Annotated in this window: 51 protein-coding genes (1 of these 51 only partly in view); 21 read left to right on the top strand and 30 right to left on the bottom strand. The window is 60.4% G+C overall.

Annotated elements, in window-relative coordinates:
- Together FHW77_RS03350 and FHW77_RS03345 are read right to left on the bottom strand one after the other, a co-directional pair.
- A protein-coding gene (locus FHW77_RS03350) for a tellurite resistance TerB family protein (protein ID WP_004445183.1) crosses the window boundary here: on the bottom strand, positions 1–327 show its 5' end (the start). Its footprint begins 369 nt before the window's first position; the window shows 327 of its 696 coding nt (coding positions 1–327); the start codon lies at positions 325–327; its stop codon lies off the left edge, out of view.
- Positions 328–435: 108 nt separating this feature from the next.
- The gene (locus tag FHW77_RS03345) at positions 436–1,074 is read right to left on the bottom strand and encodes a 2-dehydro-3-deoxy-phosphogluconate aldolase (protein ID WP_004445186.1); all 639 of its coding nucleotides are present in this window, start codon (positions 1,072–1,074) and stop codon (positions 436–438) included.
- Positions 1,075–1,245: 171 nt separating this feature from the next.
- Between FHW77_RS03345 and FHW77_RS03340 the strand changes: the two genes are divergently transcribed.
- Positions 1,246–1,734, top strand: coding sequence for a CYTH domain-containing protein (locus FHW77_RS03340; RefSeq protein WP_004445188.1), 489 nt, complete (start codon positions 1,246–1,248; stop codon positions 1,732–1,734).
- The gene (locus FHW77_RS03335) at positions 1,718–2,626 is read left to right on the top strand and encodes a CHAD domain-containing protein (protein ID WP_004445191.1); all 909 of its coding nucleotides are present in this window, start codon (positions 1,718–1,720) and stop codon (positions 2,624–2,626) included. Before FHW77_RS03340 ends, FHW77_RS03335 begins: the two co-directional genes overlap by 17 nt.
- 34 nt (positions 2,627–2,660) lie before the next feature.
- Here FHW77_RS03335 and FHW77_RS03330 read toward each other — a convergent pair whose 3' ends face one another.
- Complete coding sequence (locus tag FHW77_RS03330) at positions 2,661–2,912, bottom strand: hypothetical protein (protein WP_157814260.1); 252 nt, start codon at positions 2,910–2,912, stop codon at positions 2,661–2,663.
- Between the two features lie 5 nt (positions 2,913–2,917).
- Between FHW77_RS03330 and trhO the strand changes: the two genes are divergently transcribed.
- Entirely contained in the window at positions 2,918–3,862 is a 945-nt protein-coding gene (trhO, locus tag FHW77_RS03325) for an oxygen-dependent tRNA uridine(34) hydroxylase TrhO (protein ID WP_004445192.1), read from the top strand.
- A 102-nt stretch (positions 3,863–3,964) separates the two neighbouring features.
- Here the strand turns inward: trhO and FHW77_RS03320 are convergent, their stop codons facing one another.
- The 11 genes from FHW77_RS03320 to FHW77_RS03270 all read right to left on the bottom strand — a co-directional run bounded on the left by FHW77_RS03320 (position 3,965) and on the right by FHW77_RS03270 (position 19,626).
- The gene (locus tag FHW77_RS03320) at positions 3,965–6,208 is read right to left on the bottom strand and encodes a bifunctional diguanylate cyclase/phosphodiesterase (protein WP_034496788.1); all 2,244 of its coding nucleotides are present in this window, start codon (positions 6,206–6,208) and stop codon (positions 3,965–3,967) included.
- Between the two features lie 195 nt (positions 6,209–6,403).
- Positions 6,404–7,183 carry a MetQ/NlpA family ABC transporter substrate-binding protein gene (locus FHW77_RS03315; RefSeq protein WP_006699526.1) on the bottom strand — a complete coding sequence of 260 codons (780 nt, stop codon included), beginning with the start codon at positions 7,181–7,183 and terminating at the stop codon, positions 6,404–6,406.
- Between the two features lie 33 nt (positions 7,184–7,216).
- Positions 7,217–7,885, bottom strand: coding sequence for a methionine ABC transporter permease (locus tag FHW77_RS03310; protein ID WP_004445202.1), 669 nt, complete (start codon positions 7,883–7,885; stop codon positions 7,217–7,219).
- On the bottom strand, positions 7,875–8,915 hold the full coding sequence (locus FHW77_RS03305) for a methionine ABC transporter ATP-binding protein (RefSeq protein WP_060942288.1): 1,041 nt from the start codon (positions 8,913–8,915) through the stop codon (positions 7,875–7,877). Before FHW77_RS03305 ends, FHW77_RS03310 begins: the two co-directional genes overlap by 11 nt.
- A 367-nt stretch (positions 8,916–9,282) precedes the next feature.
- Positions 9,283–9,912, bottom strand: coding sequence for an NAD(P)H-dependent oxidoreductase (locus FHW77_RS03300; RefSeq protein WP_004445205.1), 630 nt, complete (start codon positions 9,910–9,912; stop codon positions 9,283–9,285).
- A gap of 325 nt (positions 9,913–10,237) precedes the next feature.
- Entirely contained in the window at positions 10,238–11,617 is a 1,380-nt protein-coding gene (locus FHW77_RS03295; RefSeq protein ID WP_004445207.1) for a GH1 family beta-glucosidase, read from the bottom strand.
- A 707-nt stretch (positions 11,618–12,324) separates the two neighbouring features.
- The gene (xylA, locus tag FHW77_RS03290) at positions 12,325–13,635 is read right to left on the bottom strand and encodes a xylose isomerase (RefSeq protein ID WP_004445208.1); all 1,311 of its coding nucleotides are present in this window, start codon (positions 13,633–13,635) and stop codon (positions 12,325–12,327) included.
- A gap of 241 nt (positions 13,636–13,876) precedes the next feature.
- The gene (xylB, locus tag FHW77_RS03285) at positions 13,877–15,331 is read right to left on the bottom strand and encodes a xylulokinase (RefSeq protein ID WP_004445209.1); all 1,455 of its coding nucleotides are present in this window, start codon (positions 15,329–15,331) and stop codon (positions 13,877–13,879) included.
- A 103-nt stretch (positions 15,332–15,434) separates the two neighbouring features.
- Complete coding sequence (locus FHW77_RS03280) at positions 15,435–16,457, bottom strand: LacI family DNA-binding transcriptional regulator (protein ID WP_004445210.1); 1,023 nt, start codon at positions 16,455–16,457, stop codon at positions 15,435–15,437.
- Between the two features lie 339 nt (positions 16,458–16,796).
- Positions 16,797–18,380, bottom strand: a complete 1,584-nt coding sequence (locus FHW77_RS03275) for a DHA2 family efflux MFS transporter permease subunit (protein WP_004445211.1) — start codon at positions 18,378–18,380, stop codon at positions 16,797–16,799.
- 34 nt (positions 18,381–18,414) lie between these two features.
- A complete protein-coding gene (locus FHW77_RS03270) occupies positions 18,415–19,626 on the bottom strand; it encodes an HlyD family secretion protein (RefSeq protein ID WP_004445212.1) in 1,212 nt (403 codons plus the stop codon).
- Positions 19,627–19,789: 163 nt separating this feature from the next.
- Here FHW77_RS03270 and FHW77_RS03265 point away from each other — a divergent pair, with 163 nt between their 5' ends.
- The 6 genes from FHW77_RS03265 (at position 19,790) to lysS (ending at position 27,238) form a co-directional block, all read left to right on the top strand.
- Complete coding sequence (locus FHW77_RS03265) at positions 19,790–20,476, top strand: TetR/AcrR family transcriptional regulator (RefSeq protein ID WP_004445213.1); 687 nt, start codon at positions 19,790–19,792, stop codon at positions 20,474–20,476.
- 193 nt (positions 20,477–20,669) lie between these two features.
- Complete coding sequence (locus FHW77_RS03260; RefSeq protein ID WP_004445214.1) at positions 20,670–21,416, top strand: TerC family protein; 747 nt, start codon at positions 20,670–20,672, stop codon at positions 21,414–21,416.
- Positions 21,417–21,513: 97 nt separating this feature from the next.
- Entirely contained in the window at positions 21,514–21,930 is a 417-nt protein-coding gene (locus FHW77_RS03255; protein ID WP_004445215.1) for a hypothetical protein, read from the top strand.
- 114 nt (positions 21,931–22,044) lie between these two features.
- A complete protein-coding gene (locus FHW77_RS03250) occupies positions 22,045–23,817 on the top strand; it encodes an SLC13 family permease (protein ID WP_004445217.1) in 1,773 nt (590 codons plus the stop codon).
- A 213-nt stretch (positions 23,818–24,030) separates the two neighbouring features.
- A complete protein-coding gene (gene gltX, locus FHW77_RS03245; protein ID WP_004445218.1) occupies positions 24,031–25,488 on the top strand; it encodes a glutamate--tRNA ligase in 1,458 nt (485 codons plus the stop codon).
- Positions 25,489–25,738: 250 nt separating this feature from the next.
- Positions 25,739–27,238, top strand: coding sequence for a lysine--tRNA ligase (lysS, locus tag FHW77_RS03240; protein ID WP_004445220.1), 1,500 nt, complete (start codon positions 25,739–25,741; stop codon positions 27,236–27,238).
- 254 nt (positions 27,239–27,492) lie between these two features.
- On the opposite strand, the gene FHW77_RS03235 is transcribed toward lysS, so the two are convergent.
- Positions 27,493–28,428 (bottom strand): hypothetical protein, encoded by a 936-nt coding sequence (locus tag FHW77_RS03235; protein ID WP_153775763.1) that lies wholly within the window; start codon positions 28,426–28,428, stop codon positions 27,493–27,495.
- 284 nt (positions 28,429–28,712) lie between these two features.
- Here FHW77_RS03235 and FHW77_RS03230 point away from each other — a divergent pair, with 284 nt between their 5' ends.
- From FHW77_RS03230 to FHW77_RS03210, 5 genes are all read left to right on the top strand, one after another.
- A complete protein-coding gene (locus tag FHW77_RS03230) occupies positions 28,713–29,603 on the top strand; it encodes a metal ABC transporter substrate-binding protein (RefSeq protein WP_004445223.1) in 891 nt (296 codons plus the stop codon).
- A complete protein-coding gene (locus FHW77_RS03225) occupies positions 29,600–30,496 on the top strand; it encodes a manganese/iron ABC transporter ATP-binding protein (protein ID WP_004445226.1) in 897 nt (298 codons plus the stop codon). The genes FHW77_RS03230 and FHW77_RS03225 overlap by 4 nt, the downstream gene beginning before the upstream one ends.
- Positions 30,489–31,349: a metal ABC transporter permease gene (locus FHW77_RS03220; RefSeq protein WP_004445228.1), complete on the top strand. Its 861-nt coding sequence runs from the start codon at positions 30,489–30,491 to the stop codon at positions 31,347–31,349. The genes FHW77_RS03225 and FHW77_RS03220 overlap by 8 nt, the downstream gene beginning before the upstream one ends.
- Positions 31,346–32,200, top strand: a complete 855-nt coding sequence (locus FHW77_RS03215; RefSeq protein WP_004445229.1) for a metal ABC transporter permease — start codon at positions 31,346–31,348, stop codon at positions 32,198–32,200. The genes FHW77_RS03220 and FHW77_RS03215 overlap by 4 nt, the downstream gene beginning before the upstream one ends.
- Before the next feature lie 108 nt (positions 32,201–32,308).
- Positions 32,309–32,482, top strand: coding sequence for a DUF1328 domain-containing protein (locus tag FHW77_RS03210; RefSeq protein ID WP_003499086.1), 174 nt, complete (start codon positions 32,309–32,311; stop codon positions 32,480–32,482).
- 56 nt (positions 32,483–32,538) lie between these two features.
- On the opposite strand, the gene FHW77_RS03205 is transcribed toward FHW77_RS03210, so the two are convergent.
- Complete coding sequence (locus FHW77_RS03205; protein ID WP_004445231.1) at positions 32,539–33,270, bottom strand: SDR family oxidoreductase; 732 nt, start codon at positions 33,268–33,270, stop codon at positions 32,539–32,541.
- Positions 33,271–33,475: 205 nt separating this feature from the next.
- Between FHW77_RS03205 and FHW77_RS03200 the strand changes: the two genes are divergently transcribed.
- Positions 33,476–34,243, top strand: coding sequence for an IclR family transcriptional regulator (locus FHW77_RS03200; protein ID WP_004445233.1), 768 nt, complete (start codon positions 33,476–33,478; stop codon positions 34,241–34,243).
- Positions 34,244–34,341: 98 nt separating this feature from the next.
- Here FHW77_RS03200 and tal read toward each other — a convergent pair whose 3' ends face one another.
- Positions 34,342–35,307: a transaldolase gene (gene tal, locus FHW77_RS03195; RefSeq protein ID WP_004445235.1), complete on the bottom strand. Its 966-nt coding sequence runs from the start codon at positions 35,305–35,307 to the stop codon at positions 34,342–34,344.
- 205 nt (positions 35,308–35,512) lie between these two features.
- Here tal and FHW77_RS03190 point away from each other — a divergent pair, with 205 nt between their 5' ends.
- Positions 35,513–36,487: a sugar-binding transcriptional regulator gene (locus FHW77_RS03190; protein ID WP_044459383.1), complete on the top strand. Its 975-nt coding sequence runs from the start codon at positions 35,513–35,515 to the stop codon at positions 36,485–36,487.
- 69 nt (positions 36,488–36,556) lie between these two features.
- Here the strand turns inward: FHW77_RS03190 and FHW77_RS03185 are convergent, their stop codons facing one another.
- Positions 36,557–37,429, bottom strand: coding sequence for a methylated-DNA--[protein]-cysteine S-methyltransferase (locus FHW77_RS03185; protein ID WP_004445238.1), 873 nt, complete (start codon positions 37,427–37,429; stop codon positions 36,557–36,559).
- 217 nt (positions 37,430–37,646) lie between these two features.
- On the bottom strand, positions 37,647–38,126 hold the full coding sequence (locus FHW77_RS03180; protein WP_004445240.1) for a DUF2244 domain-containing protein: 480 nt from the start codon (positions 38,124–38,126) through the stop codon (positions 37,647–37,649).
- A gap of 37 nt (positions 38,127–38,163) precedes the next feature.
- On the opposite strand from FHW77_RS03180, the gene nth reads away from it, so the two are divergent.
- Positions 38,164–38,946 (top strand): endonuclease III, encoded by a 783-nt coding sequence (nth, locus tag FHW77_RS03175; protein ID WP_004445242.1) that lies wholly within the window; start codon positions 38,164–38,166, stop codon positions 38,944–38,946.
- Here the strand turns inward: nth and FHW77_RS03170 are convergent.
- Positions 38,908–39,645 (bottom strand): sulfate transporter family protein, encoded by a 738-nt coding sequence (locus tag FHW77_RS03170; RefSeq protein WP_004445244.1) that lies wholly within the window; start codon positions 39,643–39,645, stop codon positions 38,908–38,910. The two genes, nth and FHW77_RS03170, sit on opposite strands and share 39 nt — an antisense overlap.
- Before the next feature lie 295 nt (positions 39,646–39,940).
- Here FHW77_RS03170 and FHW77_RS03165 point away from each other — a divergent pair, with 295 nt between their 5' ends.
- Positions 39,941–40,774, top strand: coding sequence for a MurR/RpiR family transcriptional regulator (locus tag FHW77_RS03165; protein ID WP_044459382.1), 834 nt, complete (start codon positions 39,941–39,943; stop codon positions 40,772–40,774).
- A gap of 103 nt (positions 40,775–40,877) precedes the next feature.
- Here the strand turns inward: FHW77_RS03165 and FHW77_RS03160 are convergent, their stop codons facing one another.
- The 10 genes from FHW77_RS03160 to FHW77_RS03115 all read right to left on the bottom strand — a co-directional run bounded on the left by FHW77_RS03160 (position 40,878) and on the right by FHW77_RS03115 (position 53,516).
- Complete coding sequence (locus tag FHW77_RS03160; RefSeq protein ID WP_044459244.1) at positions 40,878–42,455, bottom strand: FGGY-family carbohydrate kinase; 1,578 nt, start codon at positions 42,453–42,455, stop codon at positions 40,878–40,880.
- 60 nt (positions 42,456–42,515) lie between these two features.
- On the bottom strand, positions 42,516–43,235 hold the full coding sequence (locus FHW77_RS03155; protein ID WP_037092314.1) for an HAD family hydrolase: 720 nt from the start codon (positions 43,233–43,235) through the stop codon (positions 42,516–42,518).
- 7 nt (positions 43,236–43,242) lie between these two features.
- Positions 43,243–44,727, bottom strand: coding sequence for a mannitol dehydrogenase family protein (locus FHW77_RS03150; protein WP_064263429.1), 1,485 nt, complete (start codon positions 44,725–44,727; stop codon positions 43,243–43,245).
- A gap of 119 nt (positions 44,728–44,846) precedes the next feature.
- Positions 44,847–45,845, bottom strand: coding sequence for an ABC transporter ATP-binding protein (locus FHW77_RS03145; RefSeq protein WP_004445254.1), 999 nt, complete (start codon positions 45,843–45,845; stop codon positions 44,847–44,849).
- A gap of 12 nt (positions 45,846–45,857) precedes the next feature.
- Complete coding sequence (locus tag FHW77_RS03140; protein WP_004445255.1) at positions 45,858–46,682, bottom strand: carbohydrate ABC transporter permease; 825 nt, start codon at positions 46,680–46,682, stop codon at positions 45,858–45,860.
- A gap of 12 nt (positions 46,683–46,694) precedes the next feature.
- On the bottom strand, positions 46,695–47,567 hold the full coding sequence (locus tag FHW77_RS03135) for a carbohydrate ABC transporter permease (RefSeq protein WP_004445256.1): 873 nt from the start codon (positions 47,565–47,567) through the stop codon (positions 46,695–46,697).
- Positions 47,568–47,733: 166 nt separating this feature from the next.
- The gene (locus tag FHW77_RS03130) at positions 47,734–49,047 is read right to left on the bottom strand and encodes an ABC transporter substrate-binding protein (RefSeq protein ID WP_004445257.1); all 1,314 of its coding nucleotides are present in this window, start codon (positions 49,045–49,047) and stop codon (positions 47,734–47,736) included.
- A gap of 144 nt (positions 49,048–49,191) precedes the next feature.
- Positions 49,192–50,145 carry a sugar-binding transcriptional regulator gene (locus tag FHW77_RS03125; protein WP_004445260.1) on the bottom strand — a complete coding sequence of 318 codons (954 nt, stop codon included), beginning with the start codon at positions 50,143–50,145 and terminating at the stop codon, positions 49,192–49,194.
- 307 nt (positions 50,146–50,452) lie between these two features.
- Positions 50,453–52,303: an ABC transporter ATP-binding protein gene (locus tag FHW77_RS03120; RefSeq protein WP_044459381.1), complete on the bottom strand. Its 1,851-nt coding sequence runs from the start codon at positions 52,301–52,303 to the stop codon at positions 50,453–50,455.
- A gap of 49 nt (positions 52,304–52,352) precedes the next feature.
- Positions 52,353–53,516 (bottom strand): M20 aminoacylase family protein, encoded by a 1,164-nt coding sequence (locus tag FHW77_RS03115; RefSeq protein ID WP_004445263.1) that lies wholly within the window; start codon positions 53,514–53,516, stop codon positions 52,353–52,355.
- Between the two features lie 305 nt (positions 53,517–53,821).
- Here FHW77_RS03115 and FHW77_RS03110 point away from each other — a divergent pair, with 305 nt between their 5' ends.
- The 3 genes from FHW77_RS03110 to FHW77_RS03100 all read left to right on the top strand — a co-directional run bounded on the left by FHW77_RS03110 (position 53,822) and on the right by FHW77_RS03100 (position 57,597).
- Complete coding sequence (locus tag FHW77_RS03110; protein ID WP_004445265.1) at positions 53,822–55,531, top strand: peptide ABC transporter substrate-binding protein; 1,710 nt, start codon at positions 53,822–53,824, stop codon at positions 55,529–55,531.
- Between the two features lie 142 nt (positions 55,532–55,673).
- Entirely contained in the window at positions 55,674–56,684 is a 1,011-nt protein-coding gene (locus tag FHW77_RS03105) for an ABC transporter permease (RefSeq protein WP_004445267.1), read from the top strand.
- Positions 56,677–57,597 carry an ABC transporter permease gene (locus tag FHW77_RS03100; RefSeq protein ID WP_004445269.1) on the top strand — a complete coding sequence of 307 codons (921 nt, stop codon included), beginning with the start codon at positions 56,677–56,679 and terminating at the stop codon, positions 57,595–57,597. Before FHW77_RS03105 ends, FHW77_RS03100 begins: the two co-directional genes overlap by 8 nt.
- Positions 57,598–57,671: the final 74 nt, after the last annotated feature.

Genomic DNA, 57,671 nt, shown 5'->3' with positions numbered 1-57,671 from the left:
CTGCGGATGGAAAGCGGAATCGGCGGGCGGAGCGAGAAGTTCCGGCTCGGGTTTCGGCGCGGCTTCCGGCGCCTGTCCTGACTTGTAATTCTTGTAGGCGAGATAACCGAGGCCAGCGATGGCGGCGACACCGCCGATGGTGGCGACGTTGCCCGCGAGCTTGCGACCGGTTTTGGTGCCCAGGATTGCGGCGGCGAGAGCACCGGCCTTGAGGGGATTGTTCTTGGCGATATCGGCGGCCTGCCCGGCTCTGTCACGGACGCTTCCCGAAAGGCCCGGCACCTGCGAGCCGAGGAATTGTTCAAGAAGCTTCTTGGCGTCGAACATCAAAATCTCCTGTAGAGGTCAAATCTACAGGGGAGATAGGAAGCCGTGGGCCGAATATAAATGTCAAACCCGCTCACGCCTTCGTGAACGGGTTTGACAGGAGATAAATCAGCCGTGCAGCGCAGCAGCTTCGGCGGCAAGCTTGGTGATGCCCGCCCAGTCACCCGTCGCCACCAGTTCGCGTGGGGCAACCCAGGAGCCGCCGACGCAGACGACGTTCGGCAGGGAGAGATAGTCGTTGGCGTTCTTGAGCGATACGCTGCCGGTCGGGCAGAAGACGGTGCCGGCGAGCGGCGAAGACAGCGCCTTGAGATAAGGTGCGCCGCCAGCCTGTTCGGCCGGGAAGAACTTCAACACCTTGTACCCCTCGTCGCGCAGCGCCATGACTTCGCTGGCAGTGGCGGCGCCCGGAAGCAGCGGCACCCTGGAGCTGCGCGCGGCTTCCAGCACGCTCTTGTTGATGCCTGGGCTGACGATGAAGGTGGAACCGGCTTCGGCAGCCGCCTCGAAATCCTTCGCATTGAGAATGGTGCCGGCGCCGACATTGGCGCCTTCCACTTCCGCCGCAACAGCACGGATGGCGTCCAGCGCGGCCGGCGTGCGCATGGTGATCTCGATTGCCTTCAGACCGCCAGCGACCAAAGCACGCGCAAGCGGCACGGCGGAGGCGGCGTCATCCACGATCAGCACCGGCACGACCGGCTGAAGTTTCAGGATGGAGAGAAGTTTTTCGGAGTCCTGGGCCAAGATGAGCCTCCTTGCGCGATTGAAACGATTGAAATCCCGTTTATCGATTAGCCTGCCCCGGCTTTGATGTCGAGGCATGGCAAGGCCATTTTTTGCCCTGATACTTCAATCAATTCGCTTCTTCATCAAGCTGTCTTGCGATAGTCTGGCGCACCAGTTTGCGGAGACAGCATGGCCAAGGAAATCGAACGGAAGTTTCTTGTTGCAGGCGGTGAATGGCGCGATGAGGTAACGCATAGCATGGCTTTCCGGCAGGCCTATGTCGCCTCCATGGAAAATCGTTCGGTCAGGGTGAGGATCGTCGACGGGCGTGACGCGACACTCACCATCAAGATCGGCGCAAGCGCGCTCGTCCGTGACGAATATGAATATCCCATCCCGCTGGAAGATGCCGAGGAACTGATGGCCAGCGCGCCCGGCGTGGTGATCGAGAAGACGCGGCACACGGTTGATCACGGCGGCTTCACCTGGGAGATCGATGTTTTCGAAGGCCGATATAAGGGGCTTATCGTGGCGGAAGTGGAGATGGATGACGAAAATGCCGATCCGGATCTTCCTCCCTGGCTCGGCAGGGAGGTAACGGGCGACAGGCGCTTTTCCAACCAGTCCCTCGCCACGGACGACCAGAGCGGAGACCTGTCGGATGCCTTTCAGAATTGATCCGAAAAAGCCCTTTGACGATGAAATCCGCCGCGCCGGCCTGGAATTGATCGAAGACACAGTCACCATCCTGCATAACCGTCCGTCCGGCCCGCACGAGGCCGTGCACGATGCGCGCAAGCGCTTCAAGCGGCTGCGGGCCCTCTACCGCCTCATCCGAAAGGCGGCGCCGGATTTCAGCCGAGAGGAAAATGCCCGCTTCCGGGATATTGCCCGTTCGCTCGCCTTCGCCCGTGATGCGACGGCATTGGTGGAAACGGCGGAATATCTGGAGGCTTTCGCGCTCTCCGATACACAGGGTGAGGCGCTGCGGTCCATCACGGCGATGCTGCGCGCTCGTCGGGATCATGCGGTGGAATACGAGGCCGCTCTGGACGAGGCGATTTCTGCGGCCATCACCGGCTGCGAGGCGGGACGTGAACGGCTGAAGACGCTATCGCTGCCGGATGAGCTCAAGGACAGCGCCCGGCTACTGAGGACAAGCTGGGCGCGGCAGAGGAAACGGGCGCGACGGGCGCTGGCCGATTGCCACGAGCGGGCCGATGTCGAGCATTTCCATGAGTTGCGCAAGGCCGGCCAGACCTACTGGATGCATCTTGGTCTGATGAGGCGTATCTGGCCATCCGCCATGCGCGCCAAGCGCGCCGATACCAAGCGACTGGTCGACATTCTCGGCCACGAACACGATCTCTCGGTTCTGGCCGCCGTGGCCGACCGCGAGCCCGACCGCTTTGGCAACGGCGAACGGCTGGCGCTGCTGCTCGACGCCATCATCGAAAGGCAGCAGGCGCTGCGTGCCGAAGGCCTTGAACTGGCAGATGAGGTCTTTTCCGAATCTGCCCGCACGGAAAGCCGCATCGTCGGCCTGCTGTGGCGGCAGGCGGCGAAGTAGGCCAAACGCCACTTTCGGCGCTCGCTCACCTCCGTCATTCCGGCCTTGAGCCGGAATCCAGCCAGCCCAAGTCCTTGGGCTGAAAAGACTTGTCCCGCCGCGCAGACGCGCGTTGGCTGGATTCCGGCTCAAGGCCGGAATGACGGAGGCGGCATTGCGACATCCCGTTGCCTGCACACGGCAGCAGGAATGACAGGAAGCCCACAAATCCTCCCGATTGACGATTTTCAAAATACCCGAACCCACCGATAAATATTGCTTTGCGGCCGCCGTCGCTGTATTTCACCGGCCATGACCGACACGACCATTCTCCCCCGCCCGGAAGTCTCTGGCGATTTCCTTGTGGCCGCGCTTTATCATTTCGCCCGCCTGCCGCGGTTCGAGAGCCTGCGTGAGCCATTGTTCGAGCTCTGCCAGAAGAACGGCGTCAAGGGCACGCTGCTGCTGGCCGCCGAGGGCATCAACGGCACGATCGCCGGCCCGGATGCGGGCGTTCACGCCGTGCTTTCCTTCCTGCGCGCCCAGCCGGAATTTTCGGCATTGGAGCACAAGGAAAGCCGCGCCTCGCACATGCCTTTCGTGCGGCTGAAGGTGAAGCTCAAGAAAGAGATCGTCACGATGGGCGTGCCTGATATCGATCCGAACCGGATCGTCGGCACCTATGTCGACCCGCGCGATTGGAACGAATTGATCTCCGACCCGGACACGATCGTCATCGATACCCGCAACGATTACGAAACCGCCATCGGCGTCTTCAAGGGTGCAGTCGATCCGAAGACGAAAACCTTCCGCGAGTTTCCGGACTGGGTGAAGAACAATCCCGGCCTGCACAACAAGCCGAAGATCGCCATGTATTGCACCGGCGGCATCCGCTGCGAAAAGGCCACGGCCTTCATGAAGGAGCAGGGCTTCGACGAGGTCTATCACCTCAAGGGCGGCATCCTGAAATATCTGGAAGAAGTGCCGGAAGAAGAAAGCCTGTGGGAGGGCGCCTGCTTCGTTTTCGACGAGCGTGTGTCGGTGGTGCATGGCCTGGCCGAAGGCGACCACCAGCTGTGCCACGCCTGCCGCAACCCGATCACCCCGGAAGTGCGCCTGTCACCCAAGTTCGAGGAAGGCGTCTCCTGCCCGAGCTGCTACGATGAGCGCAGCGAAGAAGACCGCCAGCGCTTCCGCGACCGGCAACAGCAGATCGACCTGGCAAAGAAGCGCGGCGAGCGGCATCTGGGGCGGTAAGCCCAGGTAGCTATAGGACTGTATCTAAATTTGGATAGAGCGGCGCCGCGTGTTTCTTCTCCCCGCCGGGGAGAAGAAACGAGAAGCGACACGTCGAGAACCTCACGCCCCCGCCCGCAGCGCAAAGAGCGGCGCATCCTGTCCGTCCAGCATGGCGGTGATCTCTTCCGCCGCGACCGGTTTTGAGAACAGGTAACCCTGCAATTCGTCGCAGCCGCACAGATGCAGTATGGCCGCCTGCTCTTCCGTTTCCACGCCTTCGGCCGTGACCGGAATGTCGAGTGATTTCGCCAGCGCCACGGTCGCCTGCAGCATTTCCAGCGAGCGGCCTCCCTTGTCGAGCGCCATGATGAGCGAACGGTCGATCTTCATCCTGTCGAAGCCGAAGCGACGCAGATAGCCGACGCTGGCAAAGCCGGCGCCGAAATCGTCGAGCGCAATATGCAGGCCGAGCTGTTTCAGCTTGTCTATCGCCGCACTTGCCCGCTCCGGGTGCTGGATGAAATAACCTTCCGTCATTTCCAGCCGCAGCCTTTCCGGCGGCGTCTTCGTCGCATCCAGAATATCCGCGACATGGCCGGAAAAGGCCGGATTGCGGAACTGCACGGGTGAAATATTGACCGACAGTTTGATGGACGGCCATTGCTGTGCTGTCTCGCAGGCCTTGCGCAGCACCAGCAGGCCGAGCCGGTCGATGAGACCGCTCGTCTCGGCAGCGGCGATGAATATGTCGGGCGGGACGAAGCCATATCCCGGCCTCTGCCAGCGGGCCAGCGCCTCCACCCCGGTAATGCAGCGCGTGGCGGCGCTGACGACCGGCTGATAAACCACCTGTATCTCGTCGTTCAAAATGGCGGAGCGAAGATCGGCCTCGAGCTGCAGTTTTTCCTCGCGCAGCGCATCCATTTTCAATTCGTAGGACACGTAACGACCGCGGCCGTTTTCCTTGGCCTGATACATGGCCATATCCGCGCGGCGCAGCAATTCCTCACCATTGATGTCCCCCGCCCGCGAGATCGACGTGCCGATGCTGCAGCCTATACTTGCCACACGCTCGCCTATGCTGAAGGGTTCGGTGAACAGTTCCAGCAGTGACATGCAGAGCTTGCGGCCTTCCACCCACACGTCGTCGCCCTGAATGGCGATGGCGAATTCGTCGCCGCCGAGCCGCGCCAGAACCGCGCCTTCCGGCACCAGCACCCTGAGCGCCGCCGCCACGCCCTTGATGAGCCGGTCACCCGCCGCGTGGCCGTAGGAATCGTTGATTTCCTTGAAGCCGTCGAGATCGAGATAAAGCAGCTTGATATCCGTCTTGTCGTGGCTTGCCCTGGCGACCATGCGGTCCAGCCTCGCGAAGAGACCGGCGCGATTATTGAGGCCGCTCAGCCGATCGCGCAGAGCCTCTTCCCGCGCCGCCGCCTCATCCGCCTTCAGACGATCGAGCGTGGCCGAACCGATGATGAGCAGCACCAGAAAGAACGTGCCGGCGATACCGAGCGCGGTAAAGACGACCGGCCGCGCCTCATGAAAACTGACATCTCCGGGCAGGTGCGAGCGCCAGACGAGCCGTGCCAGCACCTGCCCCAGCGGATTGACGATATCCACATGGTTGGCGGCCGTTCCCTCGCCATATTGCAGCTCCAGGCCCTCGATCACGTAGTTGCGGGCGAGTTTGTGCACCGTCGCCTGGGTGAGATGACGGGCAAAAACCAGATAGCGCCGCTCCGCACCGACCGGCGGCAGCGCTCCCGATTTGAGCCGCACCAGCGCAACACCGGCAGCGGCGATACCATCCCCGGTTTTGACGAAACCCGTGACCTGCGAGGTGACGCCGGGACGCATGGACCGTACCCGTTCGATCATTTCCGGAAGGCCGGCGGCGAAATAGGTGCCGGGCACCCATTTCGCCGGCTTGCCATTCTGATAAGCCATACGGACCTTGTCATCCTCGTCGATGATAACGGCAGTATCGAAAAGATCGTTATTGGCCGTCATGTCGCCGTAATTGCTGGCCACCCAGTCGAAGCGATCAGGAGCATAGACATATTCGGCGGCATCGTCCCAGGCGGCGTAATCGTTGAGCGTCGCACCAAGCTGTTCGCGAAAAGTGACGAGAGCTCCCGCCGTCGTCTCGCGTGAACGGGCACTGTCGAGCAGATTGGCCTTTTCCCGGACCTGACTGAGAGCGGAGAGGACGAGCGCCGTAACGATGAGAAGCACCAGCGCGAAGGTGGACAGCACAACGCCGACGGCGGTTCTGCGCCCGACCGGCAAATAGTCCCCAATGTTGCGCGGCGCAATCCGCATAAAATCCCCTTCGAAAGCATCATCTTGCGAAGGAAACATTCAAAAGCCGTTAAGCCGCGCCGTAACACCGACCCAAAAAACAACGGGTACAAAACGACAGTCCGACCGGAAATCTGAAAAATCCTTTCTGAAAGAACGGAGGTTTTTCAGGAAAAGTGGATTTGCGCCCGTCCGTAAAACAAAAAACCTCCCCCGCGAACGGGAGAGGTCATCATATTCATCGTGATGGAGCGATTACCAGGACGGGATAACCGTGCCGTTATACTTCTCCAGAATGAAGGCCTTCACTTCCGGGCTGTGGTAGGATTCCACCAGCGTCTTCACCCAGGGCTTGTCCTTGTCCTGCGTGCGAACGGCGATGACGTTCGCGTAAGGGGACTTTTCGCTTTCGATGGCGATGGAGTCCTTCTTCGGGTTCAGGCCGGCTGCCGTGGCATAGTTGGTGTTGATGACCGAAGCGTCGGTATCGTCAAGCGAGCGCGGCAGCTGTGCGGCGTCGAGTTCGACGATCTGGATGTTCTTCGGGTTTTCGGTGATGTCGGCAGGCGTCACCTTAAGGCCAGCTTCTTCCTTGACCTTGATCAGGCCCTTGGAGGCAAGAACCAGAAGGGCGCGGCCGCCATTGGTGGGATCGTTCGGAATACCGACCGTCGCGCCATCCTTCAGCTCGTCAAGGCTCTTCACCTTCTTCGAATAAACGCCCATCGGGGTGGTGATGGTGGTGCCGACGCTGACGAGATCGAACTTGCGGTCAGCGATCTGGTTGTCGAGGTACGGCTGGTGCTGGAAGGAGTTGGCCTGCAGCTCGCCGTCGTTCAGCGCCTGGTTCGGCACGACATAATCGGAGAACTCGACGATATCGATATCGAGGCCCTTGGCGGCCGCGATCTTCTTCACCTGTTCCATGATCTGCGCGTGTTCGGCGGGGGTGACGCCGATCTTGATCGTCTCGGCCAGCGCCTGACCGGCGGTGAAGAGAGCGGCGAGCGATGCCGCGAGGATGAGTTTCTTCATGGGTGTCTCCTTGGGTTGTTGTTATGAACGCAGTTAATTCTTCCGTGTACGCTTGTCGAAGCTGCGCGCCAGCCTGTCGCCGGCGCTCTGCACCAGCTGCACCAGCACGATCAGCACCAGAACCACGGCCAGCATCACGTCTGGCATGAAGCGCTGGTAACCGTAGCGGATGCCGAGATCGCCCAGCCCGCCGCCGCCAACCGCGCCCACCATGGCCGAATAACCGATGAGGCTGACCAGCGTGAGCGTGAGCGCCAGCGTGATGCCGGGCTTGGCCTCAGCCAGCAGAACCTTGGTGACGATCTGCAGCGGGGTCGCGCCCATGGCGCGGGCGGCCTCGATCAGACCCTTGTCCACTTCACGGATCGCCGCTTCCACCAGCCTGGCGATGAAAGGCACGGTCGCGACCGTCAGCGGCACGATGGCGGCGCTGGTGCCGATCGACGTGCCGGCCACGAGACGGGTGAAGGGAATGATCGCCACGACAAGAATGATGAAGGGCGTGGAGCGCGCCGCATTCACGATGAGGCCGAGGATGCGGTTGGTCATGGGCGCGGGAAACAGTTCGCCCTTGCCGCTGGTGGCGAGGAAAACGCCCATCGGCACGCCGATGATGGACCCAACGATGCCGGAAACAGCAACCATGTGAAGGGTTTGCAACAGCCCTTTCAGCAGAAGGCTGAAGATCATATCAGGCGACATAACCGAGCACCTCCGTGTGAAGACCGGTTTCAGCATAAAAGCGATCGGCGCGCGCCGTAACCTCAGCCGAGGCCGGATAGGAGACGACAAGCGAACCGAAGGGCTCCCCGGAAATTTCCTCGATGGTGCCGGCGAGGATGTTCACATCGGGGCCGATTTCGGCGACGAGACGGGCCGTCAGCGGCTGGAAGGCCGTTTCGCCGAAGAACACCAGACGCACCAGAACACGATCGCCTTCCGCTGCCTGCGGCTTGAGACCAGAGGTAACCCAGTGCGGCAGCTTCACGCCGACAGAGGAGGACAGCAGGCTGCGGGTGGTCTCGTGTTTCGGCGCCGTGAAGATATCGAAGGTGGTGCCTTGCTCAACGATCAGTCCCCTGTCGATGACGGCCACCTGCGACGCGATGGTCTTTACCACTTCCATCTCATGGGTGATGAGCAGCACGGTCAGACCGAGTTCGGCATTGATGCGCTTCAGCAGTTCGAGAATGGATTGTGTCGTTTCCGGGTCGAGCGCAGACGTTGCTTCGTCGGAAAGGAGCAGCTTCGGCTGGGTGGCGAGCGCCCGGGCAATGCCGACACGCTGCTTCTGGCCACCGGAAAGTTCCGCCGGATACCGTTTTGCCTTATCGGACAGGCCAACAAGATCGAGCAGCGGCGCAACCCGGGTCTCGATATCCTTCTTGCCCATGCCTGATATTTCGAGCGGCAGCGCCACATTATCGAAGGCGGTGCGCGAGGACAGGAGATTGAAGTGCTGGAAGATCATGCCGACGGAACGACGCAGCGTGCGCAGGCTCTTTTCATCGAGCGCCGCAACATCGACGCCATCGACGATCACACGACCGGTCGAAGGCTTTTCAAGGCCGTTGGCGAGGCGGATGAGCGTGGACTTGCCAGCACCGGAGCGACCGATGATGCCGGTGATGGAGCCTTTCGGCACGGCGTAATCGATACCGGCTAGGGCTGCGAAGCCGGGCTTGCCGCCCGTGCCGCCAAAGGTCTTGGTCACGCCTTCGAACGTGACCATCGGCTCCTTTGCCGCCCCTTCAGGGACCGCCTGTTCTTGGCGCGCGGGCGAGGCCGCACTGGATGGAAAACTCATTGTGAACTCTGGGAATGCGTGACGGATCGGGTCTCAAAAAATCCTGTTGCGGTGCTGAACCGCTCTCTTCATGCAGCCTTCGGGCACATTCGATGACAGCTGATTTTCCGGGTCATTTCGTCAGGCTTTCACTCAGAAATGCCGGGGATCGGCAATTCGATGGCGCATACTTGCCCGCACACGCCACCTTTTAACAGGGATGTTTTTTCAATTATCTGAAAAGAGAGGAAAAATCTACCGCAAAGCCGCGTGTGCAGCCCTGCGGCAGTCAAGATTTTGCGAGTACCTTGAATCAGACGCGGCTGACGAATTCTTCAGCGGGGCGGCGCACCTTCTTCAGGTTCACCAGCCAGTCGCCTTCCGGCTGGCGATAACCGAGCGGCAGGATGGTGACGGAGCGCAGGCCCTTCTCACGCAGGCCAAGGATTTCATCGAGCTTGGCAGGATCGAAACCTTCCATCGGAGTGGAATCCACACCCTCAAAGGCGGCCTGCGCCACAGCCATGCCGAAACCGATATAGGCCTGACGGGCGGCGTGCTCGAAATTCACCTGCTGATCGCGCTGCGGATAGGTGTTAAGCAGCATCTGGCGATAGGCTTCCCAGCCTTCATTCTTGATGCCGCGCTCTTCATTGACCAGATCGAACATATGGTTGATCCGCTCTTCGGTGTAATTATCCCACGCCGCAAAGACCAGCAGATGCGAGCCTTCGGTCACCTGCGCCTGGTTCCAGGCGATCTCGCGGATCTTGGCGCGCACTTCCGGATCGGTGACGACGATGACTTCAAAGGGCTGGAGACCGCTGGAGGTGGGCGCCAGCCGCGCTGCCTCGACAATGCGCTCAACCTTGTCTTCGGACACCGTCTTGGAAGGGTCCATTTTCTTGGTGGCATAACGCCAGTTAAGTTTTTCGATAAGCATGTTCGTTTTCCCTGGGAGGACCAGCCCGCCCTGCCCCTTGACGGCAGGGTGGGCGCTACGCTTCGTAGCCCGTCTCACATAGGAGCCGGGACGGCAGGCGCAAGCAGGCACCGTGGGGTAACCGACAAAAAAGTTTGGAAAACTGATAATAAGGGGAGAGAACTTTCTGGCCTGCCCTCGTAGGGGCGGCGTCGGGTGGGAAGGAAAGTCAGGCCAATTGTACCGACGTCATCCTCGGGCTTGTCCCGAGGATCTGCCAACGTATTGATTTTATTCGACGTTGTTAGATCCTCGGCACAAGGCCGAGGATGACGTTGGAGAGGCCTCACCCCTTGGCAACCCCATGGTTCCCCTTCGGGAAACCCGAAGCCAGCGCGCTGTACCACTTGCCGCTATTCTTCACCGTCCGCACCTGGGTCTCATAATCCACATGCACGAGCCCGAAACGCATGCGGTAACCCTCGGCCCATTCGAAATTATCCATCAGGCTCCAGGCGAAATAACCGCGCATCGGGTAACCGTCGCGGATGAGATCGGCGACGATGCCGAGGTGTTCGGCGTAATAATCGAGACGCGGCTGGTCATTCACCTCGCCGTTTTCGACGCCCATATTATAGCAGGCGCCGTTTTCGGTGATGTAGCACTCCGGCAGATCGTAACGCCTGTAGAGCGTCTCAACCAACGACTTCAGCGCCGGAGCGTAAACCTCCCAGCCGATATCGGTCTTCACATCGCTGACCGCCGGTGCGGGCATAGTCGCGGGGAATTCCGCGCCCGGTGTCGCGTCGTCGGCAACGCGCATCGGCGTGTAATAATTCAGGCCCCACCAGTCGAGCTTCTGGCTGATGATGCCGAGGTCTTCCGCCTCCACGACGGGCATACGATCACCCAGCGCCTCCATCATCTCGGCGGGATATTCGCCTTTGAAGACCGGGTCAAAGAACGCGCCATTGTGGAACTGGAAGGCCCGCTCGGCCGCCTTCAGATCAGCCTCGCCATCGGAAGCGGGAATGACGGAATGGGCGTTCAATACCAGCCCCACCGGCACTTTCGGCGCGACGTGGCGGGAAGCTTCCACGCCGAAACCGTGGGCGAGGTTGATATGGTGCATGGCGGCAAGCGCGGCCTCCATGTTGCGCTCGCCCGGCGCGTGGACGCCGTAGAGATGGCTGAGCCACACCGCGCACCATGGTTCGTTGAAGGTCGCCACCGCATCCAGCCGGTCGCCGAGGCGGGCCATGACGGTCTTGGCGTAACGCTGGAAGGCATGTGCCGTGGAGCGGGAAGACCAGCCGCCATCCCCCATCAGGGTCAGCGGCAGATCCCAATGGTACAGCGTCGCATAGGTCTTGATCCCGCGTGCCTTGCAGCCATCAACGAGACGGTCGTAGAAATCCAGACCCTTCTCGTTGATCGGCCCGAAACCATCGGGAATGATGCGCGGCCAGGCGATCGAGAAACGATAGGCCTCCACCCCCATCTCCTTGATGAGATCGAGGTCTTCCTCCCAGCGATTGTAATGATCGCAGGCGATATCGCCATTGTGACGCCCGAAGACATGGCCCGGCATATTGCAGAAGGCATCCCAGATGGAGGGCTTGCGGCCATCCGCCTTGGTGGAACCTTCGATCTGGAACGAGGCAGTTGCGACGCCAAACAGGAAATCGCCGGGGAAACGGGCTGCGAGCGTTTTGGGATCGGTCATCGGAGAGTCCATCGGATGTGAAAAGATCAGCAGCGGTTTAGACCATGTCGCCTGCGAGGTACAGTCGGGCTCGGCGGAATCTACAACGTTTCAGGATGCGCGGTGAACAGACCCAAAGCGCTTTGCATGCGCAAACGTCGCCGCGGCGCTCGGCCGGCGGCGTGGAAGGCAGGCCCGGTGAATGCGGGTGGAACAGGTATTGGTGGAAATATTTGCATGCACCGGGCCGCATTATAGAGACCATGATCATGGCCTCTCGCTTACAGCCTTTTCACGACATCTATCCGATCAGCCCTTCCCGCCTCTGGCCGTGCGGGACGCCTCTCCGAAACACGGTCTACCAGAACCATGCTTGTCGATGCCGGCAACCGGTTCGCAAAAGGCGCCGCGCGTATCGCCCTTCCGTTCCGGTTGCGGGAGGAATGATGCAGCCAACGGAGGCAATGGGGATGGGAGAGGAAGAATTTTTTCGGAAGTGACTGAAAAGGATGGAGGGGTGGCGCAGAGTTGTCCGCTTCTTCTGGAGCAGAACTGAGAGCGGGGCCCCTTATCCAGCCCTTTGGGCTCCTCCGGCGGAGAGAAGAAATGTGCCGAGCCCGCCGCGTTTGGCAAGGAGCGTGAAGCTTGTTCTTCTCCCCGCCGGGGCGAAGTGCCGGAGCGCAGCGAGGCGATGAGGGGGCAACGTTGCCGTCACCCCCTCCATCACGTCAAACGTAACGATTGACCACGTTTTCGAGATATTCCTGGCGGCCAGACTTCGGCTCGGGGTTGATATCCTCGCGCTCGACCAATGCCGCGATCTCGTCGAGCTTCAGCTCGCCGCGCAGCATCTTCTGGGCTTCCGGCGAATCCCACTTGGCGTAGCGCTCCTTGAGCGGCTTCGAAAGCGCACCGTCCTCGATCATCTTCGCCGCCGCCTTGAGGCCACGGGCGCAGCAATCCATGCCACCGATATGGCCGATCAGCAGGTCCTGCGGATCGAGCGACTGGCGACGCAGCTTGGAATCGAAGTTGGTACCGCCATTCTTGAAGCCGCCGCCGGCGAGAACATGGTAATAGGCGAGCGCCATTTCCGGCACGTTGTTGGGGAACTGGTCCGTATCCCAGCCGGACTGGTAATCGTTGCGGTTCATGTCGATGGAGCCGAAAATGCCGAAGGCGTTGGCCATGGCAAGCTCGTGCTCGAAAGAGTGGCCGGCGAGGATGGCGTGGCCCTGCTCGATATTGACCTTCACTTCCTTGTCGAGACCGTTCTTCTGCAGGAAGGCATAAACGGTGGCGACGTCATAGTCGTACTGATGCTTGGTCGGCTCCTGCGGCTTCGGCTCGATAAGGATCGTGCCTTCAAAGCCGATCTTGTATTTGTATTCCACCACCAGATTGAGGAAGCGGCCGAGCTGGTCGAGCTCGCGCGACAGATCGGTGTTGAGCAGGGTTTCGTAGCCTTCGCGGCCGCCCCACAGAACGTAGTTCGCGCCGCCGAGCTTCTTGGTGGCGTCCATGCAGGTCTTCACCGTTGCGGCGGAGAAAGCGAAGACGTCAGGATCGGGATTGGTCGCGGCACCGGACATGAAGCGGCGGTTGGAGAAGAGGTTGGCCGTGCCCCACAGCAGCTTCACGCCTGTATCGGCCTGCTTCTGCGCGAAATAATCGACGATCTCGTTGAGGTTTTTCGTGTTTTCGGCGAAGTTCTTGCCTTCCGGGCGCACGTCGGCATCGTGGAAGCAGTAGAACGGCGAACCGAGCAGCGAGAAGAATTCGAACGCCACGTCGGCCTTCAGTTTCGCGGCCTGCATGCTGTCTTCAAACCATGGACGCTCGAACGTCTGGCCGCCAAAGGGGTCACCGCCCGGCCAGGTAAAGGTGTGCCAGTAGGCCACCGCAAAACGCAGATGGTCTTCCATGCGCTTGCCCGCGACGATTTCATCAGGGTTGTAGTGGCGGAAGGCCAGCGGATTGGTGCTGTCGGGGCCTTCATATTTGATCTTGGCGATATCGCCGAAGAAGCCTGTGCTCATTGGGTGGTTCCTCCTTGGTGGGTCTAGATGGTGTTCTGAAATTTCAGGGATGGCGTTTGCCGCTCACCCCCCTCTGTCCTGCCGGACATCTCCCCCTCAAGGGGGGAGATCGACTCGTGGTTAGGTGTCCACCTCTTGCGAGGCTGAAGATGAAGCGAAGTGTCCGCCGCTTGCCGATCTCCCCCCTTGAGGGGGAGATGCCCGGCAGGGCAGAGGGGGGTGAAGCCGCACCCTCAACACCTCAATGCGATAGCGCCCGAATGGCGGGATAAACCGCGTGATACCGCCGGTAAGCCTCCTCATAGGCACCGGCCAGATCAGCCACCGGCTCAATCGTCCGCGCCGTCTCCGGCTGGGAGCACACCGCCACCGGATCAGCCCCGGTTGCGGCAATCAGGCCGAGACGCGCGGCACCGAAGGCCGCACCGAAATCGCCCTCGGCGGGAATATCGACGGGCACACCAAGCGACGTAGCAATCGACGCCAGCCAATAGGCCGAACGCGAGCCGCCGCCGATGGCGGTGACACGAGAGATCGAGGTGCCGGCGGATTTCAGGGCTTCGAGATTGTCCCTGATCGCGAAGGTCACGCCCTCAAGCACGGCCTGCGTCAGCGCCTTGCGGTCGCTCTCATGCGAAAGGCCGATGAAGGAGCCGCGGATGGCAGCATCATTGTGCGGTGTACGCTCGCCGGAAAGGTAGGGCGCGAAAGTCACGCCAGTCGGCGCAAGCAGCGTGTCGCCGAGTTCGCCGGTCAGATCGGCGGCGGATTGGCCTGTCAGCCGCGAATACCAGTTCAGCGCATCCGTGGCGGAGAGAATGACGCCCATCTGGTGCCAGGTATTGGGCAACGCGTGGCAGAAAGCATGAACTGCGCTTTCCGGCTTCGGCAGATAAGAGGCATTGGCGGCGAAGAGCACACCAGAGGTTCCGAGCGACACGAAGGCATGACCTTCCTTCACAGTGCCCATGCCACAGGCCGAGGCGGCATTGTCGCCCGCTCCGCCGGCAACCACGGCCCGGCCGGAAATGCCCCATTCGGAGGCAAGCTCGGCGCGCAGAACGCCCGCCTCATCCGTGCCTTCCACCAGAGACGGCATGTGTTTTTCATCGAGCCCGGTGGCGGCGAGAAGTTCGGATGACCATCTGCGCGCGCCGGTATCGAGCCAGGAGGTGCCGGCGGAGTCGGACATTTCCGAGATATACTCACCGGTCAGCCACAGCCGCAGATAATCCTTCGGCAGCAATACCTTGGCGACTTTTGCGAAGACTTCAGGTTCGTTCTTTGCCACCCAGGCGAGCTTCGGCGCGGTGAAGCCGGGGAAGACGATATTGCCGGTTATCTTGCGGAAGCGCGGATCAACGTCGAGTGCGGCTGCTTCGGCATGGGAGCGGGTGTCATTCCAGAGAATGCAGGGGCGCAGCACCTTGCCATCGGCATCGACAAGTGTGGCGCCGTGCATCTGGCCGGAAAGGCCGATGCCCTTCACCGCGGCAAGCTCTTTCGGAAATTTCTGCTTCAGGCCGGCAACTGCGGTTTTCGTCGCGGCGATCCAGTCCGCCGGGTCCTGTTCCGACCAGCCATGATGCGGGCGCGAGACATCCAGCGAGCCGTTGGCCGAGCCGATGATTTTCTGATCGCCGTCCATCAGCAGGGCTTTGACGCCTGAAGTGCCAAGATCGAGACCGAGATACATGTATTTCTCCATTCCGGCGCGCCATGCGCCAAAGTTCATGCGGTTTTTTAAAGCCGCCGCCAGAGGGAAAACCGGCGGCCACTTTTCCTTCGGAAAAGTTTCTTCAGGGAAGATTGTCCCTGAGGAAGATATCGATACGAATACGCTCCTGCGCGGCGATGACGGGCAGGCCATCGGCGCGCGCCTTCAGGACGCGGATGGCGCTGCGCACCTCGTGACCCGCGTCCTGGTTGAGCACGGCATCCAGCAGCCCTTGCCGTAGCGCATTGGCGGTGGTTTCGGTGAGCTCATGGGCGATGACCGAAAGCGGTCTTTCGTCATCTACCGCTCCAAGCGCGCGGATGAGACCTCGATTACCGGCACCGAGACTGTAAATGCCGGCGAGGGTTGCATTGCCGAGCGCCCCGCGCACCAGCGCCTCGACGGTCAGCGGATCGTCCCTGCCCTCCAGCACCGGCAGCAGCCGCGCCTGGGGAAACTCTGCCTCGATGACGGCGCGAAACCCTTCCAGACGCTCGCGATGGTCGCGCACCAGCATGGAGCCGGCCACAACGGCGACATCGCCGCTACGTCCGGAAAGAAAACGTCCCATCAGGCTCGCCGCCGTGCGGCCGGCGGCGACGTTGTCCACACCTGCATAATGATCACGCCTCGAACCCGAGAGGTCCGACACCAGCGTCACCGTGGCGATGCCGTCTTCCGCCAGCCGGTCGGCGGCCTCCGCCACATCCTCGGAATCGGTGGCGACGAAGGCCACCCCGGATGGTTTTTCCCGGCGCGCAACTTCCAGAGCCTCGGTCAGAGCCGCAGCATTAAACGGCGGCACCTCGATGACGCGGATCGCCGTCCGCTCCAGATGCGAGCGGCTGGCCGCAGCCCGTACCTCGGCGCGCAGCGTCGCCATGAAGGAATTGTCGTTGCCGGGCAGGATGAAGATCATCGAGTAATTGCGCCCCTTGGCCAGATTGGCGGCGGCGATGTCACGCACGTAACCCAGTTCGGCAATGGCCGCTTCCACCCGCGCCCGCGTTGCGGCATGCACGCCGGGACGCATGTTTAGCACCCGGTCTATGGTGGCGAGGCTGACGCCCGCCCGCTCGGCGATATCGTGAACTGTCGGCTTCATGGCTCCTCCCGCCTCCTGCATATCCAGCTTTGCGGCCGCCGTAAATCGAAAAATGATGTACGTACCTCATATTTCGATGAAAGACGGCGATCCGTCGGTGTTCTTTCGCCCGCGTTGCCGCGTGTTTCTTCTCCCCGAGGGGGAGAAGGTGGTCCGAAGGGTCGGATGAGGGGAAACGTCAGCGGTAGACCGAGTGCTTGCCCCCTCATCCCGCTGCCGCGGACTTCTCCCCGGCGGGGAGAAGAAAATTGCCGCCCACGCTCGCTCCATATCCAAAACAAAAAAGGGGCCGTCATTTCCGACGGCCCCAGCTCTGCGGTGGATGGGAGGGGATTGTTATCAGTGCGCCGCGTCTGGTGGCGGCGCTGCCTTGGGTTTCTGGATCAGGATCGTCATGAAGATCAGGCTGGAAAACAGCAGCGTCAGCGCGAAGAACACATCGGCGAAGGCTAGAATCCATGCCTGCTGCGAGACCATGCCAACCATTTTCTTGACCGCGACGGATGCGCCGTCCAGCCCGTAGGAATCATAGTTGGCGCCGACACTGTTCAGCCATTCCAGCGCCTTGGGGTTGGAATAGCTGATATGTTCGGCCAGACGCACATAATGGTCGTCCGTGCGCTGCGACAGCATTGTGTTGATGACGGCAAGACCAACGGCGCCGCCGAGGTTACGCGTGAGGTTGAACAGGCCGGAGGCGTTGCGGATGCGGGCGGGCGGCAGGGTGCCGAGCGCGATGTTGTTGATCGGCACCATGCACATCATCAGGCCGAAACCGCGCAGGATCTGCGGGATCAGCAGCTCGTAGAAATCCCAGTCGGTCGTCACATGCGTCATGATCCAGGTGCCGCAGCCGAAGCTGATGAAGCCGATGGCCATCATCGCCCGCGGATCGAGCTTGGTGGAGACCTTGCCGGCAATCGGCGCGGTGAAGAACATCGCAAGGCCGGACACGAACATGGTCTCGCCAATCATCAGCGCGTCATATCCCCTCACCCGGCCGAGATAGAGCGGGTAGAGATAGGTCAACCCGTAAAGCCCGATGCCCATGACGAAGGAGAACAGCGAGCCGATGGAGAAGTTGCGGTCCGCAAAGGCGCGGATATCAACCACGGGGAACTCCACCTTGAAGGCGCGCCAGAAAAAGACGACCGCGCCGATAACCATGGCGACCGTTCCCATGACGATGTGCTCGTCGTTGAACCAGTCCTTGTTGTTACCCTCTTCCAGCACATATTCCAGCGAGCCGAGGAAGACGGCCATGGAGATCAGCCCCCACCAGTCGAACTTCTTCCACAGTGACTTTTCCGGCTTGTCGAAATCGATCAGGCTCCATGTCAGGATGGTGACGATGATGCCGGGGATGATGTTGACGAGAAACAGCCAGTGCCAGGAAAAGGCGTTGGAAAGATAACCGCCGACCGTCGGGCCGATGGTGGGCGCGAGCGTGGCGACGAGACCGATGATCGGTGAGACGACCGAGCGTTTGGACGGCGGGAAGATGGTGAAGGCGGCCGCAAAGACCGACGGGATCATGCCGCCGCCGATAAAGCCCTGGATCGCGCGGTAAACGATCATCTGGTCGATATTGGTGGCAGTGGCGCAGAGCGCGCTCGAGATGGTGAAGCCCGCAGCACAGGTGGCGAAGAGCACGCGCGTGGAGAGGATGCGCGCCAGCGTGCCCGACAGCGGGATCATAATGACTTCCGCGATCAGATAGGACGTCTGCACCCAGGCGATCTCATCCGAGCCGGCGCCGAGGCCGGCCTGGATTTCCGCAAGCGAGGCGGACACGATCTGAATGTCGAGAATGGACATGAACATGCCGAAGACCATCGCGAAGAATGCGATGAGCCTGCGCCTGTCCATCGGAGGATCGGCGGGGATGGACGCCCCGCCCGTACCGACAACCGTAGCCGCCATGATCTTGCCCTCAACGGCGCGTCAAAGACGCGCCTTACTTGGCCTGCGGATTAGCTTGCGCCGTTCTGGTGGTTTCCGGCGCCGTGCGGGTATCGACATCGACAACAACGCTGAGGCCCGCGCGCAGATTATGCTTTTCGAGGTCTTCCTTGGAGAAGACGATCCGAACCGGCACGCGCTGGATGACCTTGGTGAAATTGCCCGTCGCATTTTCCGGCGGCAGCATCGAGAAGACCGAGCCGGAACCCGGCGAGATCGACTGGACCGTGCCTTCGATCGTCGCGTCGTCAAAGGCGTCGACATGCACGCGCACCTTCGAACCGGGTACGACGCGGGCGAGCTGCGTTTCCTTGAAATTGGCGTCGATATAAAGCTCGTTCATCGGCACAAGCGAAGCCAGACGCTTGCCGACAGACACCAGATCGCCATTCTGTACCGCGAGATTGCCGATAACGCCGTCATAAGGCGCCTTCAGAACCGTGAAGGACAGATCGCGGGCCGCCTTGTCGCGGGACAGCTGCAGCGAACGGATGGTGCTTTCCGCCTCCTGACGCTGGGCGCGCAGGAGCTCCACATTGGCCTTGGCCGAGGCGATGGCGGCATCGCCGGCGACGACATTCGCCTTGGCCTGATCGAGCGCGACCTGCGCATTATCGGACGCGGCAACCGTGCCGACATCCTTTGCCTGCAGCTGGCTTGCGCGCTTCTGGGTGATTTCCGCACCACGAAGGGCTGCATCCAGCGCGCCCTTCTGGGCAACGGCCTGCTCGAGCGCCGCTTCGCCGCCGATGATCTGCGCATCGATACGCTTCAGAGACAGTTCTTCGGTGCGGATCTGCGCTTCGGCCTGGTCAAGCGCGATACGATAATCGCCGTCGTCAAGCGTCACCAGCGGGTCGCCCGCCTTGACTTCCTGGTTCTCGACCACGTTCACCCTGGCGACGTAACCGGAAACCTTCGGCGCAATGACCGCGATGTCACCTTCGATATAGGCGTCGTCCGTCGACACCAGGAAGCGACCATCGATCCACCAGTTGTAACCGTACCAGCCAGCACCGGCCAGCAGTGCAATGGCAATGACAGGCAGAAGCTTCGAGCGCTTCTTCTGCTTTGGTGCCGGCGCTGCCTGCGGCTGCTGGGAAGGCGCCTCCGCCGGCTTTGCGGGAGAGGTCTCGGCCTTGGCGGAGATATCCGCCTCTTCCGCATCGTTGACGGCGCGAACCGCATTATTCTTCTGGGCCGACATGAGAGAGCTTACCGTGATAGATTGAAGAAAGTTTTTCGAACTGAACCGTTCGGTTCGATTGACATAATCTCTTTCCTGACACATATCAAGTGTTATCGAACCGATTGGTTCGACGTTCGGTTAATTTTTTTTACGCCGTTGTGATGCTATGAGGGCGGTAGCGATGGCAGGTGAAGACAGGGATATGGAGACGGAAACGGAAACGGGCTGTCCGGGCAATGCCGCCGGGCGTTTTGCGGCGGGCGAAGACCCGGCCAAACGCGAGCAGATTCTGGCAGGTGCCTGGCGTGTGTTCAAGCGCAAGGGCTTCGATGCGGCCAGCATGAACGACATCACGCGTGAAGCGGGCGTTTCCAAGGGCACGATCTACGTCTATTTCTCCAACAAGGAGGATCTGTTCGTTGCGCTCGTCGACCACCATCGCAACGAATTCGCCACCTCCATGCGCCATATCCTTGAGGGCACCGAGGAGGTGCGCGAGGGGCTGGAGCAGTTCGGCAAGGCCTTTGCCAACAAGATGATCTGTTCGGACATGATCCCCGCCATGCGTTCGGTGCTCGGCGTCATCGATCGCATGCCAAAACTGGCGCAGCGCTTTTTCCTGTCGGCTCCGAACAACGTGCGCACCGTGCTCCTGGATTTCATCCAACATCAGGTCGAAATCGGCCACCTGAAAGTGGACGATCCTGAACTGGCCGCCCGGCAATATATCGAGCTTTCCACCGGCACCTTCTTCAAGCTGCGGCTGTTCGGCGAACTGGAAGGCCCGGTTCCCGACGAGGAACTGGACCGGGTTATCAGCAGCGCCATCAACGTATTCATGGCGGCTTACGGAACAGACAAAGCCTGAGACCATTCAGCAAGGGACGGCCTGACCGGCATCAGGCCGGCAAGGCGATGGCGTCGGATACGCGGTTTGCGCGAAATTTCGATGAAATCTTGCCAAACACAGGAGCTATCTCCTTGTTTCTCGCGTATTGCGCTATAAATTCCACCCACCGAATATATCGGCTGGCCTTGTTGCTGAAAGGAAAACATACCTGATGGAGTCCATTCTCCCTCTTCTGTCGGACCCCGCCGCCTGGGTGGCGCTCGTCACACTGATCGTCATGGAGGTCGTGCTTGGCATCGACAACCTGATCTTCATCTCCATTCTCACCAACAAGCTGCCGCCTGAACAGCGCGAAAAAGCCCGCAAGATCGGTATAGGCCTCGCGCTCGTCATGCGCCTTGGCCTGCTTGGTACCGTCGCCTGGATTGTGCAGCTCACCACACCGGTCTTCGAAGCCTTCGGCCACCCATTCTCGTGGAAGGACATGATCCTCATCGCCGGCGGTCTCTTCCTCGTCTGGAAGGCGACCAAGGAAATTCACCACAATGTCGACCCGGAAGACCACAAGGAAGACCTGGTGGGCGGCCCTGTGGGCATGAATTTCGGCGCCGCCATCGGCCAGATCCTGCTGCTCGACCTCGTCTTCTCGGTGGACAGCATCATCACCGCCGTCGGCATGACCCCTCACCTGCCGATCATGATCGTCGCCGTCATCGTCGCCGTGACAGTCATGCTGCTGGCCGCAACGCCGCTCGCCAATTTCATCGAGCGTAACCCCACCATCGTCATGCTGGCGCTCGCGTTCCTGATGATGATCGGCACGACACTGATCGCCGAAGGCATGGGCTTCCATGTTCCCAAGGGCTACGTCTATGCCGCCATGGCGTTCTCGGCACTGGTGGAACTGCTCAACATGCTGGCGCGCAATGCAAGGCGAAAGAACAAACAGCTGCATTGAGTGATAGCTGCAACGACTGGTAGGGCCCGCAGCATGCGGGCCTTGCATAACCGGACCAAGGGGGCCGACACATGGCATCGCCCGAAGGGACGAGAACATGGCTTTCGTCATTAAAGCGGAAATCTCAGACCCCGACGCGGAAACTTTCGCATTCACCGCGCAGAAAACCATGTATGGCGGCAAGACCATCATGGCGGGCGATACTGTTTTCCTGTTTGCCAGCGAAAATGAGGGCGGGCACGGCCTCATTGCGAGCGGCGTCGTGACAGCCACCCGGGCAATTGCCCGCAGACCGGGCATCGCGCGCCAAACGCCCCGGGTCGATCTCACCATAAAGAGAACGGCAACGGCCTGGCGTCCTCTCGGCCGGGCACAGTTGCGGGATTTCCGGGACTGGGAGGACGGGCAGCCTGAGACCGAACTCAATTTCAAACTTTACCGCCAGGCGACAGACAAGATCGTCGGCATATCTGACGAGGCAACACGTTTTATCGAGGCATTTTTCGAGCAATGAAATGATGTGCGCAGGCACGAGGAACTCCCGCCCCGCACTTGCGTTGATGAGCAGGTCCCTGACAAAAAAAGCAAATACGATTCCATCCCCCGCATGCGAAAGTAACCCGCACAAATGACGACAGACCAGATTCTCGCCTTCGTCGTCATCGCCGGCATGATGGTGGCCTTCATCTGGGACAGGTTTCGTTATGACGTCGTCGCCTGCAGCGCGCTGCTGGTGGCTGTAGCACTCGGCGTCGTGCCTTTCGACAAGGCATTTTCCGGCTTTTCGGATGATATCGTCATCATCGTCGGCAGCGCGCTGGTTGTCAGTTCGGCGGTGGCGCGTTCAGGCATCGTCGACATGACGATCAAGAAATATTTCCCCGAGATGCATTCAAAAGGCCTGCAGCTCGCCTTCCTGATGATCGTCGTCGCCGTCATGTCGGCCTTCATCAAGAACATTGGCGCACTCGCCATCATGATGCCTGTCGCGTTCCAGTTCGCCCGCAAATCCGGAAGCCCGGTTTCCTATTACCTGATGCCCATGGCGTTTGCCGCCTTGCTGGGCGGGCTGATGACGCAGATCGGCACATCGCCGAACATCGTCGTCTCGCGCCTGCGTGAGGAGATGACCGGTGAGAGCTTCTCGATGTTCGATTTCACGCCCGTTGGGGCTGGCCTCACCGTCATCGGCATCATCTTCCTGACCTTCGGTTATCGGTTGCTTCCGGTGCGCAACCGGGAAAAGGCCTCTGTCGAGGATATTCTCGACCAGTCCGCCTATACCGCCGAAGCGACGCTGCCTGCAGACAATACCTTTGCGGACAAGCCGCTGCGCGAACTTCTCAAGCAGGCCGATGGCGATGTCATCGCCAGCACCATCCTGCGCGGACCGCGGCGCATTTCCCCCTTTCCCGACGTGACGCTGAAGGCCGGAGACACGGTTCTGCTCGAAGGCAGCCCGGAAGGCCTCGACCGCATCGTCTCCCAGGCAAAGTTGCTGCTTTCCGGCAAGCCCCTGATGGAGAACGGCCAGAAAACCGCCGATCTCATTTCCATGGAGGCCGTCATCAGCAACGAATCCGTTCTGAACGGCATTTCGGCGCGGGAACTCGCGCTGTCCTATACGCGTGGCGTCAACCTGATCGCGGTGAGCCGGCGCGGCCAGCGCGTCAGCCAGCGCCTCTCGGAACTGACATTGCAGGCGGGTGACGTCATCCTTTTACAGGGCAGCCGCAAGAACCTGCCGCAGGTGCTGCAGGAATTTTCGCTGCTGCCTCTGGCGCAGCGGGAGATTCTGCTCGGCGTACAGCGCCGCGCGCTTTTGCCGGTCATCGTACTCGCCGCCGCCATGATCGCGGCCGGCAGCGGTCTGGTCCCGGTCTCGGTCGCCTTTTTCGCAGCCGCCTTCATGATGATCGTCGTCGGCGCCATTCCGCTGACCGAAGTCTACAAATCCGTCGATGGCCCGATCCTCGTCATGCTCGCCGCCCTCATTCCCGTCAGCGACTCGCTGCGCACCAGCGGCGCCAGCGAGTTGATCGCCGCCTGGCTCGGCAACGCGGCTCAGGGCCTGCCGCCCTTTGCCGCGCTCGGCATGATCCTGCTCACCGCCATGGCGGTTACGCCCTTTCTCAACAATGCCGCAACGGTGCTGGTCATGGCGCCGATTGCAGCGGGTTTTGCCACCACGCTGGGTTTCCGGCCGGAGGCCTTCCTGATGGCGGTGGCGATCGGCGCGGGCTGCGATTTCCTCACCCCCATCGGGCACCAGTGCAATACGCTGGTCATGGGTCCCGGCGGTTATCGTTTCAGCGACTATCCGCGGCTTGGCCTGCCGCTGTCGATCATGATCGTCGTCGCCAGCATTCCCATGCTGCTTTACGTCTGGCCGGTCAACTGAAGCCAGCCGGCAGGACCAGCCGACCTCTGGAGACTCCATATTTCCTTGACGCCTGCGGCAGAATATGGCCTAAGCCCAAGCCGAACGGGAATATGAAAAAGGCACTTTCCTTTCGCCTTTTGACATGATGTCCTGCCGCATCCAAACGAAAACTCCGTGGTATCAGGGTGGAACCGCCCCGATGTCACCGCCACGTCACGACGAGTGAAATTCATGACCACTTCCGGCGTTCGCGTCCGCATCGCACCTTCCCCCACCGGCGAGCCGCATGTCGGCACCGCTTATATCGCGCTGTTCAACTATCTCTTCGCCAAGAAACACGGCGGCGAGTTCATCCTGCGCATCGAGGATACCGACGCCACCCGCTCGACCCTCGAATATGAGCAGAAGGTGCTGGAAGCCCTGCGCTGGACCGGCCTTACCTGGTCGGAAGGCCCCGATGTCGGCGGCCCTTACGGTCCGTATCGCCAGTCAGAGCGCAAGGCCATGTACTGGCCCTATGCCGAAGAACTTCTGGAAAAGGGCCATGCCTTCCGCTGTTTCTGCACGCCCGAGCGGCTGGAGCAGATGCGCGAGGCCCAGCGTGCCGCCGGCAAGCCGCCGAAATACGATGGCCACTGCCTCAACCTGAAGGCCGAGGAAGTGACCGCGCGCGTTGCCGCCGGTGAAGCGAACGTCGTGCGCATGAAAATCCCGACCGAAGGCTCGTGCGATTTCCATGACGGCGTTTATGGCGATGTCTCGATCCCGTGGGATTCCGTCGACATGCAGGTGCTGATCAAGGCCGACGGCATGCCGACCTATCACATGGCCAACGTCATCGACGACCATCTGATGAAGATCACCCATGTGGCGCGCGGTGAAGAATGGCTGGCTTCGGTGCCCAAGCACATTCTGCTGTACCGTTATTTCGGCTGGCAGGAGCCGGTGTTCATGCATCTCTCGCTGATGCGCAACGCCGACAAGTCCAAGCTTTCAAAGCGCAAGAACCCGACCTCGATCTCCTATTATTCCGCGCTCGGTTACCTGCCGGAAGCGCTGATGAACTTCCTCGGCCTGTTCTTCATCCAGATCGCAGAGGGCGAAGAACTTCTGACCATGGACGAGCTCGCCGCGAAGTTCGACCCGGAAGCGCTGTCCAAGGCCGGCGCCATTTTCGACATTCAGAAGCTCGATTGGCTGAACGGCCGCTGGCTGCGCGAAAAGCTTTCGCCGGAAGAGTTCATTGCCCGCACACTGGAATGGGCGATGGAGAATTCCCGCCTGACCGAGGGCCTGAAGCTTGCGCAGAGCCGCGTTTCCAAACTCGGCGAGCTGCCTAACCTTGCCGGCTTCCTGCTCGCAAGCGATGCCGGCCTCACGCCCGCCTCCTTTGCCGGGCTGAAGAGCAAGCCGGAAGAAATCCACGAAATCCTCACCACGGTTGCCGCAGACCTCGAAAAGATGCCCGACTGGAACGTGGAAGCCATCGAGGCGGAGTTGCGCGATGTGGCCGAACGCACTGGCAAGAAGCTGCGTGTCGTCACGCCGCCGCTTTTCGTCGCCATGTCCGGATCGTCGCGCTCGCTGCCGTTGTTTGACTCGATGGCGCTGCTTGGCCGCTCCGTCGTGCGCCAGCGCCTGAAGGCTGCGATCGCCGTTGTGGCCACGATGGTTGGCAGCGGAAGCTGATGATGACGTGCTGGCGGTGACGGCAGCATTTTAGAATACGCCCTTTGCCTGGGGCTCACCCCCCTCTGCCCTGCCGGGCATCTCCCCCTCAAGGGGGGAGATCGACAAGCGGCTGACACCTTGCCCATGGAACGGGCGGGCGCGGCATCTGATCTCCCCCCTTGAGGGGGAGATGTCCGGCAGGGCAGAGGGGGGTAACCCAGAGCGCCAAGGGTAACCGCAACGAACAAGCCCGCTAAAGGCGAACACGATGACCGACACCAAGACCGAAACCACCGCCCTCTCCTCCGACGCGACAGAAGTGCGCCGCCAGAAACTTGCGCTGCTGCGCGAGCAGATCGGCGACGTTTATCCGGCGCATTTCCACCGCACGATGAGCAATGCCGAGCTGGCGGAAAAATATGCCGATATCGAAGCCGACGTCGAGACCGGTGATACGGTGACGGTGGCGGGGCGCGTTTATTCCTCGCGCAATTCCGGCATGTTCATGGATATTCATGACGCCTCGGGCAAGGTGCAGATCTTCTCGCACAAGGATACGACGCCGGAAGCGGCGCGCAACCTGCTGCCGATGATCGATATCGGCGACATCATCGGCGTGACTGGCAAGGTGCGCCGCACCAAGCGCGGTGAGCTGACGATCAACGCCGAAGAAATCACCATGCTGACGAAGTCGCTGCTGCCAATGCCCGAGAAATGGCACGGCGTCTCCGACATCGAGCTGCGTTACCGCAAGCGCCACCTCGACATTCTCTCCAACGAGGAATCCAAGCTGCGCTTCCTGCAGCGCTCGAAGATTCTCTCCGGCATCCGCCGCTTCATGGAGGCCGAAGGCTTCCTCGAAGTCGAAACGCCGATGCTGCAGACCGTCTATGGCGGCGCGACCGCCGATCCGTTCAAGACCTTCCACAACACGCTGAAGATGGACATGTATCTGCGCATCGCGCCGGAACTGTTCCTGAAGCGCACGCTGGTTTCGGGCCTGTCCGACAAGGTTTTTGAAATCAACCGCAACTTCCGCAACGAAGGCGTCTCCACACGGCACAATCCTGAATTCACCATGATGGAGTGCTACTGGGCCTATGCCGATTACGAGGACATCATGGGTCTCGTTGAACGGCTGTTCGAGACGCTGGCGATCTCGCTCCACGGCACCACAGAGGTGGAATTCCAGGGCCAGACGATCTCGTTCAAGGGTCCGTTCAAGCGCGTGCCGATGCCTGATGCGGTGAAGGAAGCAACCGGTATCGACTTCCTCGCCATCAAGACCGACGAAGAAGCCCGAGCTGCCGCCAAGGCCGCCGGTTTTGCTGTCGAGAAGGACTGGACCTGGGGCGAATGCCTTGCCTTCATCTTCGAAGAGAAGGTGGAAGGCACGCTGATCCAGCCGAGCCACGTCACGCACTTTCCGAAGGACATCTCGCCCTTCGCCAAGGAAGTGCCGGGTGAACCGCGCCTCGTCGAGCGTTTCGAAAGCTATTGCAACGCTTGGGAAGTGGGTAACGCCTTCTCGGAACTCAACGATCCGGAAGAACAGCGCCGCCGCATGGTGGAGCAGCTGGAACAGGCGCATGCGCGTGGCGAAAAGGACAAGCAGCTGGACGACGAGTTCCTCGACGCCATCGACCAGGGCATGCCACCCGCCGGCGGCCTCGGCATCGGCGTCGACCGCCTGATCATGCTTTTGACCAACGCCCCGTCGATCCGCGACGTCATTCTCTTCCCGGCCCGCCGCAACAAGGCGGATTGAGGCACCAAGAGCGCTGCCCGGTTCGAATTTCCGGGCAAGCTGCAATCCCCTTGAAGTTGGCGCTGAAGGGTGAATATTCACTCAACCTCATCCTCGGGCTTGTCCCGAGGATTTGCTAACGTAGCGATTTTGTTGACGTGCTTAGAGGCGTGGGACAAGCCCAAGGATGACGTTGCGCAAGCATGACAAGGCAGCGTCGGCGGAACCTGCCGCCGGCATAAAACAGGAACGCATCGGCAACAGCCGAATCCCTCTCAATGCCCCGCCTTGGCCTTTTCGCCAGCAGCTTCCTCTGCCACCGCCGCCTCTCCGTCCATCGGTTTTTCCTCCGCCGCCTGCGCGGTGGTCGAACCTTTTCCGAAGATCAGTGACTTCAGATAGGACAGGCTGAAGATGCTGCTGCCCTCGGCTTCCGGTGTCGAGGTCAGAAGCTCGTCGGTGACGGTCTCACCATGCGCTTCGGGAGACGGAGTTTCATCATGTGCTTCCGGAGCAGTTTCGCCATGGCCGGGCTCCGTTGGCGCAGCGTCATGTTCGCCGCTGGCCCCGCCCTTGCTTTCGCCGTGACCTTTGGCGGACTTGCCCTCGTGGCCGCCCGCTTCCGGCTCCGCAACCGGCGTCGCACAATCGGCGAAGTCGCTGAGGCTGGCAGCCATGGCTTCGGTATCTTCAAGCGGCAGATCGATGCGCAGACCGTAAAACTGGCCGCTGCCATTTGCTGCGCCGTCATAATAGAAGGCTGAATAACGGCGGGCCTCGGCGCCCTCGGGAATTTTCGCCGGATCCGGAATGAAGACCACCTGTGCGGCAATGGCCCGGCCGCGCATTTCCGAACGCAGCTGCGGACCGTTCCTGTCAAGCACGGAGACCTGAACCAGATCGGGCTTCTGTTTGTCGTAAACCGCTTTGGCGACGCGCAGGGCGGTTTTCAACCGCTCCGTGCCGTCTCCGCCTTCGGTGCGAATGAACTTGCGTACCCATAGCGAGCCGTTCTTGCGGATATTCACTGTCTGGACTGCGTCGCAGGAAAGCCCGTTGGTGGAGGCATAGGATGGGCCAAGCAGCCGCTCGCTGCCGATGAACACGGCAGCGGAACCGGTCGCGCCTGCCAAAAGCAGGATCCCGCCTCCAATCATAACGAGCTTGCGCGAAAACCGCATTCGTCCGAATACAGCTTTCACCCGCAACATCCTGACATCAAGTACCCCGCCTCTCGCCCTCACCCCGGAAACGTGGCTCGAAGGATGAGGAACACACGCGGGATAAGCTTCGGACCACGCTGTCCGAGCCTTCCGATAGTGCCGCTTTCTCATTGAAAAAAGTTTAATCCCGCAGGCAAGATACCCGCAAAAGCGCATCATTTTCGGACATTTCAGAAATCTCAAGATTTGCGAATGATTTGCAATAGCGTTGACAAAGGTGATTTTATAACAGATGGTATTGCGAATTAGTCGCAACAAAATCTGGTGAGCACGTGAACGTCCAAAAATTCCGCCACGCCATTTTCGCTTTCTCGCTTTTTCTTCCGGGCGTCGGCTTTGCCCAGGAAAAACCTGTTGTCGTGACCACCTTTACCATCATCGCCGATATGGCGCGCAACGTAGCGGGTGACGCGGCCGAGGTGGAAAGCATCACCAAGCCCGGCGCGGAAATCCACAATTACCAGCCGACGCCCCGCGACATTCTGAAGGCCCGCAAGGCCGATCTGGTGCTGCGCAACGGACTCAATCTGGAATTGTGGTTCGAGAAATTCCTGACTAACCTCTCCGGCGTGCCTGATGTGACGGTGAGCGATGGTGTGAAGCCGATGGCGATCAGCGGCGGCGCCTATCAGGGCAAGCCCAATCCGCACGCCTGGATGTCTCCCGATAACGCCTTGATCTACGTCGAAAATATTCGCAAGGGCCTGAGCGAGATCGACCCCGCCCACGCCGATGTCTACGCCGCCAATGCCAAGGCCTATTCGGACAGGATCAGGGCCACGGTGCAGCCGATCCGCAATGAACTTTCGGCCCTTCCGGAAAACAAGCGCTGGTTGGTGACGAGTGAAGGCGCCTTTTCTTATCTCGCCCGCGATTTCGGCCTGAAGGAATTGTTCCTCTGGCCGGTCAACGCCGACAGTCAGGGCACGCCCCAGCAGGTTCGGGGTGTGATCGACGCCATGCGCGAGCATAATATCCACGTCATCTTCAGCGAAAGCACCGTTTCCGCCGATCCCGCCCAGCAGGTGGCCAAGGAAACCGGTGCGGCCTATGGCGGCATTCTCTATGTGGATTCGCTGAGCGAGGCTGATGGTCCCGTCCCGACTTACCTGGACCTGCTGCGTGTGACGAGCGAAACCATCGCCAAGGGACTGTCTTCATGAGAATGGGGAGTAAAAAATCAGGCGGCGGCCTGACGGTTCAAAATGCGACAGTGACCTATCGCAACGGCCACACCGCATTAAGAGATGCCAGCTTCTCCATTCCCCGCGGAACTATCACGGCACTTGTCGGCGTCAACGGCGCCGGCAAGTCCACGATTTTCAAGGCGATCATGGGTTTCGTTCCTTTGGCCGCCGGTTCCGTCTCGATCTTCGACCTGCCGGTAAAGGAGGCGCTGAAGAAAAACCTCGTCGCTTACGTGCCGCAGGCGGAAGAGGTGGACTGGAGCTTTCCGGTGCTGGTGGAAGACGTGGTGATGATGGGCCGTTATGGCCACATGAATTTCCTGCGCATCCCCTCGAAGCGCGATCACCAGATGGTGGAAGAGGCGCTGAGACGCGTCAACATGCTCGATTATCGCAAGCGTCAGATCGGCGAACTCTCCGGCGGGCAGAAGAAGCGAGTGTTTCTGGCTCGCGCGCTGGCGCAGGAAGGGCAGGTGATCCTGCTGGACGAACCTTTTACCGGTGTCGACGTGACGACGGAGGAGCAGATCGTCGCGCTTTTGAAGGCGCTGCGCGACGAGGGCCGCGTCATGCTGGTCTCCACCCACAATCTTGGCAGCGTTCCGGAATTCTGCGACCGCGCCGTCTTCGTCAAGGGTACGGTTCTGGCGTCGGGCAAAACAAGCGACACCTTTACAGAGGAAAACCTGCAAAGGGCTTTCGGCGGCAGCCTGCGCCACTTCGTTCTCGGCGGGGCAGAGTTGCATAGCGACGCCGATCCGCGCCGCCTGAAGGTCATAACCGATGACGAGCGGCCCTTCGTGATCTACGGCAAAAATGGCCAGGACAGGCGCGATTCTGAGGCTCCGAAAGAGAAAGCCGATGATTGACACCCTTCTTGAGCCTTTCACCTATGGTTACATGTTGAACGCCATCTGGGTCAGCGCACTGGTGGGCGGTGTCTGCGGCTTTCTCTCGGCCTATCTGATGCTGAAGGGCTGGTCATTGATCGGCGATGCGCTTTCCCATGCCATCGTTCCCGGCGTTGCCGGAGCCTATATGCTGGGCCTGCCCTTTTCGCTCGGCGCTTTTCTCTCCGGCGGGTTGGCGGCCGGGTCCATGCTGTTTCTGAATCAGAAGACACGGCTCAAGGAAGATGCGATTATCGGCCTGATCTTCACCTCGTTTTTCGGGCTTGGCCTGTTCATGGTGTCGCTCTCGCCGACCTCGGTGAATATCCAGACCATCGTGCTCGGCAATATCCTCGCTATCACCGCTGAAGACACCATCCAGCTGGCTTTGATCGGCGGTATCAGCCTCCTTGTGCTTTCGCTGAAATGGCGCGACTTCATGGTGGTGTTCTTCGATGAGAACCACGCCCGCACCGTGGGGCTGAAACCGGAAGCGCTGAAGGTGATCTTCTTCACCCTGCTGGCCGCTTCCACGGTTGCCGCCCTACAGACCGTCGGCGCTTTCCTCGTCGTCGCCATGGTGGTGACGCCGGGCGCTACTGCCTATCTCCTGACCGACCGTTTCGAGCGGCTGATCCTGATGAGCCTCATCATCGGCGCGGCCACCAGCTTCATCGGCGCCTATCTCAGCTATTTTCTCGATGGCGCGACCGGCGGCGTCATCGTGGTGCTACAGGCGGCGATCTTCCTTGCCGCCTTCGTCTTTGCACCCAAACACGGCCTGCTCGCCTCTCGCGCCAAGGCGCGCAGGGCGCTGGAGGAAACGCCATGAGTGAATATCTCGAACTGGCCATACTGCCGTTTCAGCTGCCTTTCATGCAATATGCCTTCCTGATCACGCTGATGATCGCGGTGCCCATGGCAATGCTCTCCTGTTTTCTGGTGCTGAAGGGCTGGTCGCTGATGGGGGACGCCGTTTCCCATGCCGTGCTGCCTGGCGTGGTGATGGCCTATATCGTTGGCATCCCGCTTTCCATCGGAGCCTTCATCGCGGGCATGATATGTGCCCTCGGCACCGGTTTCATCAAGGAAAACAGCCGCATCAAGGAGGATACGGTGCTCGGCATCGTCTTTTCCGGCATGTTCGGGCTGGGACTGGTGCTTTACGTGAAGGTGCAGAGCGACGTACATCTCGACCATATCCTCTTCGGCGACATGCTCGGCATCGCGCCCTTGGACATGCTGGAGACGGGCGTGATCGCGCTTTTCGCCACTCTGTTTCTCGGCATCCTGCGGAAGGATCTGCTGGTCAACGCCTTCGATGCGCAACATGCAAGAGCCATCGGCCTGCCCGTGCGTGTGCTGCATTATGGCCTGCTGATGGTGCTGTCGCTCACCGTAGTCGGCGCGCTGAAGGCGGTTGGCATCATTCTCTCCGTCGCCATGCTCGTCGCACCGGGCGCAATCGCCTTCCTGCTGACCCGGCGTTTTTCCGCCATGCTGCTGGTGGCCATTGCGGTGGCGGTCGCCTCGTCGCTTGCGGGCATATGGCTGAGTTTCCTGATCGACAGCGCTCCCGCCCCCACGATCGTGCTCTTCATGAGCGTCACCTTCGTCGCGACATTCGTCCGCACCATCTGGAAAACCCGCCGTACCGACACGGCCCGTGAGACGGCAATATAAAAGAACGATTTTTACGGGCGCGTGGAACATTTTCTCCTTTTGCGCGTCATTTTATCGAGCCTGTCGCGGGGCGGCGGCTCGGGAAAATTTCGCAAAAGGGGAAGCGCCATGCTTAAATGGGCTCTTATTTTCTTTGTCATTTCTTTGATCGCGGGCGTGTTCGGCTTTACCGGCATTTCGGCAGCCGCAGCCGGCGTGGCCCGCATTCTGTTCTTCATCGCCGTGGTGATCTTCCTGGTCTTCCTCGTGCTTGCGCTGATGGCCGGAAGCGCCGTCGTCTGAATGAAAAAGGCGACCGGTTGTCACGCCGGTCGCCCTCCTCTCTCCCTTAAAATCCGTCAGCCCGTCCAGCCGCCATCAATGACATGGATCTGGCCGGTGGTGAAACCTGCTTCGTCTGACGCGAGGTAGGTGACGAGCGCTGCGATCTCTTCCGGCGTGGCGATGCGGCCCATAGGCTGGCGCGCGATGAAATCTGCAAGAGCCTGTTCGTAATTGCCGGTGGCGCGCAGACGATCATGCAGCGAAGGGCTATCCACCGTTCCGGGGCAGATGGCGTTGCAACGAATGCCCTTTGTCACGAAGTCCGCCGCAATCGCCTTGGTCAGGCCCACAACGGCGGCCTTGGAAGCGGTGTAGGCAAACCGGTTTGGCACGCCCTTTACGCTGGAAGCAACCGAGGACATGTTGACGATTGCGCCCTTGCCCTTCTCCAGCATGCCGGGCAGGAAAGCGCGGCAGGTACGGTACATGGCCTTTGCGTTGAGGTCGAAGGAAAAATCCCAGTCCTTCTCCTCACACTCGAGGATGGTGCCGGAATGAACAAAACCGGCGCAGTTGAACAGCACATCCGCATGGCCGATATCGGCGGCAAAATCTTTTACGCCATCGCCGTCGAGCACGTTCAGAACCCGCGTCTCTGCCCCCTTGAGCGTAGAAAGCGCCTGCTCATTGATATCGGTGGCGATGACGCGCGCCCCGAGCGACACGAACCGCTCTGCCGCCGCCCGCCCGATACCCTGACCGGCCGCGGTGATCACCACTGTCCGGCCGTTAAAATCCTGCACCATGAATAGCCTCCCGCTAAGGCACGCCCGCCTGCCGGGGCCGAGCCGTTGAATTTCAGTGATCTCAAATATGGATCGACAATTCATATGTAAACGCGGTATTCATATGGCGTCAAGCAAACTTGCGTGGACGGCCGGTATAGGGCAAGCCTATTTTCAGGCCCAGCCCGGCGCCGGCGACCATACACACCATCATCATCGAGGCCAGATGACCGACGACGACAGCGAAAGATATCGCGCTCCCGCCCTCGACAAGGGCCTGGACATTCTCGAACTTCTGGCCCGCACCGATGGCGGGCTGACACAGATCGAGATCGCCAAGTCCATCGGAAAGAGCCCCAACGAGCTTTACCGCATGCTGGACCGGCTGGTGCGCCGGGGTTATGTGCAGCGGCTTGACGGCGATCGATTCTCTTTGACGCTGAAAATGTTCGGGCTGGCGCATTTCCATGCGCCGATCCGCCGGCTGGTTTCCTTCGCGGCCCCTGTCATGCGCGATTTTTCGGCGAGTGCGGAGCAGGCCTGCCATCTGGCGGTCCATGATCGCGGCAGCGTTGTGGTCATCGCCCAACAGGAATCATCCACCTACTGGGCCATGTCCATGCGTGTCGGCGCGCAGATGAGCCTGTTCCACACCGGCTCGGGCCACGTGCTTCTGGCCTTCCAGACAGAAGCGCAGCGCCAGATCATGATAACCGAACAGGTGCGCGGCAGCGGCGAGACCATACCGCACGGTCTTGCCGATCGGCTGGCAGAGGTGCGCAAGAACGGCTTCGAATCCATGGACAGCCTCCAAACCGCCGGTGTCCGCAATATTTCCGCTCCGGTGCTGACGCTCGATGGCACCGCGCTGGCCGTGATCACCTGCCCCTATATTACCCCTCTTGGCGGCAAGGCGCCCACACGCGAGGCCTGCGAGGTGTTGATCCGCGAGGCAGCAAAACGTATCTCCGAGATCGTGACGGGCACCATCTGAGCACAAAAAAACGCGACCGGCAGGGATCCGATCGCGTTTCAGTTGACTGGAGTGTCTCGTAAACGTCGGGGGAACGCGGATGGTTCCCCCTTTTTTCGTCAGGCGGCGGCGGCCGTCAGTTCCTTGCGCACCATTTCGCGCAGCGTCACCAGATCCTTGGCGAAGAGGCGGATACCTTCCGAGAGCTTCTCGGTAGCCATTGCGTCTTCGTTCAGCGCCCAGCGGAATGCCTTCTCGTCCAGCGACTGCAGCGGCTCGGCCTTGACGTTGTCTGCCGAAAGCTTGCGCTCCAGCTTGCCGGTATCCTTGTCCAGCTCTTCCAGCAGCGCCGGGCTGATCGTCAGGCGGTCGCAACCGGCAAGCGCTTCGATTTCGCCGACGTTGCGGAAGGACGCGCCCATGACGACGGTGCTGATGCCATTGGCCTTGTAGTAGTTGTAGATGCTGCGCACGGAAACGACGCCCGGATCGGTCTCGGCGGTGTAGTTTTCGCCGGTCGACTTCTTGTACCAGTCAAGGATACGGCCGACGAAGGGCGAAATGAGGAAGACCTTGGCTTCGGCGCAGGCAATCGCCTGAGCCTGCGAGAAAAGGAGCGTCAGGTTGCAGTCGATGCCTTCGGACTGCAGCACTTCGGCAGCCTTGATGCCTTCCCAGGTGGAAGCAAGCTTGATGAGGATGCGTTCACGCTCGATGCCGCGCTCCTTGTAGGCGGCAATGATGTGGCGGGCCTTCGTGATGGAGGCTTCGGTATCGAATGAAAGGTCGGCATCGACTTCCGTCGATACGCGGCCCGGCACGAGGCCGGCAAGCGCTGCCCCCACGGAGATGGCCAGACGATCGGCAACGGCGGCAACAACGGCGTCGGACTGGCCGCCCTGCTTCTTGCCCCAGGCGACGGCTTCCTTGACCGCATCGGCAAATGCCGGCGTGCCAAGCGCCTTCAGAACGATTGTCGGGTTGGTGGTGCAATCCACCGGCTTCAGGCGGGCAACCGCCTCGATATCGCCGGTGTCGGCAACGACCGTGGTGATGGCGCGAAGTTGTTCGAGTTTGGATGTCATATCGAATGATCCTTCATGATCTCTTGAAAACTTGCTCAGCCGTCATTTCGTTCCCGCACCATGGGTGCGCCCAAGGCCGAAATCGCGGTTTCGTCGGCTTCGACTATCGCAAGCGGCACGGTCGAAAGTCAAGACATTTGCGCATCGCAATTGACATAAGTTTCATGCCTGCGATACTCGGCGAACACAATGAATGGCGGAAACCGTGGCGAAACTGAGAAGAGAAACCCATACGGCCTATTCGGAAGCGGCTTCGCTGCGGCTGCGGGCGGCATGGCTCTATTATAATCAGGGTATGACGCAGAAGGACGTCGCCGAAAAACTGGGTATCAGCCGCTCCACCGTCATCCGCCTGCTGGACGAAGCGATGAAGCGCTCCGAAGTGCAGATATGGATCAATGAGGGCATCGAAGATTTCGTCTCGCTGGCCGGCCAGCTTGAGGCGGCTTACGGGCTGGACGAGGCCGTGATCATCCCCTCTCCAGACAAAGCCAGTGCCGAAGGCACCGCCAAGGCCGTCGGGCTGGCGCTCGGGCAATTTCTCTCCGAAGCGGTGCCGAATGGCGCCACCATCGGCGTTGGCTGGGGTCGCACCATGACCGCCTCGCTTTCCAGCTTCCGCCCGCCGCGCCGGGAGAACTGCAAGGTCGTTTCGCTGCTCGGCGGTATCGTCGCCGTGCACCAGACCAATCCGCTCGATTACACTTGGCGGCTGGCGAGCGCGCTCGGCGCGGAATGTTACATGTTCCTCGCGCCGCTGCTGGTGGATTCGGTTGAGACCAAACGGGCGCTGATCGAAAAATGTGGGCTTGCAACGCTGTACGATCTCGCCGAAACGCTCGATCTTGCCATCGTCTCCTGCGGCGATATCGGCCCGCACTCCACATCTTTGTCGGAAGGTTTCATCTCCAGGGAGACGCTGCGCGAACTCATTGACGCCGGCTGCGTCTGCGACACCATGTTCAACTTCATCGATGCCGAGGGCCGCTCGGTCGATCATCCAATCAACCAGCGCGCCATGGCGATCGATCTCGATACGCTGCGCAAGGCCAAACACATCGTGCTTGCCTCCGGCGGCGCCCACCGCGCCATCGCCATCCGCGCCACGATCAAGCGGATCGGCTGCAATACGCTGATAACGGACGAGGCGGCGGCGCGGGCGTTGATGGCGCTGGTTTAGGCGTTGTCAGGCAACCTACTCAGACACCCCTCATTCCTGTGACAAGCACAGGGATGAGGGAGACTAGCCTCACACCTTTCCCGTTTCCCAACCCAGCATCGCCCGCTTGCGAGTGAGGCCCCAATGGTAACCCGTTAGAGCCCCGCTTTTGCCGACAGCGCGATGGCAGGGAACGACGAAGGACACCGGGTTTGCCCCCACTGCGGCACCCACGGCGCGGGAGGCGGTGGGCTGGCCGATATCACAGGCGATGTGCGAATAGGTGACCGCGCGGCCCATCGGGATTTTGAGGAGGCTTTCCCATACCCGCACCTGAAAATCCGTACCGAGCAGCACAACACGCAGCGGCCTGTCCGCCGACCACATGGACGGATCGAAGATGCGGGCGGCATAAGGCGCGGTCGCTTCGCGATCCTCGACATAATCCGCATTCGGCCAGCGGCCGGCCATGTCCTCAAAACAGGCCCTCTCCTCACCCGGATCGGCAAAAGCGCAGCCGGCAAGGCCACGATCGGTCACCATGACCAGCGCAAGGCCGAAGGGCGAGGCGTGGAACCCGTAGCGGATCGTCAGCCCGCCGCCCTTCGCCTTCCATTCGCCGGGCGACATGGCTTCATGCGTGACGAAGAGGTCGTGCAGGCGTCCCGGCCCCGACATGCCGACCTCGATCGAGGTTTCGAGCAGCGGCAGATCCTCCTCGCGCAAAAGCCGCTTGGCATGATCGAGCGTTACAGCCTGTAGGAATGCCTTGGGCGAAAGGCCGGCCCAGCGGGTGAAAGTCTTCTGCAATTGCGTCGGTGAGTGGCCGAGCCTTGCGGCAATGGCTTCGAGGGAGGGCTGCTCGCGATAATCCAGCGTCAAAAGCTCGATGACCCCGCGCACCGTGTCGTAATCGGATCCGATGGGGGTGATGTCTTCGTTCAGCGCAATATTGGCGTTCATCGCAAATCTCCTAACGGGTAAGAGAAAACCATTAAAGCGTGGTCGTCTCCACCCGTTTCTTGCGCCCTGCTCCATTTCTACCGTCATACCGGCCTCGAGCCGGTATCCAGCCAGCCCAAGTCCTTGGGCTGAAAGGAGTCTTTTCGGCCGCGCCGACGCGCGTCGGCTGGATTCCGGCTCAGGGCCGGAATGACGGAGGGAGAGCTGGATTATCCTCTTACATCCGCCGCACCGTCGCCAGCGCACCGCCAAACGCCTTGGCAAAGCTTTCCCGATCATCTGGATTGAGGAACGAGCCGATGTCGGTCGCCCGGCCCTCGCCCGTCACATGCATCGAGACGATGCCGATCTCGTCATGCCGCCTCACCCTGAAACGCGCCCAGAACGGATTGAAGCGATGCTCCACCATTCGTCCGGCAGGGGAGAATTTTCGGATCGACAGGCTGGTGCGCGAGACGCTGACCTCCTCCCGCGCCTTGGCCGCCCGGTAATTGGCGCGGAAAGCGATATAAAGCAGCAGAAAATCCAGTCCGAAAAACAGGCCGATCGGCCACGCTCCAGTGGCGAAGAAAAAGCCGCCATAGATCAGGCAGGCAAATCCCGACAGGATGAGAAGGAGCCGGAAACCGCGGCGGCCAAGCGAACGGTGCGGAACGAGTTCCGCCGCGAAAATCGGCTGGTCGTTGAGCGTATCCACGTTGCTTTCCTTTGGGCGGGCTGGCTATAGATAATCCATGACAATCGCCAAGAAACGATCCAGCACCCAAACCTTGAAAAAGTCAAATCCGGCAGCCGCGCGCAGGCCGGCGCGGGTGAAGACGGCCTATTCCAGGGAGGAGCTCAGCGAAATCTTCCGCCGCTTTTCCATCCAGCGGCCGGAACCGAAAGGCGAGCTGGAACATACCAATCCCTTCACCCTGCTGGTGGCTGTGGCGCTGTCAGCACAGGCGACCGATGTGGGCGTGAACCGGGCCACCCGCGCGCTGTTCAGGGTGGCCGATACGCCGGAAAAGATGCTGGCGCTCGGCGAGGAAGAACTGATCGGTTACATCAAGACCATCGGGCTTTACCGTAACAAGGCGAAAAACGTCATTGCCCTGTCGCAGATGCTGATCGACAATTTCGGCGGCGAGGTGCCGAAGACCCGCGACGAACTGGTGACTCTTCCCGGTGTGGGCCGCAAGACGGCCAATGTGGTGATGTCGATGGCCTTCGGCGTGCCCACGCTTGCGGTGGACACACATGTGTTCCGCATCGCCAACCGGCTCTGTCTTGCGCCGGGCAAGACCCCTGACGAGGTTGAAGACCGGCTGATCCGCATCATTCCCGAAGAATATCTGTTCCATGCCCATCACTGGCTGATCCTGCACGGGCGTTACTGCTGCAAGGCACGCAAGCCGGAATGCGAGCGCTGCGTGATTGCCGATATCTGCAAATCGCCGGAAAAGACCTTCGATATTCCGGCGCCGCTGGTGGAATTACCCGCGCAGCTGTTCGGTTCGGCTGGCGGCGAATGAAGGGTCGCGGCGGCTGACAGCCTTGTGCAGATGCACCATCATGGAGGCCGCAAAAAGCGGCGTCAGCAGGTTGAGGAATGGAACCGCCAGAAAGGCCGCAATGACCAGCCCGGCCATGAAGACGGTGGTGCGGTGTTTTACCCGGAACAGCCGGGCGTCAGCGGGCGAGCGAAAACGCATCGCCGCGAATTCGAAGAATTCCCGGCCGAGCAGGTAACCGTTCACCAGAAAAAACGCGATGAGGTTGATACCGGGAACAAGCAGCAGAAAAAGCGCAATGAGGTTGCCGGCAATGACAACGCCGAAAAACTTGATGGAGGAGAGCACGGCCTCGCCCATCGGCATCGCCTTGCCGGGCGGATCGTCCGGATAGCTCTTTTTTTCAACCACTTCGGCAACATCGTCGAGAAACAGGCCGGCGATGACGGCAGTGACCGGCGAGATGAGCAGCGCCAGTGCCAAAGCCAGCCCTATTCCGGCGAAAATGGCGAAAACGAAGCTCAGCCAGCCCGCCCAGTCCGGCACGCCGGGAATCAGCGCATCTATCCATGGCAGGGCGAAATAGATGAAGATCGAGCGGATGGCGAACCACAGGGCCGCGAGCACGAGCAGGGTGAGCCCCAGTACCTTCCAGAATACCGACCGGGTTTCGGCGGCAAAGAGATTTTGGAAGGCGAGCCGCGCCGCATCAAAAATCATTCGGAACTCCTTGAAGCTTCTCGGGTTGGGGCACTCTCTCAGGAGGAGATAGGCGATGACCCCATCCTGCGCAAGACGGGGACCCAAAAGGTAGATTAGCGCGATCTAAACCGGAGATGGAATTTCTCTTGAATAAAAGGTATCTCTAAAATATAATAATATACCTATCATAATTCGCATTCCGGTCCGGTGGAGGACAAGGCCGGAAAAGCTATCCCCCACCGTCAAATTGCGGTTCGCACGCTTGTCCGCGCGCGCGCATGCATCATCGTTCAATAAAGATAAGAATGAGGCGTTGGTGGAAAAGCTGCTGTTGAACCTTACGCGCGCCATGAAGGCAGGCACCCCTTCCGAGCGCAAGATCGCCAAATATCTGATCGAACATCTCGACGAATTACCGTTCGAGACGGCGCAGACGCTGGCTGCGAAGCTCGGCCTCAGCCCGATGACGGTCGGACGTTTCCTGCGCTCGCTGGGATACCGGCAGTTCAGCGATATCCGCGCCGATCTGCGCCATGCCGAAGAAACCGCCGGCGCGGACCAGCCCGCAACGGCGGAAGGCGGCGAACGCCAGTCCAACCCGTTTTCACAGCTTCTTTCGCAGCAGATCCAGGCCGTCCAGACCGCCTTCGACATGACGTCCCAGTCAATCTGGCGGCTTGCCATGAACGAGATCGCCACGGCGGGCGATGTCTTTCTGGCAACCTCGCCGGAAGGTCTCGATGCCGGGCGGCATTTCTACGCGCGTCTTCTCGAAAGCCGGGGGCACATCCATTATCTCGGCAGCGACAGCGCCGCCTATGTTGCCCTGTGGGATTTCGACGCCGCGAAGACCCTGCTCGTCATCATGGATTGCGGCGGCAGCCTGTCACCGCTGCAGCGCTTGGCTGCAATGGCGCGCAAGAGCGGCTATCGCACATTGCTGATCACCACGCGCTTTTACGAATGGGGCCCGGAAAGTGCCGACCTCTGTCTCGCCATGCCGCAGGCGCAAAATGGCGGCCAAGGCTTGCTGCAACTGGTTTCCCTGCTGGAATTCACCCTCTGCGCGCTAAGCGCCGGGGCCGATGACGCAACAAAAGCGCGGGCGAAAAACTTTGCCGCGCTGAAGCGCTCGCTACGCGGCTGATCTGCGCTTGGCAGGCGGCAGGATCGAGTGGCCACCACCTGTTTCTTCTCCCGCCGGAGAAGAATCGCGCGGCATCCGTCAGCAAAAATTCCACGCTGATAAGTCAAAGACTTTCCAGCTCCTGACGATGCCGGTACATGGCGAGAAAACGGCGATAATCCCGCTCATAACGTGGTCCCCGCGCCGGATCGCCTGATATTTCCGCGTTGCCGGGATACATGGCGGCGCCAGCAGCCGCGAGGCTTGCATGCACCCCGCCGGCGGTTGCCGCCGTCATTGCCGTGCCCAGTAACACCGCATCGGCGGTGGCGGGAACCACGATGCGCTTGCCGGTCACATCGGCATAAAGCTCCATCAGCAGCGGGTTTTTCACATGTCCGCCAGTGACATGCAGGCTCTCCACGGCGTAACCGAAACGCTCCATCGCATCGAGCACATGGCGCGCGCCGAGCGCAATCGCGACGGCGGTGCGCCAATAGAGACGGCAGAGGCTGTCGAAAGACGTATCCAATGTCAGCCCGCTGATGACGCCGACGGCGTGCGGATCGGCAAGCGGGGAGCGGTTGCCGTGAAAATCCGGCAGCACATGCAGCCGCTCGGCAAAGGCCTCGCCCTCAAGCGCCCGCAATTCCGTTACCCGCGCAACGATGCGGGCATGCAGCGCCGTATCCGGCTCCCCGCCCGCTGCATGCATGCGTACCATATGATCGAGCAGCGCGCCGGTGGCCGATTGCCCGCCCTCCACCAACCAGTGCCCGGGCAGGATCGCCTGCCAATAGGGGCCCCAGAGGCTATGGCCGGGCATCTGCCGCTCCGACACAGCGACAAGGCAGCTCGAAGTCCCGGCGATCAGCGCAACATGGCGGCCAACATCGGCAGACAGGCATCCGCCCAGCGCCCCCAGCGCGCCGGCATAGGCGTCGATCATGCCCGCAGCGACCTGACAACCGGTATCCAGCCCAAGCTCGGCTGCAGCTTCGGGCGAAAGCGGGCCGATGCTTTCTCCCGGCATCACGGTGGTTTCGGGGAGCCCCGCCCGCTCTCTCAAGTCGGCAAGCCCCGCCAGTTCGAGATAATCCGCCTGCCAGCCGGGATTTTCCTGCGCAAGAAAATTCCACTTCGCCGTCTGCGTGCAATTAGAACGTTTTGCTGAACCGGTCGCTTTCCACGTCAGGAAATCCGCCAGATCGAAGGCTAAGGACATGCGCGACCAGCTCTCGGGCATATGCTGCTTCAGCCACATCAGCTTCGGCATCTGCATTTCCGGCGAGACGCTGTTGCCGGCGAAATCCAGCACCCGGTGTCCCGATGCCGTCAGCCGGTCGGCCTCCGATATCGCCCGGTGATCGAGCCAGACGATGGTGTCGAACCGGTCTTCCCCGGTCACGGATACCGAAACCGGCTCACCCCGCCCATCGCGGATGACGAGCGAACAGGTGGCATCGAAACCGATTGCAGCAATGCTTTCCGGCGGAACACCCGCCTCGGCAAGCGCTGCCCTTACCACGATGCAGACCGCCTTCCATATGTCGGTGGAATCATGTTCGGCGTGGTTTTCCTGCGGCCTCTGCATCAGGATCGGATGGGTGGCGCGGGCAAGCAGCCGGCCGGCCGCATCGAAAATGCCGGCCCGGGCGCTGGCGGTGCCGACATCGACAGCGACGAGATTTTGACGCTTCAAGACTGCAATTCCATCCCTTGCGCAACGGCCCGGCGACAGCGGCGGCAGGCGAAATCCGTTTTAGCCTGCATCACGTTCCGCTTGGCCGCCCAAACCGCCCTTCCCCACATAGCTGCCGACAAGTTGGACCAAATCCGGCATCGCGTCAAACACGGCATCCGCGCCAAGCCCGGCGATCTTTTCACGGAATGCGGGAAAACGGGCATGCGAACCACCGGTAAAAGCAAAAACGCCCATGCCGGCGGCCTTTGCCGCGGCAATACCGGCCGGGCTGTCCTCGATCACGATGCAGTGACGCGGATCGACGCCCATCTGGCGCGCCGCGTGCAGGAAGAGATCAGGCGCCGGCTTGCCGTTCTTCACCATGGTGGCGCTGAAGACATGCGGTTCGAATTTGTCGATCAGGCCGGTCAGCCCCAGCGAATAACGGATACGTTCCGGCTGACTGGAGGAAGCAACACAGCGCCTGAATGGCACAAGCCTGTCGAGCGTCTGCGCAATGCCGTCGATCGGCTGCAACTCGCTTTTGAAGCGCTCGAATAGCGTCGCCCGCATATGATCGAGAAAATCGATATCCGTCTCGACACCGTAATCCTCGAACAACGTCCTTGTCATGCTGGCGACGCTTCGGCCGAGAAAGCGCTCATAGGCTTCCTCCTCCCCCATCGTCACACCCAGATGGGAGAGCATGTCGAGGAGGACGGAGATGGAAACCGGCTCGCTGTCGACAAGAACGCCGTCGCAGTCGAAAATCAAAAGGGGGCCGGTGTCGTCTTCCATCTCATCGTCACTTTTCAGCCAGCTTGTCATCCAGATAAAGCTGCAAGGTCTTCGCTGTACCCTCTTGCCACAGCGTCTTCAGCGCGTGGGCGAAGCGTTTACGGAAAAGTTCCGATTCGGCAACTGCTCCGAAAATATCGCTAAGCGCGAGGAAGGCCATGGGATCGTCCTTGGCCTTGATGGCCGCCGCCTGCAGGCGCTCGGCGCTGGCATCGTTGAAGACGATTTCCTTGCCGCTGTCCGAGGTGCCTTGAAAATAACGGCACCACAAGGCCGAAACCAGCGAAAGACCGGTGATATCCTCTCCGCGCTCCAGCCGGTCGGCGGTGGAAGGCAGGATGAATTTCGGCTGGCGGTTGGAACCGTCCTGCGCCAGACGCGGAATGGTGTCGCCAATCTTCGGATTGAGGAAGCGCCGCTCGATCAGCGCGAAATACTCATTGAGGTCCGTATCCGGCACCGGCGGAATGACCGGTATGATCTCTTCCTTTTCGAGCTTTGCCAGAAACGCCCGGATCAGCGGATGCTCCATCGCCTCGTGCACAAAGTGGATGTCGAGCAGCGCCGCAGGATAGGCGATTGCCGCATGGCCGCCATTGAGGATGCGGATTTTCATATGCTCATAGGGCGCAACATCGGATACGAACTGCACGCCCGCTTTCTCGAGCGCCGGGCGGCCCGCCGGGAAATTATCCTCCATCACCCATTGCTTGAATTCTTCGCAGAACACCGGCCAATTGTCTTCGATGCCAAAATCGTCTTGGGCGATCTTGCGTTCGCGCTCGCCGGTGGCTGGCGTGATGCGGTCGACCATCGAATTGGGGAAGGCAACGTTTTCGCCAATCCAGTTGGCAAAGGCAGGATCGGACAAAGCCGCCAGCCCGACCACGGCATTTTTCGTGACCTTGCCATTATGCGGAATGTTGTCGCAGGACATGACGGTGAAAGGCTGTACGCCCTTCTCGCGCCGCGCCTTCAGCCCGGCGACGATCAGCCCGAACACGGTTTTCGGCAAAGCCGGATTTTTGCCGTCTGCGGCAATCGCTGGATGCTGCGGATTGAAGGAGCCGGAGGCGTCAATGAAGTAACCGCCTTCCGTGATCGTCATGGAGACGATGCGGATCTTCGGATCGGCCAGTTTTTCGATGATCGCCGCGCTATCGCCGACCGGCAGAATATCGATCATCGGCCCGGTGACACGCGCACCGGTGCGGTTATTGTCCTGCTCTACAACGGTCGTCAGGAAATCCTGTGCGGCGAGTTTTTCGCGCATCACCGTATCCGACGGCAGGACACCCGCGCCGATGATCGCGAAGTCATGGTCCGCTCCGGTGTTGAACAGGTCGTCGAGATAAACCGCCTGATGGGCGCGGTGGAAATTGCCAACGCCGAAATGCACGATGCCGGCAGAAAGATCGTCCCGGCTGTAGGACGGAACGGCCGCGGTCTTTTTTGCTTCGTCAAGCGTTGCGAGGGAAAGTTTGCATGTCATGTCATGATCCTCGAAGGGAAAACGGTGGTCTTGCCAATCGCCCTGTCGCGGGCGTTCGGACTATCTGCAAACGGCCGCCACCGAATGGCGAGCCGCTGCGTCTTTAGGGCCAGCCCCGCCTAGATTGCTTTGCCCTTGTCATCGAACCTGTGGATTTTGGTATCGTCGGGCGTGATGAAGACAGTGTCGCCGTGCTTGCAGGCGAATTCGCCGTCCGCGCGGGCGGTAATCGCGCCGATGCCTGGGACATCGATATGCAGAAATGTGTCGGAGCCGAGATGTTCGGCGACGGTGACCTTGCCCTGCCAGAGACCGCTTTCCTTCGACAGCACCAGATGTTCCGGCCGAACCCCGGCTGTGGCGGCACCCTTTTGGCGGGCGAAGTCACCGGTGATGAGGTTCATGCGCGGCGAGCCGATGAAGCCGGCGACGAAGAGGTTGGCGGGAGAGCGATAGAGCTCCATCGGGGAACCGACCTGCTCGATATTGCCACGGTTCAGCACCACGATCTTGTCGGCCATGGTCATGGCCTCCACCTGGTCGTGGGTAACGTAGATCATCGTCGTTTTCAGCGTGTTGTGCAGCTCGGAGATTTCCAGCCGCATGGTGCCGCGCAGCGCCGCATCGAGGTTGGAGAGCGGCTCATCAAACAGGAAGGCGGAAGGCTCGCGCACGATGGCGCGGCCGATGGCCACGCGCTGGCGCTGGCCGCCCGAGAGCTGTGAGGGCCGGCGTTCGAGATAATCGGTGAGGTTCAGCACCCGTGCCGCATCCTCCACCTTCTTGTCGATAACCGCCTTGTCCAGCTTGGCCATCTTCAGCGGGAAGGCGATGTTGTTCCTGACACTCATATGCGGATAAAGCGCATAGGACTGGAACACCATGGCAAGGCCACGCTCGGCTGGCGCACGCTCGGTCACATCCTTGCCGTCGATGACGATCTTGCCGCCGGAGACATCCTCCAGCCCGGCGATCAGGCGCAGAAGCGTGGACTTGCCGCAACCGGAGGGACCGACGAAGACGACGAATTCGCCATCGTTGATATCGAGATCGATCGACGGGATGACCTTTGCCTCACCGAAGACCTTGGACACGTTCTGAAGGGAAATGCTGCCCATGTTTGTCGTTCCTTATTTCACGGCGCCAAAGGTCAGGCCGCGCACGAGTTGCTTCTGCGAGAACCAGCCAATGACGAGAATGGGGGCGATCGCCATCATCGAGGCGGCCGAAAGTTTTGCCCAGAACAGCCCCTGCGGCGAGGAGAAGGAGGCAATGAAGGCCGTCAGTGGTGCCGCATTGGTGGTGGTCAGCCGGATGGTCCAGAAGGATTCATTCCAGGCGAGGATGACGTTTAAGAGCAGCGTCGAGGCAATGCCGGGCACCGCCATCGGTGTCAGCACATGCACGATCTCGTTCCACAGCGATGCACCATCCATGCGCGCCGCTTCCAGGATCTCGCCGGGAATTTCCCGGAAATAGGTGTAGAGCATCCAGATGACGATCGGCAGGTTGATGAAAGTCAGCATGATGGTGAGGCCAATGCGGGTATCGAGCAGCCCGGCATTGCGGAAGATCAGATAGATCGGCACCAGCACGGCCACCGCCGGCATCATCTTGGTGGAAAGCATCCACATCAAAATGTCCTTGGTGCGCTTGGTCGGCGAGAACGCCATGGCCCAGGCGGCGGGAATGGCGATGATCAGCGCGATGATCGTAGAACCTAGTGACAGCACCACCGAGTTCATGAAGGGCTTGAAGTAATCGCGCTGGGTCTGGACCGTCACGTAATTCTCAAGCGTGCCCGAGGGAATGAGGCTGAAGCCGGCGATCGCCTCCGGCTCGGTCTTGATCGAAGTGAGGAAGGCGTAAAGGATCGGGAAGAACAGCAGGAGCGCGACGATCCATGCAGCGATGGAGAAGCCGATCTTTGCGCGAGTGGTTGTCTTGCGGGCCATGATGTTTCCCCTTTACCGGTCGAGGTTCTTGCCGACCGCGCGCATCAGGAAGATGGCGACGATATTGGCGAGGATGACGGCGATGATACCGCCGGCCGAAGCGCCACCGACGTCGTAACCCAGAAGTGCGGTGCGATAGATGAGGAAGGCAAGGTTGGTGGAAGCGTAACCCGGGCCGCCATTGGTGGTGACGAGGATTTCCGCGTAGACGCCAAGCAGGAAGATTGTCTGGATGAGGATGACGACGGTGATGGCGCGGGAAAGATGCGGCAGCGTCAGATAGATGAAGCGGTTGACGAAGTTTGCGCCATCCATCTCGGCCGCCTCCTTTTGCTCACCATCGAGCGATTGCAGCGCGGTGAGCAGGATCAGCGTCGCAAAGGGCAACCATTGCCAGGCGACGATGATGATGATGGACAGCAGCGGAAACTGTGCAAACCAGTCCACCGGCTGGAAACCGAAGAAGCGCGACAGATCGGCGAGCACGCCGTAGCCGGGATGCATGATCATGTTCTTCCACACCAGCGCGGCAACCGGCGGCATGACGAAGAAGGGCGAGATGATCATGATGCGCACGATGCCCTGGCCGAAAATGTCGTTGTCAAGCAACAGAGCAATGGCAATGCCGCCGATCACGGTGATCAAAAGCACCCCGCCGACGATCAGCAGCGTGTTCCAGATCGACTGGAAAAAGGCGGGGTCGGTGTAGAAATACTGATAATTGAACAGGCCGGCGAAGCTGACATTGGCCGGGTTCAGGAGGTTGTAGTTCTGGAACGAGAACCACAGGGTCATTGCCAGAGGCACGATCATCCAGACCAGAAGCAGCAGAACCGAAGGCGCAAGCATCACCCGCGCAAGACCGCTTGTGTTTCGTGTTGCCATTTGCACTCACCTCCCCTTGGGCTCGGGCATCAAGAGATGCGCCCGGCATATCCGGAAGAACCGGCTCATTCTTGTTTTGATTTGAAAGCTATCGAAGCCGCATGGCGGTCTTCAGCCCGCAGTCTCGCTGCCCGGCATTGGCGCCGGACAGCGATCTTCGGGAGGATTACTTGATGTAACCGGCGCGGGTCATTTCGCGCGTCGCCGTCGACTGGGCGCTGGCAAGCGCGTCATCGACACTGGACTGACCGGCAACGACCGCCGAGAACAGCTGACCAACCGTGGTGCCGAGCGCCTGGAATTCAGGGATCGCCACGAACTGGCCGCCGGTGTAAGGCACGGGCTTTACAGTCGGCTTGGTGATGTCGGCGGCATCCATGGCGGCAAGCGTCGGCTTGGCGAAGGCGGCAGCCTTTTCATAGTCGGCGTTCTTGTAAAGCGAGGTGCGGGTGCCCGGAGGCACGTTTGCCCAGCCTTCCTTGGAAGCGACGAGTGCGGTGTAGTCCTTGCTGGTCGCCCAGGAGATGAACTTCTCAGCGGCTTCGGCCTTCTGCGAGCTCTTCGGGATAGCAAGGTTCCAGGACCACAGCCAGTTGCCGTGGTTCTTCAGCTCGCCATGGGTCGGGAAGAGCGCGTAACCCACCTTGTCGGCAACGGTGGAATCCTTCGGATTGGAAACGAAGGAGGCAGCCACAGTGGCGTCAATCCACATGCCGCATTTGCCCTGCTGGAACAGCGTCAGGTTTTCATTGAAACCGTTGGAGGAGGCACCGGACGGGCCGGCATCCTTCATCAGATCAACGTAGAACTGCAGCGAGCTCTTCCATTCTGGCTGATCGAACTGCGGCTTCCAGTTTTCATCGAACCAGCGGCCACCGAAGGAGTTGGTGAGCGCGCTGATGAAGGCCATGTTCTCGCCCCAGCCGGCCTTGCCGCGCAGGCAGATGCCGTTGATATCGGCCTTGCGGTCGGTGATCTTGCGGGCCGCATCGCCGATGAATTCCCAGGTGGGGTTATCAGGCATCTTCAGGCCGGCTTTTTCGAACAGGTCCTTGCGATACATGATCATGGCGGATTCGCCATAGAAGGGGGCTGCGTAAAGCTTGCCGTCAGCGGAAAGGCCGCCACGGATCGCCGGCAGAATGTCATCCACGTCATATTTGTCGCCGAGCTTTTCGAGCGGCAGCAACCAGCCCTGCTTGGCCCAGATCGGCACTTCGTAGTTGCCGATGGTCATGATGTCATACTGGCCGCCATTGGTGGCGATATCGGTCGTCACGCGTTCACGCAGGACGTTTTCTTCAAGCGTGACCCATTCGACCTTGATGTCCGGGTTCTTTGCCGTGAAGTCGGAGGTCAGGCCCTGCATGCGGATCATGTCGCCGTTGTTCACGGTCGCGATGGTCAGCGTTTCGGCGGAAGCAAGGGTCGTAAAGGCGAGTGCCGAGCATGCGCCCAGCAAAATGGTCTTCAATGTCATATCTTCCTCCCAGAAGAAAAATGATGAGCATTCGCTTTGCTCTGGGGCATTTACTCACCCGGAGACCAAAAATGTCAAGCGACATCCTGTGCTGCGACGCACAGGGAAAAACCAAGCTCTTGATTTTACGTAATTAATTTTTGCTCAGTGTGTGAGCAAATATTCACTTGTCGCTTCGTCGGTGATGAGCCCGTTCAACAGGCCACCCTTCAGCGCCGCCAGAATCGATGCGTTCTTGCGCGCACCCTGCGCCATGCCGATGACGGTGCAGGTGTCTCGTGAGGGAATGGGAACGGAGGCGACGCGCTCGTTGACAGCGTGATCGAGGATGTGGCCGTTGGCATCATAAATCCACCCACAAATCTCTCCCACCGCCCCGCTCGCCATCAGTGCCTTCATCTCGTCGACATCAAGAAACCCATCGACGCAGAGCGGTGCATTTTCGCCGAGCTCACCGATACCGACGAAGGTAACATTGGCAGCGGCCCCCAGCGCCAGCGTGGAGCGCACCATGGATTGATCGTGCAGCAACTCGCGTTCTTCCGCCGATGAGCAGAGCACCGGCAGCGGCATCGGGAAATGCCTGGCCTTGATCGCGTCGGCCATGCTGAAGATGACGTTGTAATAGGCGGCCGATCCGTCTGGGCCGATATTGCCCGTCAGCGAGACGATGCGGTGCTGCGGGCATTCCATCGGCGGCAGCTGGTCCACGGCGGCCTTCAATGTACGGCCGGTGCCGATGGCGAGCACGATGGGATCGACATTTCTCAGCCAGCGCTCGATTTCCGCCGCTCCGGCCTCGGCGATACCCACCGTGGAAGAAATCCCGGCAGGATCGCTCGGCACGACTTCGATATATCCAAGGCCGAATTTTTCCTTGAGACGTTCGGCTTTTTCGAGACAGGCGGCGATGGGGTGGTCGAGCCGAACCTTGATTAGCCGCTCGGCAACGGCCAGCGACACCAGCCGCTGCGCCGACTGCCGGGAAATGCCCATGGCGGCGGCAATCTCGTCCTGCGTGCGACCGGCGACATAATAAAGCCAGCCGGCACGGGCCGCATCATCCAGCCGTCCATGTGCGTCGTTTCGTCTGGCCATGCCGCTGCCCTCTGAGAATTACGTCTGCGCATTTGCTGGCATTTTTTTGCAGCGGCTGTCAAACGGGGGGATGCGCAGGGGAGCGTGCGACGGGCGTAAAATCATCTGTCGTGGCAGTGCGGCAGGTTTCTTCTCCCCGAGGGGGAGAAGGTGGCCCGAAGGGTCGGATGAGGGGGCAAGCTCTCGGTTTATCTCTACCCTTGCCCCCTCATCCCGCTGCCGCGGACTTTTCCCCGGCGGGGAGAAGAAATATGCGGGAACCACCCGGTCCCTTTACCTGCGTCAGCCCGAAGCCAGCACTGCTCAATCAAGCCGCTTCCTGCACCAGGTGCCCCGCCGAAACCTCACGATAAAGCCGCTGCGGCGGCACATAGTCCACCGGCCGGATCGGGCTTCTGATCTCGTCGGTCGCCATGTTGCGCTTGATCTGCCGTCGCGCGGGATCAGGCACCGGAACGGCGGACATCAGCTTCTTCGTATAGGGGTGCTGGGGATTATCGAAAACGGCCGCGCGCGGGCCGATCTCGACGATCTCGCCAAGATACATCACCGCCACCCGGTGACTGACGCGTTCCACCACCGCCATGTCATGGCTGATGAACAGGAAGGCGAGGTTGAGGTTCTGCTGCAGGTCGAGCAGCAGGTTGCAGACCTGCGCCTTGATCGAGACATCGAGCGCCGATACCGCCTCATCGGCGACGATGACCTTGGGATCGAGCATAAGCGAGCGGGCAATGGCGATGCGCTGGCGCTGGCCGCCGGAAAATTCATGCGGGAAGCGCCGCATCATATCCGGGCTCAGGCCCACTTTTTCCAGAAGATCGGCAGCCTTTTCCCGGGCCTGCTGTTTGGTTCCGAGGCGATGTTCGATAAAGGGCTCCATGATCGCCGTGCCGACGCTCATGCGCGGGTCGAGCGAGGCGAAGGGGTCCTGGAAGATCATCTGCACGCTGCGGCGCATGGTTCGCAGCGTCGTCTTGTCGAGCTTCAGCACCTCGTAGCCATCGAGCATGACATCGCCTGACGTCGGCTCGATCAGCCGGGTGATGGAGCGGCCCGTGGTGGACTTGCCGCAGCCCGATTCACCCACCAGCGAGAGGGTTTCGCCCTCGGCGAGATCGAAGGAAACCTTTTCCACCGCATGCACGGCGCCGGATTTGCGGCCGAATAGGCCGGAGCGGATGTCGAAACGGGTGGTCAGATCCTTGACCGAAAGGATGGGCGTGCGGCCGCCGGAGACAGTATCCTTCACGTCCGCCACAGGCTGACTTTCGCCGGTCTTGATATCGATGATCGGGAAACGGGCCGGCAGCAGCCTTTCCTTCATCGAACCCAGCTTCGGCACCGCGGAAAGCAGGGCACGCGTATATGGGTGGCGGCCACGATGGAAAATGTCGTCGGTGGCGCCGGTTTCCACCACATCGCCACGGAACATGACGATGGTGCGGTCCGAGACTTCCGCCACCACGCCCATATCGTGGGTGATGAAGAGAACCGACATGCCCTCCTCTTCCTGCAATGTCTTGATGAGGTCGAGAATCTGGCCCTGGATGGTCACGTCGAGCGCCGTCGTCGGCTCGTCGGCGATCAGCAGCTTCGGTTTGGAGGCAAGCGCCATGGCGATCATCACGCGCTGGCGCATGCCGCCGGAAAACTGGTGTGGATAATCGTCGAAACGGTTCTTCGCATTGGGAATGCGGACTTTTTCCAGAAGCCGGATGACCTCGGCCTTTGCGGCAGAGGAGGAAATATCCTGATGTACGGTCAGCGCTTCGGCGATCTGCTTGCCGATCGGAAAGATCGGGTTGAGGCTGGTCATCGGCTCCTGGAAGATCATCGAAATGTCCTTGCCGCGGACCTTGCGCATCTCTTCTTCCGGCAGTGCCAGCAGATCGCGCCCGCCGAGCATGACCTTGCCTTCGATGCGGCTCGTCTTTTTATCGAGCAGCCGCATGATGGAGAGCGAGGTGACGCTCTTGCCCGAGCCGCTCTCGCCGACGATCGCCACCGTCTCACGCGGCGCGATCTCGAAACTCATATTGCGCACCACGGATTTCCAGCCGCCATCGACGCGGAAGGAGGTGGTGAGATTTTGAACCGATAAAACCGGGCTGACCGAACCGCCGGTCTGTTCCATTGATGTCGCTGCCAAAAGCATGCCGATCTCCTGAAAAGCAGAAGGCGGCCACGAGGGGCCGCCGGATGTCTCATGCAGCAAGTGCAGTTTCGGCCATCGAAACCCAGTAGCTGATGCCGTAAGGCAGCGCGTCGTCGTTGAAATCATAGGCGGCATTGTGCAGCCCGGCGGTATCGCCATTGCCGATGAAGATGAAGGCGCCGGGGCGCGCTTCCAGCATGTAGGAGAAATCCTCGGCGCCCATATGCGGATTGGGATTGGTGTTGACGGCGTTGGCGCCGGCCACACCCATCGCCACGCCGGTCGCGAATTCTGTCTCGTCACTGTGGTTGAACGTGACGGGATAACCGCGATCGTATTTCACCTCCACCGTCGCGCCATGAGCCATGGCGGTGGCGGCGGCCACTTCCTTGAGGCGCTTTTCGGCGAAATCGCGGGTCTCCGGCAGCAGCGTGCGCACGGTGCCGGTCAGCGTCACTGCACCGGGAATGACGTTGGACGCCGTGCCGCCATGGGTGGTGGCCACGGTGACGACGAGTGATTTCAACGGATCCGTCTCGCGCGAGACAATGGATTGCAGGGCGATGATGATATGCGCCGAAGTCAGCACCGGATCGATGGAAAGATGCGGTGCCGCCGCATGGCTGCCCTTGCCGGTGATGGTGATTTCGAAACTGTCCGCAGCCGCCATGGTGGAACCCTTGCGGATGGCGAACTGCCCGACGGGGATGCCCGGCTCGTTATGCATGCCATAGACCTGCGAGATGCCGAATTTCTCCATCATGCCGTCATTCAACATGGCAAGCGCTCCCGCGCCACCTTCTTCCGCCGGCTGGAAGATCACGGCCACCGACCCCTTGAAATTGCGCGTCTCGGCCAGATATTGCGCCGCACCCAAAAGCATGGCGGTATGCCCGTCATGACCGCAGGAATGGGCCTTGCCCGGCGTCTTCGAGGCCCATGGCTTGCCGCTCGTCTCAAGGATCGGCAGCGCATCCATGTCGGATCGGAAACCGATGGTCGGACCATCCCCGTGCCGGCCCTTGATGATGCCGACCACGCCTGTTTTGCCAATGCCCGTTTCGACCACGTCGCAGCCGAAGGATTTCAGTTTTTCGGCAACGAATTTCGATGTTTCGTAGACATCGTAGAGCAGTTCCGGGTGTTCATGCAGATGGCGCCTCCAGCCGGCAACTTCTTCCTGCATTTCAGCCACACGGTTCAATATCGGCATTCTCTTTTTCCCTTTTTTTGTTCCCCGCCGGGTTGTCGGACGCCATATTGAGTTTGGAATTTCCTCTTTTGCAAGCATGAAATTTGCTGCATGAGCGAAAAATAGGCCCAAAACTAAATGGCTCAAAATTTGTTCATCAATGAAACATTGGGACTTGCTTTTCAAAAAAACTGACAATAGCATCATCTGGAATGGAGGAATATTCCTTAGCAAAGTCAAATAGTTAGAACAACAGACCTTGCACATGACGACGGGAAAAGCGTCAAACATTCAAACAGATAAAATCCAAAAAGGGGAAAACCACAATGAAGAAGCGCAGCGTTCTCTTTGCCGGCACGGTGGCGGCCATGGCTCTCGCGGGCTCTGCCGCCCACGCCGAGCGCGGCAGTGACGGCGAACTGAAAATCCTGTTCTGGCAGGCCGTGTCGACGCTTAATCCCTATCTTTCGGGTGGCACGAAGGAAGTCTACAGCTCGTCCATGGTTATCGAGCCGCTGGCGCGGTATGACGAAAAGGGCGAGCTGGTGCCGATGCTGGTGACCGAGATTCCGACGATCGACAATGGCGGCGTCGCGAAGGATCTGCTCAGCATGACGTGGAAGCTGAAGACCGACGTGAAGTGGTCTGACGGCACGCCCTTCACCGCAGAGGATGTGATCTTCACCTGGAAATATTGCACCGCACCCGATGGCGGCTGCGCGCAGGCGGCACAATATGAGGGCGTGAAGAACGTCGAGGCCATCGACGCACACACCGTCAAGGTCAGCTTCACGGAGCCGAAACCCTACCCCTATTCGGCATTCGTGGGCGCACAGTCGCCGGTCATCCAGAAGAAGCAGTTTGAAAAATGCGTCGGCGCGGCAGCTCCCGGCTGCACCTCCGCCAATTTCGGCCCCATCGGCACCGGCCCCTTCGTCGTCAAGGATTTCAAGCCGAACGACGTCATCAGCTTCGTTGCCAACCCCAATTACCGTGACCCCGCCAAGCCTGCCTTCGCCACGGCGACCCTGAAGGGCGGCGGCGATGCCGCTTCCGCCGCGCGCGCCGTGCTGGAAACCGGGGAATTCGACTATGCCTGGAACATGCAGGTAGAGCCGGAAATCCTCGCCACCATGGTGGCGGCCGGCAAGGGCAAGCTGGAAACCGCCTTCGGCACGCAGGTCGAGCGTATCAATCTCAACTGGTACAATGCCGATCCTTCGCTGGGCGACAAGCGCTCCACCAAACAGGCCGGTCCCCATCCGGCCATTTCCGATCCCGCCGTGCGTCGCGCGCTTTCGCTCGCCATCGACCGTGAGGTCATCGATGAAGCAGGTTACGGAGAAGCGGGCAAGCCGACCTGCAACATCGTACCGGCTCCGGAAGCCGTCGCTTCCACCAAGAATGACAGCTGGTGCCTGAAGCAGGATGTGGAAGGCGCAAACAAGCTATTGGACGATGCCGGATGGGTGAAGGGTGCCGATGGCATTCGCGCCAAGAATGGCGTGAAACTTTCCTTCCTTTACCAGACGTCCACAAACTCGGTTCGCCAGGCCACGCAGGAACTGGTGAAGGACATGTGGTCGCAGATCGGCGTCGCTTCCGAACTGCGCAATGTCAGCGCCTCGGTCTTCTTCGGCGGTGACCCGGCGAGCCCGGATACCTTCCAGAAATTTTATGCCGACGTCGAAATGTACACCAACAATTTCGACGGTACGGACCCGGAAAAATATCTGGCGGAATGGCTGTGCGACAAGATTCCGGCCCCTGAAAACGGCTGGCAGGGGCAGAATATTCCGCGTTACTGCAACCCGGAATTCGACAAGCTTGTGGGTGAACTCTCCAAGACCGCCGACCTTGCCAAGCGTGCGGAGATTTCCAAGCAGCTCAACGACATGCTGACGGAGGAAGGCGCGCATATTCCGCTCATCCACCGCGGCAGCGTTTCCTCGCATTCGCTAACGCTTGAGGGCGTGCGCATGAATGCCTGGGACTCGGAACTCTGGAACGTCGCGGACTGGTCCCGCAAGAAGTAACACGCAGATGCGCCGGCTTCTCCCCCGGAGAGGCCGGCCTTCTGCATGCCCCTGGACCATGTTCTGAAGACACATTTGCCGCGTTAAGGCGAAATAGCTCCCAATTTTCGCTCTGCCGCGCTCTGGGTCTGGAGAGTTTCAGATGTTTACCTTTACGCTCCGGCGGCTAGCCTTTGCCGTTCCGACGTTGCTCGTCATCAGCTTCGTCATCTTCGCGCTGCTTGATCTCGCGCCCAACGATCCGACCGGCGACCTTCCCCTCACCATCCCGCCTGAAGTGCGTGAGCAAATCCGCGCCTCGCTTGGCCTCGACCAGCCCTTCTTCATCCGTTACCTGATGTGGCTGCAGCAATTCTTCATCAACGAGCCGCTGAACCTCTTCGAAAAGCTGACCGGCTGGCAGATCGGCGATGGCAGCCGTATGCGGGTGCTTTCCTGGGCGACACGCAGCCCGGTGGTCGATCTCGTCATCCAGCGCATGCCGCAGACACTGTGGGTGGTGGGCCTTGCCTATCTCTTCGGTGCGCTGCTGGCGATCCCGATCGGGGTGATCTCCGCATACAAGCAATATTCGATCTTCGACCAGATCGGCACTTTCGTCTCCATGGTCGGTTATTCGGTGCCGACCTTTTTCACCGGCGTGCTGCTGGTCGTCATCTTCAGCTCTTACCTGCAATGGTTCCCTTCAGTCTACGACACCAATCTGAGGGTCACGGACTGGGCGAGCTTCGTGGCGCAGGTGAAGCAGATGTTCCTGCCGGTGCTGGTCCTGACGCTCTATAACGTCTCGCAGATCAGCCGCTTCGTGCGCGCCTCCATGCTCGACAATCTGCATCAGGATTACGTGCGCACCGCACGCGCCAAGGGCGTGAAGGAAAAATCCGTGCTGCTCATCCACGTGCTGCGCAACAGCCTCATCCCGGTCGTAACGGTTATTGCGCTTGGGGTGCCGACCATCTTCTCCGGCGCCATCATCACCGAGCAGATTTTCCGCGTGAACGGGCTTGGCCAATTGCTGATAACAGCCGTTCAGGGGGCGGATATTCCGCTGGTTCAGACGCTGACCTTCATCTTTGCGGTGCTGATCGTGCTCTTCAACCTGATTGCCGACGTACTTTACGGCATTCTCGACCCGAGGATTCGCTATGACTGACGCCACCATTACAGCACCGACGGTTGCGGCCACCCCCACGCAATCCGCCCTTGCCGATATCTGGAAACAGTTTCGCGTTCACAAGGGCGGCGTGGCGGGGCTCTTCGTCTTTATCTTCATCCTGCTCGCGGTCTATGTCGGGCCTTATATTCACACCGTTGCTCCGAACGCCATCAATGTGAAGGCGCGCAACCAGTGGCCGTCGCTGGCGCATCCCTTCGGCACCGATAATCTTGGCAAGGACATGCTGGCGCAGGTCCTGGCCGGCGGGCGCATTTCGCTTGCCGTCGGCATCACCGCCATGCTGCTGGCTCTGTTCCTCGGCACGCTGGTGGGTGTTCTATCAGGTTATTTCCGCAGGCTGGACGGACCCTTGATGCGCCTCACCGACCTGTTCCTGGCCCTACCGCTTCTGCCACTGCTGCTCGTCATCCTGATGCTGTTTCGCGACACGCTGCGTGCGGCCTTTGGGCCGGAGACTGGCATCTTCATCCTGATCGTCTTCGTGATCGGGATAACCAGCTGGATGCATACAGCCCGCATCGTGCGCGGTGATGTGCTGACGATCAAAAGCCAGGAATTCATCATGGCTGCGAAATCGAGCGGCATGCGCGAATACCGCATCATCCTCAGGCATATTCTGCCGAATGTGCTGAGCTCGATCATGGTCTCCGCCACGCTCGGCATCGCTGCCGCCATCATCACGGAATCCGCCCTCTCCTTCCTCGGTCTCGGCTTCCCCTCCGACTTTCCGACCTGGGGACGGCTGCTGTTCGACGGCGCGAACTTCCTGCAACTGACGCCCTCGCGCGTGTTGTGGCCGGGGCTGGCGATTTCGCTGACGGTTCTGAGCGTGAATTACATCGGCGATGCCGTGCGCGATGCGCTTGATCCGCGGGCGCTGAAGAGCTGAACGCTTCCCTTCCCTTATCCCTGTGCTTGTCACAGGGATTCAGCCAGCCCAAGTGCTTGGGCTGAAAGGATTCT

The sequence above is a fragment of the Agrobacterium sp. RC10-4-1 genome, assembly GCF_014138475.1.
In the GTDB taxonomy this organism is placed as follows: domain Bacteria; phylum Pseudomonadota; class Alphaproteobacteria; order Rhizobiales; family Rhizobiaceae; genus Agrobacterium; species Agrobacterium pusense.
The sequence above is the reverse complement of the archived record's forward strand: the minus strand, read 5'-3'. Positions and strand labels throughout refer to the sequence as shown.

Bases quoted from the DNA above. Each gene is read 5' to 3' on its own strand.
- FHW77_RS03155 (WP_037092314.1), bottom strand. From the start codon at position 43,235: ATGGAAGACGACACCGGCCCCCTTTTGATTTTCGACTGCGACGGCGTT.
- tal (WP_004445235.1), bottom strand. From the start codon at position 35,307: ATGACATCCAAACTCGAACAACTTCGCGCCATCACCACGGTCGTTGCC.
- FHW77_RS03145 (WP_004445254.1), bottom strand. From the start codon at position 45,845: ATGGGCAGCATTTCCCTTCAGAACGTGTCCAAGGTCTTCGGTGAGGCA.
- FHW77_RS03340 (WP_004445188.1), top strand. From the start codon at position 1,246: ATGGCCAAGGAAATCGAACGGAAGTTTCTTGTTGCAGGCGGTGAATGG.
- FHW77_RS03335 (WP_004445191.1), top strand. From the start codon at position 1,718: ATGCCTTTCAGAATTGATCCGAAAAAGCCCTTTGACGATGAAATCCGC.
- FHW77_RS03215 (WP_004445229.1), top strand. From the start codon at position 31,346: ATGAGTGAATATCTCGAACTGGCCATACTGCCGTTTCAGCTGCCTTTC.
- FHW77_RS03110 (WP_004445265.1), top strand. From the start codon at position 53,822: ATGAAGAAGCGCAGCGTTCTCTTTGCCGGCACGGTGGCGGCCATGGCT.
- FHW77_RS03100 (WP_004445269.1), top strand. From the start codon at position 56,677: ATGACTGACGCCACCATTACAGCACCGACGGTTGCGGCCACCCCCACG.
- FHW77_RS03275 (WP_004445211.1), bottom strand. From the start codon at position 18,380: ATGGCGGCTACGGTTGTCGGTACGGGCGGGGCGTCCATCCCCGCCGAT.
- FHW77_RS03225 (WP_004445226.1), top strand. From the start codon at position 29,600: ATGAGAATGGGGAGTAAAAAATCAGGCGGCGGCCTGACGGTTCAAAAT.
- FHW77_RS03270 (WP_004445212.1), bottom strand. From the start codon at position 19,626: ATGTCGGCCCAGAAGAATAATGCGGTTCGCGCCGTCAACGATGCGGAA.
- FHW77_RS03220 (WP_004445228.1), top strand. From the start codon at position 30,489: ATGATTGACACCCTTCTTGAGCCTTTCACCTATGGTTACATGTTGAAC.
- FHW77_RS03255 (WP_004445215.1), top strand. From the start codon at position 21,514: ATGGCTTTCGTCATTAAAGCGGAAATCTCAGACCCCGACGCGGAAACT.
- xylA (WP_004445208.1), bottom strand. From the start codon at position 13,635: ATGAGCACAGGCTTCTTCGGCGATATCGCCAAGATCAAATATGAAGGC.
- FHW77_RS03140 (WP_004445255.1), bottom strand. From the start codon at position 46,682: ATGGCCCGCAAGACAACCACTCGCGCAAAGATCGGCTTCTCCATCGCT.
- FHW77_RS03315 (WP_006699526.1), bottom strand. From the start codon at position 7,183: ATGAAGAAACTCATCCTCGCGGCATCGCTCGCCGCTCTCTTCACCGCC.
- FHW77_RS03210 (WP_003499086.1), top strand. From the start codon at position 32,309: ATGCTTAAATGGGCTCTTATTTTCTTTGTCATTTCTTTGATCGCGGGC.
- FHW77_RS03120 (WP_044459381.1), bottom strand. From the start codon at position 52,303: ATGCTTTTGGCAGCGACATCAATGGAACAGACCGGCGGTTCGGTCAGC.
- xylB (WP_004445209.1), bottom strand. From the start codon at position 15,331: ATGTATCTCGGTCTCGATCTTGGCACTTCAGGCGTCAAAGCCCTGCTG.
- FHW77_RS03320 (WP_034496788.1), bottom strand. From the start codon at position 6,208: ATGTTTCCTTCGCAAGATGATGCTTTCGAAGGGGATTTTATGCGGATT.
- FHW77_RS03125 (WP_004445260.1), bottom strand. From the start codon at position 50,145: ATGGCCAGACGAAACGACGCACATGGACGGCTGGATGATGCGGCCCGT.
- nth (WP_004445242.1), top strand. From the start codon at position 38,164: ATGACAATCGCCAAGAAACGATCCAGCACCCAAACCTTGAAAAAGTCA.
- FHW77_RS03300 (WP_004445205.1), bottom strand. From the start codon at position 9,912: ATGCTTATCGAAAAACTTAACTGGCGTTATGCCACCAAGAAAATGGAC.
- FHW77_RS03310 (WP_004445202.1), bottom strand. From the start codon at position 7,885: ATGTCGCCTGATATGATCTTCAGCCTTCTGCTGAAAGGGCTGTTGCAA.
- FHW77_RS03150 (WP_064263429.1), bottom strand. From the start codon at position 44,727: ATGACATGCAAACTTTCCCTCGCAACGCTTGACGAAGCAAAAAAGACC.
- FHW77_RS03130 (WP_004445257.1), bottom strand. From the start codon at position 49,047: ATGACATTGAAGACCATTTTGCTGGGCGCATGCTCGGCACTCGCCTTT.
- FHW77_RS03105 (WP_004445267.1), top strand. From the start codon at position 55,674: ATGTTTACCTTTACGCTCCGGCGGCTAGCCTTTGCCGTTCCGACGTTG.
- FHW77_RS03200 (WP_004445233.1), top strand. From the start codon at position 33,476: ATGACCGACGACGACAGCGAAAGATATCGCGCTCCCGCCCTCGACAAG.
- FHW77_RS03185 (WP_004445238.1), bottom strand. From the start codon at position 37,429: ATGAACGCCAATATTGCGCTGAACGAAGACATCACCCCCATCGGATCC.
- gltX (WP_004445218.1), top strand. From the start codon at position 24,031: ATGACCACTTCCGGCGTTCGCGTCCGCATCGCACCTTCCCCCACCGGC.
- FHW77_RS03265 (WP_004445213.1), top strand. From the start codon at position 19,790: ATGGCAGGTGAAGACAGGGATATGGAGACGGAAACGGAAACGGGCTGT.
- FHW77_RS03260 (WP_004445214.1), top strand. From the start codon at position 20,670: ATGGAGTCCATTCTCCCTCTTCTGTCGGACCCCGCCGCCTGGGTGGCG.
- FHW77_RS03135 (WP_004445256.1), bottom strand. From the start codon at position 47,567: ATGGCAACACGAAACACAAGCGGTCTTGCGCGGGTGATGCTTGCGCCT.
- FHW77_RS03115 (WP_004445263.1), bottom strand. From the start codon at position 53,516: ATGCCGATATTGAACCGTGTGGCTGAAATGCAGGAAGAAGTTGCCGGC.
- FHW77_RS03235 (WP_153775763.1), bottom strand. From the start codon at position 28,428: ATGTTGCGGGTGAAAGCTGTATTCGGACGAATGCGGTTTTCGCGCAAG.
- trhO (WP_004445192.1), top strand. From the start codon at position 2,918: ATGACCGACACGACCATTCTCCCCCGCCCGGAAGTCTCTGGCGATTTC.
- FHW77_RS03280 (WP_004445210.1), bottom strand. From the start codon at position 16,457: ATGAAGCCGACAGTTCACGATATCGCCGAGCGGGCGGGCGTCAGCCTC.
- FHW77_RS03250 (WP_004445217.1), top strand. From the start codon at position 22,045: ATGACGACAGACCAGATTCTCGCCTTCGTCGTCATCGCCGGCATGATG.
- FHW77_RS03295 (WP_004445207.1), bottom strand. From the start codon at position 11,617: ATGACCGATCCCAAAACGCTCGCAGCCCGTTTCCCCGGCGATTTCCTG.
- FHW77_RS03205 (WP_004445231.1), bottom strand. From the start codon at position 33,270: ATGGTGCAGGATTTTAACGGCCGGACAGTGGTGATCACCGCGGCCGGT.
- lysS (WP_004445220.1), top strand. From the start codon at position 25,739: ATGACCGACACCAAGACCGAAACCACCGCCCTCTCCTCCGACGCGACA.
- FHW77_RS03305 (WP_060942288.1), bottom strand. From the start codon at position 8,915: ATGGTCACGTTCGAAGGCGTGACCAAGACCTTTGGCGGCACGGGCGGC.
- FHW77_RS03170 (WP_004445244.1), bottom strand. From the start codon at position 39,645: ATGATTTTTGATGCGGCGCGGCTCGCCTTCCAAAATCTCTTTGCCGCC.